We start from the raw sequence: 55,930 nt of genomic DNA, 5'->3' as shown, positions 1-55,930 counted from the left end.
CCGACGACCCCCACCTCGCCGTCCGCGGCATCGACGGCGCCGCCCAGCCGCTGCGCGTCGCCCTCGACCCCCGTGCCACCGTCCCCGCCGGTGCCCGGATCCTCGACGGCGCCGCACCCACCCTCCTGGTCGTCGCCGACGACGCCGACACCCGGCACCTGCCCGCCCGCGCCGACGTCCTCCGGCTCACCCCGAAGGACGGCCGGATCCCCGTCGCCGACCTCCTCGGCGCGCTGTACGACCGCGGCATCCGCTCCCTCCTCCTCGAAGGCGGCCCCACCCTCGCCGGAGCCTTCCTCGAAGCCGGAGCCGTCGACCGCGTCATCGGCTACATCGCCCCCGCCCTCCTGGGCGCCGGACCCGCCGCCCTCGCCGGCGCCGGCATCACGAACATCGCCGAGACGGTCCGCCTCGACATCACCGAGGCCGTCCGCACCGGCACCGACCTGCGCATCACCGCCGTCCCCACCGCCCCCAAGGAGCACTGAGTGTTCACCGGAATCGTCGAAGAACTGGGCGAGGTCACCGCCGTCGAGCAGCTCGCCGAGGCCTCCCGCTTCCGCCTGCGCGGCCCCCTCGTCACCGACGGCGCCAAGCACGGCGACTCCATCGCCGTCAACGGGGTCTGCCTCACCGTCGTGGAGACCGCCGACGGCGAGTTCACCGCCGACGTCATGCAGGAGACCCTCAAGCGCTCCAGCCTCGGCGCCCTGCGCCCCGGATCCCGCGTCAACCTCGAACGCCCCATGGCGCTCGGCGGACGCCTCGGCGGCCACCTCGTCCAGGGCCACGTCGACGGCACCGGCGAGATCCTCTCCCGCACCCCCTCCGAGCACTGGGAGCTCGTCAAGGTCTCCCTCCCGGGCAACCTCGCCCGGTACGTCGTCGAGAAGGGCTCCATCACCGTCGACGGCGTCAGCCTCACCGTCGTCGAGGCCGCCGCCGACCACTTCACCATCAGCCTCATCCCCACCACGCTCGCGCTGACCACGCTCGGCACCAAGCAGCCCGGCGACCCGGTCAACCTTGAGGTCGACGTCCTCGCCAAGTACGTCGAGCGCCTCCTCGCCGCCGGCGTCGACCCCCTCGCGGCGACCGCCGCCGCGGCCGAGGAGGGCACCCCGTGACCACGCTGAGCTGGCTCAACGCGGAAGCCTTCACCGTCTTCGGGCAGAAGGTCATCTGGTCCGACATGGCCGGCAACCTGCTGGGCCTGGCCGCCCTCGCCCTCGGCTGGCGCCGCTCCATCTGGACCTGGCCCGCCCAGCTCCTCTCCGGCCTCGTCCTCATCGCCGCCTACGCCTCCGCCCACCTCGCCGGCGGCGTCGGCAAGCAGCTCCTCGTCATCGGCGTGGCCGCCTGGGGCTGGCGCGCCTGGCACCTCGGCCGGCGCCACGCCCAGGACGGCTCCATCGCCGTCCGCACCGCCACCTGGCCCGAGCGCGGCCTGCTGCTGGCCGGCGCCGTCCTCGGCACCCTCGCCGTCGGCGGCCTGTTCACCCTCTACCCGAACCTGTCGTGGAGCCCCTGGGCCGACGCCTACATCTTCGTCGGTACCGTCGTCGCGATGGCCGCGCAGGCCCGCGGCCTCGTCGAGTTCTGGTTCGCCTGGCTCCTCGTCGACCTCGTCGGCGTCCCCCTCGCCTTCACGGGCGGGCTGGCCTTCTCCGGCCTCGTCTACGTCGTCTACTTCGCGCTCGTCCTCTGGGGCGCGCACGACTGGTACCGGCGCTCCCGCGCCACCACCGCCCCGGACCTGGAAGGAGCAACGGCATGACCGCCCTCAAGCCCGTTCCCGACTACGACTCCCTCCTCGACGAGCCCTTCCGGCTCGACCCCGTCGAGCAGGCCGTCCGCGACATCGCCGCCGGCCGTCCCGTCGTCGTCGTCGACGACGAGGACCGCGAGAACGAGGGCGACCTCGTCGTCGCCGCGGAGAAGATCACCCCCGAGATCGTCGCGTTCATGATGAGCGAGTGCCGCGGGCTGATCTGCGCCCCCATGGAAGCCGTCGAGCTGGAGCGGCTCGAACTGCCCCAGATGGTCCAGCACAACACCGAGTCGATGAAGACCGCCTTCACCGTCTCCGTCGACGCGAGCGCCGCCCACGGCGTCACCACCGGCATCTCCGCCGCCGACCGCGCCACCACCCTGCGCATGCTGGCCGACGGCGTCTCCGAGCCCGCCGACTTCGTGCGCCCCGGCCACATCTTCCCGCTGCGCGCCAAGCCCGGCGGCGTCCTCGTCCGCAACGGCCACACCGAGGCCGCCGTCGACCTCGCCCGCCTCGCGGGCCTGCGCCCCGTCGGCGCCATCGTGGAGATCGCGGGCGAGGACGGCGTCATGCTGCGCCTGCCCGAGCTCATCCCCTTCGCCCGCAAGCACGGCCTGACGATCATCTCCATCGAGGACCTGATCGCCTACCGCCGCTCCGCCGAGCCGACCGTCCGCCGCGAGGCCGAGGTCAACCTGCCCACCGCCTTCGGCGACTTCACCGCCTACGGCTACCGCTCCACCGTCGACGGCGTCGAACACGTCGCCCTCGTCCACGGCGAGGTCGGCGACGGCAGCGACGTCCTGGTCCGCGTCCACTCCGAGTGCCTCACCGGCGACATCTTCCACTCCCTGCGCTGCGACTGCGGCCCCCAGCTGCACGCCTCCATGGCCCGCATCAAGGAGGAGGGCCGCGGCGTCGTCGTCTACCTCCGCGGCCACGAGGGACGCGGCATCGGACTGCTGTCCAAGCTGCGCGCGTACGAACTCCAGGAGCGCGGCCGCGACACCCTCGACGCCAACCTGGAGCTCGGCCTCCCCGCCGACGCCCGCGACTACGCCGCCGGCGCGCAGATGCTCGCCGACCTCGGCGTCCGCAGCGTCCGCCTGCTCACCAACAACCCCGACAAGACCGCGGCCCTCGTCCGGCACGGCATCGCCGTCACCGACCGCGAGCCGATGCCCGTCGAGGCCGGCGAGCACAACCTGCGGTACCTGCGCACCAAGCGGGACCGCATGGGCCACGACCTGCCCTGGCTCGGCGAGACCGTACCCACCGCCTGCGGCAACCAGTAGCCCCCACGGCGGCACCCCGGGATTCCCGGAGCCGCCCGCACCACCGGCGACACACGAACAGCGAACCACGGACAACAACGAACCACCGAGGAGTACAGCAGTGAGCGGCAAGGGCGCACCCGAACTCAGCGTGAGGAACTGCGGCGACCTGAGGGTCGCGGTCATCGCGGCGCAGTGGCACGAGAAGGTCATGGACGGCCTCGTCGACGGCGCCCTGCGCGCCCTCCACGAACTCGGCATCGACGAGCCCACCCTGCTCCGGGTCCCCGGCAGCTTCGAGCTCCCGGTCGTGGCGAAGGTACTCGCCGGCCGCGGCTACGATGCCGTCGTCGCCCTCGGAGTGGTCATCCGCGGCGGCACCCCGCACTTCGACTACGTGTGCCAGGGCGTCACCCAGGGCCTGGTGCAGGTGTCGATCGACACCGGAGTCCCCGTCGGCTTCGGCGTCCTGACCTGCGACAACGAGGAGCAGGCGCTGGACCGCGCCGGCCTTGAGGGATCGAACGAGGACAAGGGGCACGAAGCGGTCATCGCCGCCGTCTCCACCGCGGCCACCCTGCGGTCCGTCAGCGAACCCTGGCGCTGAGTGGCGGCGGAGGACCCCCTATCCTGAGGACCATCATGGCGAACAAAACCTTCGAAGAGCTCTTCACCGAGCTCCAGGCCAAGGCCGCTGACGGCGACCCCGGCACCTCCCGCACCGCCGAACTGGTCGCCAAGGGCGTCCACGCCATCGGCAAGAAGGTCGTCGAGGAGGCCGCCGAGGTCTGGATGGCCGCCGAGTACGAGGGCAGCGAAGCCGCCGCCGAGGAGATCTCCCAGCTGCTCTACCACGTCCAGGTGATGATGGTCGCGCGCGGGATCTCCCTCGACGACGTATACAAGCACCTCTAGAGCCGCAGCGGCCCCCGGGGGTCCTCCGCCCCCGCCACCCACCCACCCGAACACCCCGCATCCCGCAGAGAAGGAAGCTCCCATGCTGCGCATCGCCGTCCCCAACAAGGGCTCACTCTCCGGAGCGGCGTCGGCGATGCTCCATGAGGCCGGCTACCGCCAGCGCAAGGAGTCCAAGGAACTCGTCGTCGTCGACGCCGACAACGAGGTGGAGTTCTTCTACCTCCGCCCCAAGGACATCGCGATCTACGTCGCCTCCGGCCGCCTCGACATCGGCATCACCGGCCGCGACCTGCTCCTCGACTCCGGCGCCAACGCCGAGGAGATCCTGCCGCTCGGGTTCGGCCGGTCCACCTTCCGCTACGCCACCCGCCCCGGCACCGCCAAGGGCCCCGAGGACTTCCACGGGATGACGATCGCCACCTCCTACGAGGGCATCGTCGCCAAGCACCTCGCCGAGCAGGGCATCGACGCCTCCGTCGTGCACCTCGACGGCGCCGTCGAGACCGCGATCCAGCTCGGCGTCGCCGAGGTCATCGCGGACGTCGTCGAGACCGGCACCAGCCTGCGCAACGCCGGCCTGGAAGTGATCGGCGAGCCGATCATGACCTCCGAGGCCGTCGTCATCCGCCGCAGCGGCGGCGAGACCGACCACCCGCAGGCCCAGCAGTTCCTGCGGCGCCTCCAGGGCGTCCTGGTCGCCCGCAGCTACGTGATGATGGACTACGACTGCCGCGCCGAGCACCTGGAGCGGGCCGTCGCCCTCACCCCCGGCCTGGAGTCCCCCACGGTCTCCCCACTGCACAACGAGGGCTGGGTCGCCGTCCGCGCCATGGTCCCCGCCAAGGAAGCCCAGCGGATCATGGACGACCTGTACGAACTCGGCGCCCGCGCGATCCTCACCACCTCGATCCACGCCTGCCGCCTCTGACCCCTCCGCGTACGCCGTCGCCCGACCCGCACGCCCCCTGAAGAAGGCACCTCCCGCACCATGGCCGAGTCCGCCGCCCAGCCCGACCTCCCCGCCCTGCCGGTCACGTTCCGGCCGACCCGCACCCGGGTCGTCCTGCTGAGCGTCGGGCTCGCCATGTTCGCGACGATCACCGCGATCGCACTGCTGCTGGAGAACCTCAGCACGGGCGAGCGAATCAGCTTCGTCTTCACCGCGGCGCTCATGAGCTCCGTCCTCGTCCTGCTCAGCCGGCCCAAGGTCGTCGCCGACGAGGCCGGGGTCACCGTCGTCAACCTCACCACCAAGCGCCGCCTGGAATGGGCCGAGATCCTCCGGGTCAACCTGCGCCCCGGCGACGCGTGGGTCTTCCTCGACCTGAGCGACGGCACCAGCCTGCCCGCCCTCGGCATCCAGCCCGGCATCGCCAAGCAGCAGGCGATCGCCGACGCCCGCACCCTGCGCGCCCTCGCCGAGACCCGCGGCACCGGCGACCACCACCACTGACCCGGACCGGCGCCGCGCACACTCCGGCCGTTGCGTCCCATTGCGGCGGCGATCCCAATGACTACCCTGGTGCCGGGCACAGCCCTGCGCCCTCCCACCGGCCCCGGGACCCCCGGGGCCCGCGGGCACCTGCGACCAGAGGAGTGACTCCCTCCAGCAATGGACGGATCGTCCTGTAGTACCCGCGCCGCCCTTCCCCCGGAGGCGGCGGCATGACCATCCCGCTCATCCTGCTCCTGGCGGCCTTCGCCCTGATCCTCGCCAACGGCTTCTTCGTGGCCGCCGAATTCGGCCTCGTCACCGTCGAACGCCCCGAGGCCGAGAGGGCCGCGGCCGAAGGCGACCGCCGTGCCCGCACGGTGGTCCGCGCCCTGCGGGAGCTGTCGTTCCAGCTCTCCGGCACCCAGCTCGGCATCACGATCACCTCGCTGGTGGTCGGCATGCTCGCCGAACCGGCCCTCGCCGCCCTGCTGGCGGGGCCGCTGACCGCCACCGGCCTGCCCGCCGGGGCCGTCTCCGGTGTGGCCGTCTTCATCGGCATGCTGCTCGCCTCCGCCGTCCAGATGGTCGTCGGCGAGCTCGTCCCGAAGAACTGGGCGGTCTCCCGGCCGCTCCAGGTGGCCCGCTTCGTCGCCGGCCCGCAGACCCTCTTCTCCGCCGCGTTCCGCCCCGTCATCGCCGGGCTGAACGCCGTCGCCAACCGCCTCGTACGGGCCTTCGGCGTCGAGCCGGCCGAGGAGATCGCCTCCGCGCGCACCCCGGGCGAGCTGGTCTCCCTCGTCCGCCATTCGGCGCAGGCCGGCGCCCTCGAACAGGACACCGCCGACCTCTTCGTACGGACCCTGTCCCTGGGCGAGCTCACCGCACAGCACGTCATGACGCCCCGGGTCAAGGTCAGCGCCCTCCAGTACACGGCGACGGCCGCGGACGTCCTCAACCTGACCCGCGCCACCGGCCTGTCCCGCTTCCCCGTCTACCGCGAGCGGATCGACGAGGTCACGGGCGTCGTCCACCTCAAGGACGCCCTCGCCGTGCCCGAAGCCGAGCGCGCACGCACCGCCGTCGGCCGGATCTGCGTCGCCCCGCTGCTCGTACCCGGGTCCCTGCCGGTGCAGCCGCTGCTCGAGTGGCTGCGCAGCGAGCAGCCCATGGCCGTCGTCGTCGACGAGTACGGCGGCACCGCCGGAGTCGTCACCCTGGAGGACATCGTGGAGGAACTCGTGGGCGAGGTCCGCGACGAGCACGACCTCGCCGAGGACGAGACCCCCGAACTGGCCGCGCTGCCCGCCGAGGACGGCCGGCCGGCCTGGGAGGCCGACGGCAGCTGCCGTGTGCAGACCCTGCGCCGCATAGGCCTCGACGTGCCCGACGGCCCGTACGAGACCGTCGCCGGCCTCGTCGCCGACCTCCTCGGCCGCATCCCCGCCCCCGGCGACCACGCCGAACTGCCCGGCTGGAAGCTGTCCGTCCGGCAGGTGGACCGCTACCGGGCCGAACGCGTCCGCCTGGTGCGGACCGCTCCCGGACCGGCGGGCGGCGACGCCGCGGCAACCCCCGGCATTCCGGCCGCCTCGGCTGCCCCGGCCGCCCAGGTGGTCCCGGCTGCATCACCGGTCTCAGCCGTCTCTGGTGCCTCGGGCGCCTCGGGCGCCGAGCTGGAGGCGGCGGGCCGGTGAACGTCCTCCAACTCCTCTTCGCGCTGCTCCTGGTCTTGGCCAACGGGTTCTTCGTCGGCGCCGAGTTCGCGCTCGTCTCCGTCCGCCGCAGCCAGGTCGAACCGCTTGCCGCGGAATCCAAACGGGCCCGCCAGGTCCTCCACGGCCTGGAGAACCTGCCCCGCATGATGGCCGCCGCCCAGTTCGGCATCACCCTCTGCTCGCTCACCCTCGGAGCGGTCGCCGAGCCGACCGTCGCCCGGCTCCTGGAACCCGTCTTCCACGCCGCCCGCGTCCCGCAGGGCCTCGTGCATCCCCTCGGGTACGCCGTCGCCCTCGCCGCCGTGGTCTTCCTGCACCTCGTCATCGGCGAGATGGTCCCGAAGAACCTCGCCATGGCCGCCCCGGAGAAGACGGCCCTGTGGTTCAGCCCCGGCCTGGTCGCCTTTGCCCGCCTGTGCGGGCCGATCACGACCGCGCTCGGGGCCTGCGCCGCCGTCCTGCTCCGCCTGTTCAAGGTGGAGCCGAAGGACGAGGTCGAGGCCGTCTACACCAGTGCCCAGCTCGGCCGCCTCGTCCAGGACTCCCGGCAGGCCGGGCTCCTGGAGCCGCGGGAGCAGGAGCGCCTGGAGGACGCCCTCGAACTGGGCAGCCGCCCGGTGACCGACGTCCTGCTCGCCCGCGAACGGCTCGTCACGGTCGGGCCCGGCGTCACGCCCCGGCAGATCGAACACCTCACCGTGCGCACCGGGTACTCCCGGTTCCCCGTCCGCTCCGAGGCCGGCGCCTTCATGGGCTACGTCCACGTGAAGGACGTCCTCGACCTGGAGGACCGGGAGCGGGCGGTGCCGCAGCGGGTCTGGCGCAGGATGCCGACCCTGTCCTCGACGCTCCCGCTGGACGACGCGCTCAGCGTCATGCGGCGCGACGCCACCCACCTGGCGCAGGTCGCCGACCCCGCGGGGCGGGTTGTGGGGTTGGTCGCCCTGGAGGACGTCCTGGAGATGCTGGTCGGCGAGGTCCGCGACCCCGCCCACCGCATCCCCTCCCGCCGCCGGGCCCCGTCGGCGGCACTCACGCCCTGACGCAATCCGCCCCGGGACCCGCGCGGTCCCCGGGGCGGGCGGTCAGAGGGGCGGGGGGTCCTGGTGCGGGCCGCGGCCCGAGAGGACCTCCCCGTACGCCTGCATCAGGTCCGGCAGCCGCAGTGTCGCCAGGTCCTCCCGCGACGGCTCCCCGGCGAACCCGGCCAGCCGCAGGTCCCGGTACGCGCAGCTCTTCTCGTACAGGGTGCGCAGGAACCGACCGTTCCCGAGCTCGTCGATCCAGCCCTGCTCCACGACGTGCCCGCTGATGCTGCGCAGCTCCTCCAGCGCCTCGGCGTCCCAGCAGTCGCCGTTCGCCTCCGCGAGGACCCCGCCGATCGCCGTCAGCTCGGCGGGCCGGTAGCTCGGGAAGTCCACCCGCGTCGTGAACCGCGACGACAGCCCCGGGTTCGCGGACAGCAGCCGGTCCATCCCGGCGGGGTAGCCGGCGAGGATCACCACGAGGTGGTCCCGGTTGTCCTCCGCCCGCTTCAGCAGCACCTGGAGGGCCTCGTCGCCGTACGCGTCGCCCTTGCTGTAGCCGGAGTTGGAGAGGCTGTACGCCTCGTCGACGAAGAGCACCCCGCCGATCGCGGAATCGATCAGCTCGTTCGCCTTGACCGCGGTCTGCCCGAGGAACTCGCCGACGAGATCGGCCCGTTGGGCCTCGACGAGGTGGTCTCCGCCGAGCAGGCCCAGCGCGTAGAAGACCCGGCCGAGGATCCGGGCCACGGTCGTCTTGCCCGTCCCGGACGGCCCGGAGAAGACGAAGTGCCGTTTCGGGGGCTGGACGGGAAGCCCCTGGCCGGCCCGCAGCCGGGCCATGTGCAGCTGCGCCGACAGCGCCTTGACCTGACGTTTCACCGGCTCCAGGCCGACCATGCGCTCCAGCTCGGCAAGGGCCTGCGCGAGCAGCTCAGGATCGGCCGGCCCGGCCGGCGGGCTGCCCGCGGGCCCCTGCGCGGGCACGACGGACTTGCGCCGTGCGCCCGGCGACCGCCCCGGCCCGGGGCCCCCGTACCGCGGTTCGGGCGGGTCCGCCGCCAGCGGGTCCAGGGGCTCGGCCGGGCCGTCGGCGACGAGGCCGACATCCTGGGCGGGCCCGCCGCCGAGGACGACCGCCGCGTAGTCGCCGCCGCCCGGGGCGGCCCCGAGCCCGCCGTACGCCTCGCAGCCCGCGCCGGCGTATCCGGCGTAGCCGTCGTAGTCCTCGCTGTCCTCGATCGCCGTCAGCCGCGCCGCGGTGTCCATGAACGCCGGGTCGACGCGGTGCACCGCCCGGTACAGCGGCAGGGCCGCCGCGCTGCGGCCGGTCCCCTCGTGGGCGCGCGCCAGCCAGTACCGCAGCTCCTTGCGCTGCGGCTGCTCGCTGCGGCAGCGCATCAGCGCCGCGGCCAGCATCGGCTCGGCCTGCCCGTACATCTCCAGCCGGACCCGGGCCATGCCGCCGAAGAGGCCCGCCTCGATCCCGAGGAGCGGGTCGTCGACGAGCGGCTCGGTGTGCCGGACGAGCTGCTCCCAGTCCTTGACCAGGTACGCGCGGCAGGCGTGCAGGAACCGCACCTGCGGGTCTGCGTCCACGGGCGGGAGGTCGGCCAGCGCCTGGTCGAGCTCCGGCACGTGCCGGCCGTCCAGCCAGTGCGAGGCGTGGGCGAGGAGCAGGTCCCGGCGGCTCTCCAGCACGGGCTGCACCCACCAGCCCAGCCAGTACCAGGAGTTGAGGGTCCGCCGGTGCCGGGCCCGCTGCTCGCCGAAGCGCTCGCGGTGGGTGTACATGCGCAATAACGCGTTCGTGGTGTCCACGCGCAGCGCGTGGAGTCCCAGCCAGGCGTCGGCCATCGCGGGGTCGAGCCGGACGGCCGTGCGGAACTCCTCCTCGGCCTGCGGATAGGCGCCCATGGTGCAGGCGTCGACCCCGCGCAGCCAGGCGAGTTCGGCCGGGGCGTGCGCGCTGCCCGGCATGCCGAAATCCATCACATCCCCCAGAAGCCTGCCCCCGTGGTGCCCAGCAACCCCCGTGCTGCATATGCCGGTTGTCCGCTGCGCCGATGAATCAGGGCTGCATCGTACCTGCGGTGACGCACCTTCCGTAGGGTGCCGCGGCGAAGGCCCGCCCGGGGGCGCACACCGGGTGGGGTGACTCAGGGTGAGGTACTCGCGGTCGTGCGCGGGCCGCGGCGGGGGCCGGAGGGGGGGGGCGCGGGGCAGAACGAAGCCCCCGATCACGGGGGAACAATCGGGGGCTTCGCGTCCGCTGCGGCCTGGAAAGACCGCGCATTGAGAACGTAAGGCCGCTGCGGGGGCCGGGTCAAGCGGGTCGGGGGAGGGCCGCGCAAGCGGATGTCGCGGGGCGCTCAGGCCTGGGGGAATCCGTCACCTTCGGTGACGGAACCCGTCCCTCCAGCGGTCGCTCCCGTCCCGGAAGACCACTCGTATCCCGTACCGCTCTGGCGTACCAGGGTGTCCGCGAAGGGGCGCGAAGGGTCATCCGAGAAGTGCGCGAGCTCCGCGCGCTCCCACCCGTCCCAGAAGTCGGAGAGCCCCCTCCCGTCCCGCGCCCGTCCGCGCCCCCAGGACTCGGCGCGCGGGGTCTCCATCCACAGCAGCCGCGCCAGGTACGGCCGCAGGGCGCGCCGGCCCGCGCCCACGCCCTCCACCACCAGCACCGGAGCCGGCTCCAGCACCCGTGCCGGGCCGAACCGGCGCTCCACCCAGTCGTACGGGGTCCAGCGGGCGGGCCGGCCGGCGGCCAGCGGCTCCAGCACCTGGGCGCGCAGCCGGTCGGGCCAGCCGAAGGGCTCCCGGTGCGTGGCGACGTCGTCCAGGTGGAACACCGGCGCGCCGCCCAGGGCCTCGGCCAGCCGTCCGGCGAAGGTGCTCTTGCCGGAGCCGGCGTGCCCGTCGACGCCGACCAGGCGGACCGGTCCGACGGAGGGGGGCAGCGCCCGGATCTCCCGGGCGAGCGGTGCGAGGGGCTGGTGCGACTCCACCCGGCCAGCCTACGGCCGGGCCCGGCGGCCGGGTCTTCCTCCCCGACACGGCTTCCGGCATCGACGTCCGGCAGCAGGGAACTGCAAGGGTGGAGGACCTTTTCCGCCGTACCGAACCCAGGGGGAGTCCGCGATGACCGCACCCACACCACGCAGGGCCCTGCTGGCCGTCGCCCTCGCGGCGGCCGCCGCGGCGACCGTGCCCGTCGGCAGGGCCCAGGCCGCGGCCGCGCAGCCGGCCGGCCCCGCGGGCCCGGCCGGAGCGGACGCCTCCGGCGCCGGTGCCGCCGCCTCGGGCGGCGCCCCCGCCGCCGCGGCCGCTCCCGCCGGCCGGAGGGTGGACAACCGGTTCTGGTTCTCCCGCGGCCACTGGCGCGCCGGCACCCACCGGGGCACCACCGCCCTGACCGGCACCCACGCGGGCCTCGGCTTCGAGGTCCCGGCCGGCCGCACCGACCACACCGACCCGCACACCGGGCGCCAGAGCTCCTGGGACCACGCCGTCTGGACCTCGCCCGTCCACCGCACCGCCGTCCCGGCGACCGAGGTCGTCGCCTCCTGGAACGCCGACACCCCGGCGGGCACCTGGATCCGGATCGAGCTGCGCGCCACGTACGGGGACGGCGGCACCAGCCCCTGGTACGTGATGGGCCGCTGGGCCTCCGGCGACGCGGACATCCGCCGCACCTCCGTCGACGGGCAGACCGACGGCCGGTCCACGGTGTGGACGGACACCCTCGCCGTCGACGCGCCGGCGCGCGCCGAAGGCCTGCGCATCACGGCCTGGCAGCTGCGCCTGACCCTGTACCGCGAGCCCGGCTCGGGGCGCGGCCCGACCGTCACGCTGGCCGGGGCGATGGCCTCCGACGTACCGGACCGCTTCACCGTCCCGGCGTCCGCCCCGTCGGGGAAGGCGGTGGAGCTGGCCGTCCCGCGCTACTCGCAGGAGGTCCACATCGGCCGCTACCCCGAGTACGACAACGGCGGCGAGGCGTGGTGCAGCCCGACCTCCTCCCAGATGGTCGTGGAGTTCTGGGGCAGGCGGCCCGCCCCCGCGGACCTCGCCTGGGTCGACCCCTCGTACAGCGACCCGCAGGTCTGCCACGCGGCCCGCTCCACGTACGACCACGCCTACAAGGGCTGCGGGAACTGGCCCTTCAACGCCGCGTACGCCGCCTCCTACGGCGGGATCGCGGCGGTGGTCACCCGCCTCTCCTCCCTCGCCGACCTGGAGACGCTCCTCCGCGCGGGCATCCCCGTGATCACCTCGCAGTCCTTCCGCGCGGACGAACTGACCGGCGCGGGCTACGGGACGGCCGGCCACCTGATGACGATCGTCGGCCTGACGGCGTCCGGCGACGTCGTCGCCAACGACCCGCACTCCCCGGACAACCCCTCGGTCCGCAGGGTGTACCGCCGCCGCGAATGGGAGAACGCCTGGCTGCGGACGCAGCGGTACGACGCGACCGGCAAGGCCGTCTCCGCACCTGGAGGCGTCTGCTACCTGTACGCGCCGACCCGCCCGACCCCGGCGCAGGCCACGGCCCTGCGCGCGGTCGGGGTGCTGTGACCGGGTTGTGACCACGGGTGGGAAAGCGGCCGTTGACCTGGAGAAAGGACAAGCGCACCATAAGGTAATAAAGGGCGCATAAGTCTTCACAGGAGGCGGCCCACCATGACCACCCACAGCATCGAACACCACCCCGACCTCGCCGAGATGCGCTCCCGGTTCGAGCGGGTCACCAGCACCCCGGCCGCCCAGGCCGTCGAGGCGCTGGCCCTCATCACCGGCCTCTACCTGGCGGCATCGCCGTGGATAGCCGGATTCAGCGTGCTCACCGCCCTGACGGTGAACAACCTGATCGCCGGCCTGGCGTACTGCCTGTGTATGAGCGGACTCGGCTCCGCCTACGAGCGCACCCATGCCATGGCGTGGACGGCGGTCGCGATCGGCGCCTGGACGATCGTGGCCCCGTGGGTCATCGCCGGCGAGAACGACACCACCCGCAGCGTGGTCAGCAACGTCATCACCGGCTGCGTCGCCCTGCTCCTCGCCCTCGCCATGAGCGCCATGGCGGGCCGCGAACGCACACCGCGCGCCCGGGGGCGCTGACCCCCACCTCCCGGCCCGCCCCCGCCGCCGGCCCCGGCAGGCCGGCGGGGGCGGGCCCCGCACCCGGGCCCCGACCGCCAGCCGGTCGGGGCCCGCGGCGTGATACGCGCCACCCCGGCCGCTCCTCCCTACCGCGAAAGCCGCAAACGCTGGCACATTGGACGGCATGACCGCACACAGCGCCGCCCCCCACGCCCCCGCCCGGAACCTCGCCCGCACCGGCGGTCCCAAGGACGACTCCTCCTGGCTGGAGCACGTCGCCGGCTGGACCCTCGTGGTGGTCGTCGCCATGTTCGTCACCCAGATCGGCCTCATCTGAGACGCCCGGCCCGCCCGCCGCTCCGCCCCCCGCGAGGGGTTCGTCCCGGAGTGTCCGCAGGTGCCGCTCCCCTCGGGCAGCCGTTCGGAAATCGTGATGATCTTGCCCCGGTGACGGGACGCCCCCGATCGGGCATACTCACACCGCCGCAGCCGCTGAGCTGCCCATACCGTGATCCGGAGGGCACCATCGGCTGTGAGAGCACCGATACCCGGCGGCGCGTCCCACACCTCACGCGTCGCCGCCGTGCCCGACGAGGGAGGAGAGCGCCGCCATGAACGACCGCGCCCCGCAGCCGGTGGACCGACAGCTGCCCACCGAGGAGTCCCGGGACCTCCTCGCGCTCGTACGAGAGATCGCCCAGCGGGAGATCCGCCCGCACGCCGCCGAGCAGGAGGACGCCGGGCACTTCCCGCGAGACGTCTTCACCCTGCTCTCCGAGTCCGGCCTGCTGGGCCTGCCCTACGACGGCGAGTTCGGCGGCGGCGACCAGCCCTACGAGGTCTACCTCCAGGTCCTGGAGGAGCTGGCCGCGGCCCGCCTGACCGTCGGCCTCGGCGTCAGCGTCCACTCCCTCGCCTGCCACGGCCTCGCCGGCTACGGAACCAAGGAGCAGCGGGCCGCGCACCTGCCCGCGATGCTAGGCGGCGGCCTGCTCGGCGCGTACTGCCTCTCCGAGCCCTCCTCCGGCTCGGACGCCGCCTCCCTGGGCACCAAGGCCGTCCGCGACGGCGACGACTGGGTCCTCACCGGCACCAAGGCGTGGATCACCCACGGCGGCATCGCCGACTTCTACACCGTCCTCGCCCGCACGGGCGGAGAGGGCCCCAAGGGCATCACCGCCTTCCTCGTCCCCGGCGACGCGGAAGGCCTCTCGGCGGCCGCCCCCGAGAAGAAGATGGGCATGAAGGGCTCGCCCACCGCCCAGCTCCACTTCGACGGCGTCCGCGTCCCCGACGCCCGCCGCATCGGCGAGGAGGGCCAGGGCTTCACCATCGCCCTCGCCGCCCTCGACGCCGGCCGCCTCGGCATCGCCGCCTGCGCCATAGGCGTCGCCCAGGCCGCCCTCGACGAGTCCCTCGCGTACGCGCTCGGCCGCAAGCAGTTCAACCGCCCCATCGCCGACTTCCAGGGGCTCCGCTTCATGCTCGCCGACATGGCGACCAAGATCGAGGCGGGCCGCTCCCTGTACCTGGCCGCGGCGCGGCTGCGCGACGCGGGCAAGCCGTTCTCCCGGCAGGCCGCCATGGCCAAGCTGTTCTGCACCGACGCCGCCATGGCCGTCACCACCGACGCCGTGCAGATCCTCGGCGGCTACGGCTACACCGCCGACTTCCCGGCGGAGCGCCTGATGCGCGAGGCGAAGGTCCTCCAGATCGTCGAGGGCACCAACCAGATCCAGCGCGTGGTCATCGCCCGCCACCTGGCCGGCCCCGAGTCCCGCTGACCCGCCCGCCCCCTGCCGCGACCCCGCCCGCGGCAGGGGCGGCGCCGCCGGCATGGAGGCGTCACGGCTCGAAGAGGGGACCCGTCGGCCAGACCGGGGAGGCTGCCACGCGGGACCACTCCGGGTCGGGGCGGCCCGGGAGGGTGCGGCCGTCCGCCGTCCAGTGGTCCACCAGCGCCCGGTAGATCGGCGGGTCCGGCGGCGGCTGCTGCTGCCGCTGCTGCTGGCGAACCGATTCTTCGAAGCGGTGGAGGACCGCGTGCCGCCGCCGGCCCGTTCTCGGCGCGGAGGTGTCGAGTGCGCTCATACGCAGACCAACGCGCCGCCCATGCGCGGGTAACCGCGCGGGGCGCCCGGGGATCCGTTCGAGACGTCCCCGGCCCTCGGCAGCAGGGGCAACGGCGTTTGCCGCAAGAGTTCCTGGCGGGCCGTCACCCCGGTACGACCGTCGGCCCGGGCGCCCAAGCGGCCCGGGCCGGCCGGTTCAGGCAGCCTGCACGTGCCCGCTGCGCTGCGGCAGCACCGGCGCCGCCGGGCGCACCGGACGCGACCCGGGGCCGCCCACGTGCGAGAACGGCTGCGTACGCCAGTCCAGGCCCTGAGGCAGGGCCAGCATGACGACTCCGAGTTCCGGGGACTCCTGCGCCCCCGCGCCCGCCGCCGGCAGCGCCTCGCCGACCGGGCGGCCCGTGCCCGCGCAGACGGTGAGCCCGAACGGGTTCCACGGCGTCAGGCACAGGGCGTGCTCCGGCAGGTGCTCCTCGTCCGCGACGAGGGCGATCGACTGGCCGCAGTCGGGGCAGACCGCGTGGCGGACCTCGAAGCCCTCGGCGTCGTCGAACCCCCCGGCGTCGTCGGCGAAACCGGGACCGCCGGGATCGAGGGGCTCCGGCTCGGTGCGGCCGGCGCGCTTGGTGTTCTGCATGGATGTACTCCCCCTTGGGTGGGCCGGGCGGGCGATGTTCTTCGGCCTCGGCCACACGGAGCACTTCCCGCCGTGCGGCACGAGTAACCACGACAACCCGCCGCAGCAGGGCATACCCTTGTGGCTTTGGTCACATGCCCGCCGCAGGTGCCACTTGTGGGCCGAACAGCACTGGGCCCGGCACCCCCTCGGGCCGTAGGTTGACGGCTATGAGCGCAATGGAGGAGCTGGACCGCCAGATCGTGGATCTGCTGGTGCGGGACGGTCGGATGAGCTACACGGACCTGGGCAAGGCCACCGGCCTGTCCACGTCCGCGGTCCACCAGCGGGTACGCCGCCTGGAGCAGCGCGGGGTCATCCGCGGTTACGCGGCGGTCGTCGACCCCGAGGCCGTCGGGCTGCCCCTCACGGCCTTCATCTCGGTGAAGCCGTTCGACCCGAGCGCCCCCGACGACATCGCCGAGCGCCTCGCCGGCGTACCGGAGATCGAGGCCTGCCACAGCGTGGCCGGCGACGAGAACTACATCCTCAAGGTCCGGGTCGCCACCCCCCTCGAACTCGAGGACCTCCTCGGCCGCCTCCGGGCCCTCGCCCACGTCTCGACCCGCACCACCGTCGTCCTCTCCACCCCCTACGAAGCCCGCCCGCCCCGCATCTGAGCTCCCGCGCCGCCGCACCGGCGCGGACGGACCCCCGCCGGGCCGGGGGCGGGGTCGAGCCGCCGGTGCGCGGCGGCGAGACTTGTCCCCATGACTGACCGCACCGCCCACTCCGCCGACGCTGCCGGAGCACCCGCCCAGCCGGCCCCCGACCGGACCGTCCTCCTCCGCGGCGGCGAGGTCCACAGCCCCGCCGACCCGTTCGCCACCGCGATGGTCGTCGAACGGGGCCACGTGGCCTGGGTCGGATCCGAAGGCGCCGCCGACGCCTTCGCCCAGGGCGTCGACGAGGTCGTCGACCTCGAAGGGGCGCTCGTCACGCCCGCCTTCACCGACGCCCACGTCCACACCACCTCCGCCGGCCTCGCCCTCACCGGCCTGGACCTGACCGGCGCCGCCTCCCTGGAGGAGGCCCTGCGCCTGGTCCGCGAGCACGCCCGGCGCCGCCCCGACGACCGCGTCCTCCTCGGCCACGGCTGGGACGCCGCCCGCTGGCCGGAGCGCCGCGCGCCGCGCCGGGAAGAGCTCGACGAGGCCGCCGGCGGCCGCCCGCTCTACCTCAGCCGCGTCGACGTCCACTCCGCCGTGGCCAGCACCGCCCTGCTCGGCCTGGTGCCCGCCGTCACCGCCCGCGGCGACGAGCCGCTGACCCGCGACGACCACCACGCCGTCCGCCGGGCCGCCCTTGCCGCCGTCACCCCCTCCCAGCGGGCCGACGCCCAGCGCGCCGCCCTCGACCACGCCGCCTCCCTCGGCATCGGCTCCGTCCACGAGTGCGGCGGCCCCGACATCTCCTCCGCCGAGGACTTCACCGGCCTGCTCGGCCTCGCCCGCGAGCGGCCCGGCCCGCGCGTCTTCGGCTACTGGGCCGACCGCGACCTGGAGCAGGCCAAGGCCCTCGGTGCGGTCGGCGCCGCCGGCGACCTCTTCGCGGACGGCGCCCTCGGCTCCCACACCGCCTGCCTGCACAGCCCGTACGCCGACGCCGGCCACACCGGCACCGGCTACCTGGACGCCGCCGAGATCGCCGAGCACGTCGCCGCCTGCACCGAGGCAGGCCTCCAGGCCGGCTTCCACGCCATCGGCGACGCCGCGCTCACCGCCGTCGTCGACGGATTCCGCGCCGCCGCCGACCGGATCGGCCTCGCCCGCGTCCGCGCAGCCCGGCACCGCGTCGAGCACGCCGAGATGATGACGCCGGCCACCATCGCGGCCTTCGCCGACCTCGGCCTCACCGCGTCCGTCCAGCCCGCCTTCGACGCGGCCTGGGGCGGCGAGGACGGCATGTACGCCGAGCGGCTCGGCGCCGAGCGCGCCCGCACCCTGAACCCGTTCGCCGCCCTGCTCAAGGCCGGCGTGCCGCTCGCCTTCGGCTCCGACGCCCCCGTCACTCCCTTCGACCCGTGGGGGACGGTCCGCGCCGCCGCCTTCCACCGCACCCCCGAGCACCGCATCTCCGTCCGCGCCGCGTTCACGGCGCACACGCGGGGCGGCTGGCGGGCCCTCGGCCGCGACGGAGCCGGCACCCTGGTGCCCGGCGCGCCGGCGGACTACGCGGTGTGGCGCACCGGAGAGCTCGTCGTGCAGGCCCCGGACGACCGGGTCGCCCGCTGGTCCACCGACCCCCGCTCCGGCACGCCCGGCCTGCCCGACCTGACGCCCGGCCGCGAGCTGCCCGTCTGCCTGGCCACCGTCGTCGGCGGCCGGGAGGTCTTCGTACGGCCACAGGGGTGATCCCGCGGGCAGCGGCTCGGCCCGGCGGGCCCGTCCCGGACAGGTTCGGCCGGGCCCACCGCCGGACGGCCGCACCGTGCTGATCCGCCCTGCCCGGCGCGCCGGCGCCTCGGGGCGGCGGAAGGTTCCGCCGGGCGGCGGTGGCCCGGCGGGGCCCCGCGGCCCGGTGGACAGCGGTCACGCGAGACCCGCAGCGGCGGGTACGGGACCGGCCCGAAGGACCGCGGGGCCCGGCCACTGTTCTAAAGTCGTCCTCTGTGACAGGACGTACAAGCACACGAAGGCGGACCCAGTGAGCGGCGACGGCGGACAGCGGGCCCACGGGCCGCTCGGCACGGCCTTGGTGATCATCCCGACCTTCAACGAGGCGGAGAACATCGGGCCGATCGTCGCCCGTGTGCGCGCCGCCGTGCCCGAGGCGCACATCCTGGTCGCCGACGACAACAGCCCCGACGGCACCGGCAAGCTGGCCGACGAGCTCGCGATCGGCGACGACCACGTGCACGTCCTGCACCGCAAGGGCAAGGAAGGGCTCGGCGCCGCCTACCTGGCGGGCTTCGCCTGGGGTCTGGAGCGCGGCTTCGGCGTCCTCGTGGAGATGGACGCGGACGGCTCCCACCAGCCCGAGGAGCTGCCCCGGCTGCTGACCGCGCTGGCCGGCGCCGACCTCGTGCTGGGCTCCCGCTGGGTGCCGGGCGGCCGGGTGGTCAACTGGCCGAAGAGCCGGGAGTTCCTCTCGCGCGGCGGTTCGACGTACTCGCGGCTGATGCTGGACGTCCCGATCCGGGACGTGACCGGCGGCTACCGGGCCTTCCGGCGGGAGACGCTGGAGGGGCTGGGGCTGAAGGAGGTCGCCTCCGCGGGCTACTGCTTCCAGGTGGACCTGGCCCGGCGGGCCGTGCGGGCCGGGTTCCGGGTCGTGGAGGTGCCCATCACGTTCGTCGAGCGCGAGTTCGGCGACAGCAAGATGAGCCGGGACATCGTGGTGGAGGCCCTGTGGCGGGTCACCCAGTGGGGGCTGCAGTCCCACGCGGCCAAGCTGGTCGGCCTCGACAAGGGCCGTCACAAGGAGCACGGCGGGGGCCGTGACACCACACGGGACAAGGGCGAGGGCCGCGCAGAGGGCCGCGGCGAAGGGCCGGACGGCTCCTGACCGGCCCGGCCCGGCCCGGGCCCTTAGGGGATGCCTGCGACCTGCGGTTGAGGCCGCACTTACGCCGGTCCGGGCACACTGGATGCCATGATGACCGGCTCTTCCCCCGCTCCTCCGGCCGCCGCCCGGCGGCGCAAGCCCGCCCGTACGTTCCTGCCCCTCGCCGTCGCCGCCTGGCTGGTCCTGGAGATCTGGCTGCTGGGCCTCGTCGCGGACGCCGCGGGAGGCCTGGCGGTCGCGGCGCTCGTCGCGGGCGGGATGGTGCTGGGCGCCGTGGTGGTCAAGCGGGCCGGGCGCCGGGCCTTCCGGAACCTGGCCGACACCTTCCAGCAGGCGCAGGCCTCCCCGGAAGCGCAGGCGGCCCAGCCGTCCACGGGCCGCCGGCCCGGCTCGGGCAACGCCCTGACGATGCTGGCCGGCCTGCTCTTCATGCTGCCCGGCCTGGTCTCCGACGCGGCGGCGCTGCTGTTGCTGCTGCCGCCCGTCCGCGCCTGGATCGGCCGGCGGACCGCGCGCTCGCTGGAGCGCCGGATGAACGCGGCGCAGGCCGGCACCTTCGCCGACGCCTTCCAGCAGGCCCGCATCCGCCATCCCGGCGGCAAGGTCGTCCCCGGCGAGGTGATCCGCGAGGACGGGCCGCGGGAGCCCGGCCCCGGCCACCGGCCGCCGCTGACGCCCTGACCGGGTGCGCAGCAGGCAAAACGGCAGGACGGAAAGACCGAGGGGCCCCCGCCGCGCGATGCGGCGGGGGCCCCTCGGCTCGTACGTACTGCGTGTCCGGCCGTCAGGCGGACTTGCGGCTGTCGCGCGGGTGCACGGCGATGTTCATGGCGCCGGAACGCAGGACCGCCAGCCTCTCGGCCAGCACCTCCTCCAGTTCCTCGCGGGTGCGCCGCTCCATGAGCATGTCCCAGTGCGTTCGCGCGGGCTTGCCCTTCTTCTCCTCGGGCCCGTCCCCGTCCACGAGGAGTGCCATGGCGCCGCACGCCTTGCACTCCCACTCCGGCGGAATCTCTGCCTCAACCGAGAACGGCATCTCGAATCGATGTCCGTTCTGGCATGCGTACTCCACCGCCTGGCGCGGGGCCAGATCGATGCCGCGGTCCGTCTCGTAGCTGGTAACCACGAGCCGCGTACCGCGGAGAGCTCGCTCACTCATGAATCGTGCCTCCCGGGCTTGTCGCCCACAGGACAGGTGTCGCTGTCGTCGTCATCCGGTCAACGTCCGGTCGGCGGTATAGATTCCCGCTCCGGGTGATGCGTCGCCCGTCGTGCCGCCCCTTGTTGTACCCACCAATGCCCGTTTTGTCACATCTGGCAGCAGATGTCACCCAACGTCTTCACTTCTGCGGCACGCAGTAACGGTCCGCCTGGCAGGCCAAAGGCGTACACTACCGGCCCCGTGCCGCCACGTCGAAATCCGTTCGGAATTCGCATGCGCATCCGGCCTCCCGCCGCCCCGCGGCCCACCGCGGACGTGTCCCGATCGGTTTCAGATCCGGTCGGGGACAGGATTGCCCGCCGCCTCCACCGCGCGCCGCACCGGCACCCGCGCGAGCAGCACGAAACCCAGTGCGAAGAACGCCACCAGCGAGATGATCGCGTCCCGGTAGCTGCCCGTGAACTGGTACGTGAGCCCGAAGACCAGCGGTCCGATCCAGCTGAGGCCCCGGTCGCTCATCTCGTAGGCCGAAAAATACTCGGCCTCCTTGCCCGCCGGGACCAGTTGCGAGAACAGGGAGCGCGACAGCGCCTGGCTGCCGCCCAGCACCAGCCCGATCATCGCCGCCAGCGCGAAGAACCAGCCCGGTGTCCCCGCCGGCAGGAAGTAGCCGGCGAACAGAGTCAGCGCCCACGCCGCCAGCGACCCCAGGATCGTCCGCTTCGCGCCGAACCGCCCTGCCAGCCGGCCCATCCCCAGCGCCCCCGCCACGGCCAGCACCTGCACCAGCAGCACCGCCCCGATCAGCGTGGACTGCTCCAGCCCCAGCTCCTCGGCGCCGTACACGGACGCCTGCGAGATCACCGTCTGCACGCCGTCGTTGTAGACCAGGTACGCCAGCAGGAACGACAGCGTCAGCGGGTAGCGCCGCATGTCCTTGAACGTCGCCACCAGCTGCTTCCAGCCGCTGACCGCCGGCCCGGCGCCCGGCTCCCGCACCACCGCCCGGTCCCGCAGCCGGCGCAGCGGCACCAGCGCGAACGCCCCCCACCACAGGCCGGCCGACGCCAGGCAGATCCGTATCGCCATGCCCTCCGACAGCCCGAAGGAGTCGTGCCCCAGGTACAGGCCCAGGTTCGCCACCAGCATCAGCGAACCCGCGGTGTAGCCGAACGCCCAGCCCCGCGAGGAGACCGCGTCGCGCTCGTCCGGCGTGGAGATCTGCGGCAGGTAGGCGTTGTACACCACCATCGACACCGACAGCGCGGCGTTCGCCACGACCAGCAGCAGCCCGCCCAGCAGGTACCGCTCGCCTCCGAGGAAGAACATCCCCGTCGTCGCCACCGCACCGGTGTACGCCGCCGCCGCGAGCAGCGGCTTCTTCCGGCCCGTCCGGTCCGCCACGGCACCCACCAGCGGCATCACCAGCACCGCCAGCACCACCGAGGCGGCCACCGAGTACGCGAAGAACGAACCGGCCCGCACCGGAATGCCGAGCGGGTGCACGAACCCCTCCGCGTCGGCGGCAGCCTTCGCCACCGACGTCAGGTACGGCCCGAGGAACAGGGTCAGCACGCTCGCCGAGTACACGGACACCGCGAAGTCGTAGAAGTACCAGCCCTGCTGCTCCCGCTTGCGCCCGGCGGCCTCCTTCGCCTCCGCCGCCGCTCTGCCGCCCTCGGCGGCGGAGTCCGCCCCGTCTGCCGTCTGCGCGCTCATGGGCGCCCCCTCGCTGGTCCCCGTCACCGCACGGCCGCCGGAACGCGGGGGCGGCGGCCCTCAGGCCCAGGCCCCGCGCCGGTCCAGCACCGTGCGCAAGATGTCGATCCGGTCGGTCATGATGCCATCGACTCCCAGGTCGAGGAGAGCCTCCATGCGTTCCGGTTCGTTCACGGTCCACACATGCACCTGGAGGCCCCGCGCGTGCGCCGTCCGCACGAACCGCCGGTCCACGACGCGGAAGCCGCCCTGCGTCTCCGGCACCTGCGCCGCCACCGCGCCCGCGCGCAGCGCCGCGGGGATCGCCAGCGAGCGCAGCCGCAGCCCCACCACGCCGCGCACCCCGTACGACGTCGCCAGCCGCGGCCCGGCCATCCGCTGCGCCCGGGCCACCCGGCCCTCCGAGAACGAGCCCACGCACACCCGGTCCCAGACCCGCGCCCGGGCGATCAGGTTCAGCAGCGGGTGCAGGGCCGACTCCGCCTTCACGTCGACGTTCCAGCGGGCCTCGGGGAACTCCTCCAGCAGCTCCTCGAACAGCACCAGCGGCTCGCTGCCGCCCACCCGCACCGCCCGCAGGTCCTTCCAGTACCGCTCGGCGATGCGGCCCCGTCCGTCGGTGACCCGGTCCAGCGTCGTGTCGTGGAAGGCGACGAGCTTCCCGTCCGCCGTGGCGTGCACGTCCGTCTCGAAGTACCGGTAGCCGGCGTCTGCGGCCCGGCGGAACGCCGCGGCCGTGTTCTCCAGTCCGCCGGCCGCGCCACCGCGGTGGGCGAACGGGATCGGGCCCCGGTGGTCCAGGTACGGGTGGCGAAGGGGTGCGTCTGTCACCGCCGCAGTATGCCCCCTCCGCCGCCCGGCCCGCCGCCCTCCGCAGCCCGGCCTGCGCCTCCCGCCCGCCCCGGCCCTGGCCCGGCCGGGTCCCGCATGGCAGGCTGGACTCCGAGACCGATCCAATCTCCGGCCGCCCCCGCGCCGGGAGTGGCCAATCCGACGAAAGTGGACCGACGACATGGCGGAGTGGACTTCGGCGGTGGGCGCCTCCCAGCTCGCCCGGCTCATCACCTCTCAGCAGCAGCGGCCCGGCATCCCCGGGGCGCGCAAGCCCCCGGCGTACCGCTCCCTGGCCGACGGCATCCGCCTCCTCGTCCTCGAAGGACGCGTCCCCGTCGCCGCCCGCCTCCCCGCCGAACGCGAACTGGCCGCCGCGCTGTCGCTCTCCCGCACCACCGTCGCCGCCGCCTACGAGGCCCTGCGCGGCGAGGGATTCCTCGAATCCCGCCGCGGAGCCGGCAGCTGGACCTCCGTCCCCGCCGGCAACCCGCTGCCGGCCCGCGGACTGGAACCCCTCCCGCCGGAATCCCTCGGCTCCATGATCGACCTCGGCTGCGCGGCGCTCCCCGCCCCCGAGCCCTGGCTGACCAAGGCCGTCCAGGGCGCCCTGGAGGAACTCCCGCCGTACGCCCACACCCACGGCGACTACCCCGCCGGGCTCCCCGCGCTGCGCCGCATGCTCGCCGACCGCTACACCGACCGCGGCATCCCCACCATGCCCGAGCAGATCATGGTCACCACCGGCGCGATGGGCGCCATGGACGCCATCTGCAGCCTCTTCGCCGGCCGCGGCGAGCGCATCGCCGTCGAATCCCCCTCCTACGCCAACATCCTCCAGCTCATGCGCGCCGCCGGACTCCGCCTCGTCCCCGTCGCCATGGCCGACGGCCTCACCGGCTGGGACCTGGCCGTCTGGCGGCAGGTGCTGCGCGACGCCGCCCCCCGCCTCGCGTACGTCGTCGCCGACTTCCACAACCCGACCGGCGCCCTCGCCTCCGCCGAGCAGCGCCGCGCCATGGTCGAGGCGGCCCGCTCCGCCGGCACCGTCCTCGTCGTCGACGAGACCATGGCCGAGCTCCGCCTCGACCCCGCCCTGGACATGCCCCGACCCGTCTGCTCGCACGACCCGGCCGGCTCCACCGTCATCACCGTCGGCTCCGCCAGCAAGGCCTTCTGGGCCGGCATGCGCATCGGCTGGGTCCGCGCCGCCCCCGACGTCATCCGCAGCCTCGTCGCCGCGCGCGCGTACGCCGACCTCGGCACCCCGGTCCTAGAACAGCTCGCCGTGAACTGGCTCATGCGGACCGGCGGCTGGGAGGAGGCCGTCGCGCTCCGCCGCGACCAGGCCCGCGACAACCGCGACGCCCTCGTAACCGCCGTCCGCCGGGAACTGCCCGACTGGGAGTTCGAGGTGCCGCAGGGCGGCCTCACCCTGTGGGCCCGCGCCGGGGGACTCTCCGGCTCCCGCCTCGCCGAGGTGGGGGAGCGGGTCGGCGTACGCGTCCCCTCAGGGCCCCGGTTCGGCGTCGACGGCGCCTTCGAGGGGTACGTACGCCTGCCGTTCACCGTCGGCGGGCCCGTCGCCGAGGAAGCCGCCGTCCGCCTCGCGGCCGCCGCCCGGCTGGTCGGCACCGGCGCCGGCGGCAGCGGGGCCGAACCGCCCCGCACCTTCGTGGCATGACCACCGGGCGGGCTACGGGGCCTCCGCCGCCTCCGGCACCGGCTCCGCACCGACCGCCCCGCCCTGCGCCCGCACCTGCCCCGGCCCGCCCGGACCCGACCGCCCAGGCAGCAGCTCCAGCACCGCCTGCCGGTGCGCCGGGTTCGCCGCCTCGTCGTACGGGTCCGGGGTGGCCGGCACCTGGAGCCGGTGCACCGGACCCGACCCCAGCCGGACGTACCCCCGCCCCGGCGGGACGTGCGCCGTCGGCGTCGTGTGCGGCGGCAGCCCCAGCACGTCCGCCACCTGCTGCACCGACACCGCGCCCAGCACCACCCGCGCCCGCGTGTGCTGCCACACCGTGTCGTCCAGCAGCTCCAGGTGGTCGAAGTGCTCCGCCACCACCACCGTCACGTGCGCGGCCCGCCCGTGCCGCAGCGGCACCTGCAACCGCGCCAGCGGGTCCGGCGCCCCCTCGGCCGCCGCCAGGTGCGCCAGCACCGTCGGCCGGTCCATCAGGATCCACAGCGGCCGCCGCACGTCCTCGGACACCGTGCCGCCCGACTCCCGCGCCCGGTGCGCGGCGATCAGCCGCCGCTCCGTCTCGTGCGCCGCCCACTCCAGGGTCGCCAGAGCCCCGGCTGGCCCGCCCTCCACCGCGATCACGCCGGCGCGCCCCGACAGGCACGCGTACTCCCCGGTCCCGCCGCCCTCCACGACGAGCACGTCACCGCCGTGCCGCAGCGCCTGCAGCGCGATCGACCGCAGCAGCGTCGACGCGCCGCTGCCCGGGTGCCCCACCGCCAGCAGGTGCGGCTCCGTGGAGCGCGGCCCCGTCCGCCACAGCACCGGCGGCGCGTCGCGCTGCTCGCCGTCCTCCGTGACGGGCAGGGTGCGCCGCACTCCGTCGGCGTCCGTGAAGCCGAGGACGGTCTCCCCGGGCGAGGTGACGAACGGCTGCGCCGCGATGCCCGTCGGCAGCGCCGGCAGCACCCGCAGGTCCAGCCGGTTGCCCTCCTCGTCCCAGTCGAACAGGTACTCGCGGCCGCGCCCCGACTTCGCGTGCAGCAGCGTCTCGATGCGGGCCCGGGACGCGGCCTCGCCGTCGGTGAAGTACGCCGGGTAGCGGATCCGGAGCCGGGTGAGGCGCCCCGACTCGTCGAACGCGTGGTCGCCGAAGGCCCGCTCCCAGCTCGCACCGTGCGCGAAGAGCGGGTCGGGATCGTCGGGGACGGAGAAGTACGGGACGAGCGCCTCGTACAGGGAGCCGAGCCGCTCCGCCTCGGCGGGGGCGGGCCCCGTCTGCACGGGGGCCCGCTCGCGCCCCCGCCAGGCCGCCGCCGCCATCAGCGCGGCGAGGGCCAGGGCGGGCCCGTACGGGGCGACCGCGACCACCAGGACGCACGCCGCGCCCAGGAACAGCGCGGGACCGCGCTTGTCCTTCGGGGTCGCGGCCCACCTGGCCCGCCCGGCCCCCGCCAGGACCCGCAGCCCGCGCCCGATGACCAGGAGCGGATGGAGGACGTCCGTGGCGCCGTCGGCGGCCTTGCGGACGAGGTCGCGCCCCCGGGCCGCCGACAGCTTGCCGCCGGAGGGGATGCGGGGGAGGGGGAGCCGGGCCACGGGCGTCTCCTGTGGTTCGGGTGCGGCGGTCGGGCGGGCGGCTAGAGCTTGATCCCGCCGAGCAGGCTCGCGAGGCTCGCCGTGCTCGCCGTGATGCTCGGCGCGATGGCGGACCCGGCGAGGAAGAAGCCGAACAGCGCGCAGACGAAGGCGTGCGACAGCTTCATCCCGTCCTTCTTGAAGAAGAGGAACGCGATGATGCCGAGCAGGACCACGCCCGAGATGGAGAGGATCATGTGAGTTCTCCTGGTGAGTGGGGGACAGTCACCATCAGTTGTCCCTACCTCACAGGAAGTATCAATGCGATAAAAGGTGCATACGGGTGAACTCCCCGCTCTTTCACTTGACCGGACCACCCCGCTGGCGGAGACCCGCAATCGGGGCTGCGCCCGACGGCCCGCCCCGCACCGCCCGAACCCCGCCCGTACCCCCGTCCGTGCAGGTCGGGCGCTACTCTGGCGCTCACCCGTACGGGCGCGCACCCACCGCGCCGCCCCGCGGGCCACGACCGGCACCCGCACCCCGAGCGAAAGGCGGCAACCGACCGATGAGCGAGCACCAGCCCACCGACGGCGGCTCCCAGGGCGGCCCCGACGAGGACGTCATCGAGCTGGCCACCAAGGTCTTCGACCTCGCCCGCCAGGGCGAGACCGACACGCTCGCCGCCTACCTCGACGCGGGCGTCCCCGCCAACCTCACCAACGACCGCGGCGACACCCTCGTCATGCTCGCCGCCTACCACGGACACGCCGACACCGTCACCGCCCTCCTGCAGCGCGGCGCCGAGGCCGACCGCGCCAACGACCGCGGCCAGACCCCCCTCGCCGGCGCCGTCTTCAAGGGCGAGGAGGCCGTCATCCGCGCCCTCCTCGCCGGCGGAGCCGACCCCCGCGCCGGCACCCCGTCCGCCGTGGACACCGCCCGCATGTTCGCCAAGGCCGACCTGCTCGAACTCTTCGGAGCCGAGTAATCCGTTTTCGGCCGTGACCTGGAACGGCGTGACCGGCCGCCCACCTCACGGGTTGGTCACGGCGGCCGTAAATGTGGTCGCGGCACACAAACCGGCTGGGTCATCATGGCGTCGGATTCGATTCGTGAACTCGGCAGACGGGCAGGAGGGGCAGGACACGAAGCGTGTCCGACCCCCGACCCTGCGGAACCGGCCGCCCGGCCGCGAAGCACCGACGAGAGTGAGAAGGCAATGGTCTACATCGAGCGGAACAAGACGGCGAACGTCCTCACATGCTGTTACGCGGCCCTGTGAACCCCGATTCCCGGTTGCGTCCCCAGCTTGATGTGAGGCCATTCCCATGTTCGAACCAGTCATAGCGCCAAGCGGCACCCTGCTCGGCCTCCTCCAGCGGGGCCGCGGCGACGGCACCCTGCACGCCCTCGCGGCCCCCCGGCCCGAAGCCCTCCAGGCGCTCAACCAGTGCGTGCTCCGTGACCCGCGCCAGGACTGGCAGGTCGAGAACCGCTCCCTCTACTACGCCCGCCTGTACCTCGACCTCGACGGACCCCTCGGCGAGATCGAAAACCACCTCTTCAGCGCCGACGACCTCGTCGACGACTCCGAGCAGCGCACCGGCCTCGCCCTGTCCGTCCTCGGCCACCTCGCCTCCTACGGCCGCGACGACGCCCTCATGCTGCTGCGCCGCTACGCCGCCTCCGGAGCCAACTGGGCCTGGGCCCTCGACGAACTCGCCCTGCGCGACGACGACGAGGGGCTGCTCTCCCTCGCCGCGCCCGTCCTCGCCCGCTTCCCCCACACCCCCGAGGGTGAGGCGCGGCTGGCCGCCGCCGTCCGCGACGCCTACGAGCCCCGCCCCTGGTGCCTGTGGGAGGAGACCGCCGAGCACGGCGCCCGCCTGGCCGCGGCACGCCGCCAGGGCTCCTTCGACCGCTGGCAGCGCCAACTCACCCCCAACGGCCCGCGCCCCGGCTGGGGCGTCCTCGCCGTCTTCGACTGGGCCGCCGAGGGGCTGCGCCGCGGCACCCCGCTGCACGTCCCCGCCGCGCGCTGCCTCGCCGCCGTCGCCTCCCCCGAGGACCGCGCCACCATCCTGGCCGCCGCCGCCGGAACCCTCGGCGACGCCGCCCGCGCCACCGCCCTGCACCACCTGGTCGTCGCCGAACCGGAGAACCCGGCCGTCCTCGACCTCATCGCAGCCGCCGCCGACGAGCCCGCCGTCGCCGCCTACGAGCGCATGTGCGGACCCGCCGCCCTCGAACGCGCCCGCGGCTGGGTCCACCGCCCCGACACCCTCGGCGAAGCCGCCGCCGCGCTCCTCGCCGCCCACGGCGGCCCCGACGACGCCCCCCTCGTCCTCGGCGCCCTGCGCGACACCGTCCGCGGCTCCGGCCCCGACTCCCGCCGCCTCTACACCCTCGTCGACGGAGCGGGCCGGCTCTCCATCGGCTGCGCGGCCCCGGTGCTGCGCCACATCTACCGCGAGACGGCCTCCTCCCACCTCCGCGGCCGCGCGGCCCGCGCCCTGGCGGGCACGGACCCCTCCTTCGCGGCGGGCTTCGCCGTCGAATGCCTGTGGGACTGCGAGGAGACCACCCGCGAGGTGGCCGCCCACCACGCCGAAACCGCGGACGCCCGCGTAGCCCCCCGCCTCCGCCGCCTGGCGTCGGACCCGGCGGAGGAAGAGGACGTCCAGTCGGCAGTCCGCAGCCGCATCACCCCGGAATCGGCGGTGTAGCCGGCCCGACGGCTCAGGAAGACACCGGAACGGCGCCCCCTCGGGGAGGGGGCGCCGTTCTCGTTATCGGGGTTGGCGGTAGCCGATGGGTCGGGGGTCGGACGGCGGCGGCGGGGGTGGGGGTGGCCGGCAGCCGATCGGTCGGCTACCGCCAACCCCGCCCCGCCGTCGCCTTGCGCCCCCGCAGGCCCCACCGCGCCCCTACCATCCCGCCGCCGCGAACCGCACCGGAGTGCCCGGTCGGGACTGGGCCGCCGCGTTCAAAGCCCGGCCCGGGGGGACCACCCCCACCACCGGGTAGCCGCCCGTCACCGGGTGGTCGGCCAGGAAGACCACCGGCAGGCCGTCCGGGGGGACCTGGACCGCGCCCAGGACCATGCCTTCGCTCGGGAGTTCGCCGCCGCGGGTGCGGGTCAGCCTGGGGCCCGCCTCCGTGCGGAGGCCGATGCGGTTCGACTCCGGGGACACCCGGTACGGCGAACGCCACAGCGCGGCCAGCGAAGCCCCGGTGAACCAGTCGGCCCGCGGGCCCGGCCTGAGGGGCAGCACCAGTTCGGCCGGGGCCGCCGGGACCCGCAGCGTGTCGGCGCCGCGTACCGGATCCGGACCGGCGGGCCCCACCGGCAGGAGCGTGCCCGTCTCGGGGAGCGGGGGGCCCAGCCCGGACAGGACATCGGTTGAGCGACTGCCGAGGACCGGCTGGACGGCGAAGCCTCCCCGCACCGCCACGTAGCTGCGCACCCCCGACACCGCCCGGCCGACGTCCAGCTCCGCCCCTGCCGGGATGCGGACCGGCTCCCCCCAGGCCACCGGCCGGCCGGACACCCGTACAGGACACGGCGCACCCGTGACCGCCGCGACGATCCCCGACCCCGGCGGGCCGCATGCCCGCAGGGCGACGCCGTCCAGCGTCGTCTCCAGCGCCGCGGCGTCCGGCCGGTTGCCCAGCAGCCGGTTGGCCAGCGCGTACGCATCCGCGTCCAGGGCGCCCGAGCGCGGCACGCCCAGGTGGGCGTGGCCGGGCCGGCCCCGGTCCTGGAGGGTGGTCAGCGCGCCCGGGCGCAGCACCTCCAGCCAGAGCCCCCCGTCCGTCCCGCTCATGCGTCCGCCTCCTCGAACCGCACCCGCGTCCCGGGTGCGAACAGTGCCGCCGGTTCGCGCCGCGGGTCCCACAGCACGGCGTCGGTGGTGCCGATGAGCTGCCAGCCGCCGGGGGAGGAGCGCGGGTACACCCCCGCGTACTCGCCGGCCAGCGCGAGGGAGCCGGCCGGGACGGCGGTGCGCGGTGTGGCCCTCCGGGGCAGGTGGAAGCGTGCCGGGAGCCCCGTCAGGTAGCCGAAGCCGGGCGCGAACCCGCAGAACGCCACCCGGAAGACGACGGCCCCGACGACCTCGGCGACCTCCCGCTCCGCGACCCGCCACAGCCGGGCCACGTCGCCCAGGTCGGGCCCGTCGTAGCGGACGGGGACGGTGACCAGCGGGCCCTCCTCCTGCGTCAGCGGCGGCACCCGCCAGCGGGCGATCCGCGCGGCGAGCGCGCCCGGATCCCGTACCCCGTCCAGGAGGACGGTGCGCGCCGCGGGCACGACGTCGCGTACGGGGCCCAGTTCGCCGGCGGCACGCCGGCGCAGCACCTCCGCGTGGAGGGCGGCCGCCTCGGCGGCGGTGCCGACCTCAACCAGCACCGCCTCGACGCCGACGACGAGGGCCCTCACGGCGCGCCCCCGCCCGGTCCGCCCCCGCCCGGTCCGCCGCGGTGTGCGGCGGCGCGGGTCATGCGAAGGCCTCGACGCGGATCCCGGCGGCGGTGAGCGCCTCCCGTACGCGCCGGGCGAGTCCGGCCGCGCCCGGGGTGTCGCCGTGCACGCACAGGGAGCGCGCGGCGATACCGACGCGGGTGCCGTCGGCGGCGGGGACGGCACCCTCCGCGGCCATGGCGACGGCGCGGGCGACGACGGTGTCGGGGTCGTGGAGGACGGCGCCGGGCTCGCCGCGCGGGACCAGCGTCCCGGCCGGGGTGTACGCGCGGTCGGCGAACGCCTCCGGTACGGGCGTCAGGCCGGCGTCCGCGGCGGCGGCGAGGAGCAGCGAGCCGGGCAGCCCGAGCACCGGCAGGTCCGCGTCCGGTCCGGCGGCGGTGCGGATCCCGGCGACGACGGCGGCGGCCTGGGCGGCGTCGTGGACGGTGCGGTTGTACAGCGCGCCGTGCGGTTTGACATACGAGACGCGGGAGCCGGCCGCCCGTGCGAAGACCTCCAGCGCCCCGATCTGGTAGGCGGTCTCGTCGGCGAGTTCGCCGGGCGGCACGTCCATCGACCTGCGCCCGAACCCGGCGAGGTCCCGGTAGGAGACCTGCGCCCCGATCCGCACGCCGTGCGCGGCGGCCATTTCGCAGACCCGCCTCATGATCGACGGGTCCCCTGCGTGGAACCCGCACGCCACGTTGGCGCTGGTGACGACGGAGAGCAGTGCCTCGTCGTCGGTGAGCGTCCAGCGTCCGAAGCCCTCGCCGAGGTCGGCGTTGAGGTCGACCGCACGTGTGATCATGGATGCCATGGCGTGAGCCTAGAACAACACCCGCCCGGCAGGCGGGGGACCGATCATGCCGAACCATGCCGTTTGGGATGTTGTCCGTCCGAGCGCCTAGTCTTTGCCCGTGACTCTCCCCGCCCCGGCGAAGACCCTTCCGTCCCCGGCGCCGGGCCCGGCCGCCGACGAGGGCCTGGCCCGGCGGCTGCGCGCGCTCGCCTGCACCGCCCCGCTGCACGACCTCGACGTCCGCAAGGCGAACCTCGCCGGCGAGTACGGCACGTACGCGATGGCAGAGGTCGCGCTCGCCGCGATCGACCTGGTCACGCTGCACATGGACTTCGACACCGGTGCCGACCACGAGCAGATAGTGGCCAGGCTGCTGCCGCGCGTCGCGGCCCAGGCCCCCGAGCGGCCCGCAGCGGAGCACGAGCGGGTGGCGCGCTGGGTGCTGGAGAACCTGATCAACGTCGGGAGTGTCGACCGCGGCTTCCGTGCGATCTACGGCACGTTCGGCCCGGACGGGGCGTACGTGCGGCGCGACTACGACTTCAAGCTGATCGAGGAGGTCCCCGGCTACGGGGGCGGGGTCTACCTGCGCACGACGGACGAGGCCGTCAACGTCCTGGTGGGCGCCCTCGACACCGACGTCACCAGCGCCCAGATCGCGGCCGAGGTGAAGCTGGAGGTCCTCGTCAGCCGCGGCCGGCTCGCTGACGCCCAGCTCGCCGCCGAGCAGGCCCGCTACCGCACCGTGCAGTACGCGGAGACGCTGCGCCGCACCCTGGAGGCGACGCGGCGCAACGTGCGGGCGGTGGACTGGCTGCGGTCCGTGCCCGACATGATCGAGGAGGCCCTCGACCACGTCGCGGACCGCTACCGGCACGAGAACGCGATCCTGACGAACATCCGCAAGGCCCGCGACGAGGCCGAGGAGCCGGAGAACAAGCGGCGGGCCGCCGAACTCGTCGACATCGTCAAGGACTGCATCCGCCGCCACACACAGCTCCAGTCCAGGCTCCTGGACGCCGGCCCGCTGTTCCGGGCCGAGCAGGACCGGCAGGCGTTCGCGGCGCCCGCGCCGCGCTCCGGCATCGACCTGTACGGGCAGCTGGTGGCGCCGGTGCTGCCGCTGCCCGTCGCGGACGCGAGGCGCGTCACCGACGCGTTCTTCGCGGCGGGCACGGGCCTGCGCACGCCGGTGTCCGTGCGCGTCGCGGACCTGGTGGAGCTGCTGCTGACGCCGCCCGTGGAGCGGGAGCACCTGGGTGCCGAGATGCCCGAGCCCGACCTGATCGCCACCCCCGACGACAGCCGCTTCAGCGAGGAGCAGCTCGCCGCCGCCAAGGAACTCCTCGACCTGCCGCACGACGCGCCGCGGCGCCTGTCGGGCCTGCTCGCGGAGGCCCGGCGCAGCGACCCGGACCTGCCCTACCTGGTGGCGCTGCTCGCCGTCCACGCGGCGAGCCCGGCCGTCGGCACCGCGTACCGGCAGGGCGAGGAGCGGCTGCTGTTCGCGGTGGACGACGGCACGGACCTGGACGACCCGGAGTTCGGCGGCGCCGACCTGATCGTCGGCACGGCACTGCTGGACGCGGCCGCGATGACCGCCGACCGGACGGAGGCGCAGTGACGCCCCCTGCAGCCGCCGCAGCCGGCCGGGGCGCACCCGCCGCACCCGCCGCGCCCGCCCGGGGCGGCCGGGTCCCGACGTACGCCGCCGCACCGGCGGCACCGCGCTCCCGCGCGACCACCGCACACCAGGAGAGGCAGTACCCGTGAGCGACCACCACGCCGAGCACCCCGCGTGGAGCGAGGCCGAGGCGCCGGCGGCGCCGGCCCCCGCGGCCGGCTCGCACGTCACCCCCGCCGACGCCGCCGACGCGGCGCGCCTCGTCGCGTTCGGCCTGCAGCCCAAGCTGCTGCCCGCCCGCGACGCCGAGTATGCCGAGCTGCTGCGCCGCTACCGCGAGGACCCGGCCTTCGGCCGCCTCGCCGACGCCGTCGCCGCCGGGCTCGGCCTGGTCGTCCTGGAGGTGTCCCCGCGCGCCGGCATGGCCGTCACCGCCGGCGAGGACTCGGTCTTCGCCGTCCGCATGGGCGACTACGCCCGCCGCACGGCCGCCGACTCCGGCGACCGGTTCCTGCACGGCCTGGCCCACCTGGCGATCGCCGCGCTCGCCTTCCCCCGGCCCGAGGACCTCGCCGACGACGGCTACGTCGGCCGGGTCACCGTCAACGGCGTCGAGGCGTTCGTCCGCCAGGCCTGCCGCCGCCTGGAGGAGCGCGCCGAGGAACTCGGCGAGAACACCGACCCGGCCTCCGACGCACCCGGCCTGGAGGCCGCCTGGCGCGTCTACGCCCGCCGCAGCTCCACCGGCGCCACCAAGGACGCCCGCCGCCTCGCCGGGTCCACCACCGGCATCGTCGGCAAGGCCGCCGCCTTCCTCACCGACTCCGGGTTCCTCCAGCGCACCGGCGACGACTCCGGCGGCACCTACCGCACCACCCCCCGCTACCAGCTCCAGGTCCGCGACATGGCGGGCACCGCGGCCATGGCCGAACTCCTGGAGCTGGGCGTGGTCCCCGTCAGCGACGGCACCGCGAGCCTCCTGCCGCCGCCCGAGGGCGACGACCTGGAGCTCGCGCCCGACGCCGGACTGCCCTTCCACGCCTGAGCCCCGGCCCGGAACCGGCCCGCAGACCCGCGCCCGCCCCGGGCGCACGGCCCGCCCCGCCCCCGCCGACCCCCGTCCTCCCGTACCGCCACCCACGAGACACCACGAGAGCCCGCCGCCATGTACGAGCTGTCCCGGATCCGCCTCTACTCCATCGGGCCCGCCGGCGCACGCTACGCCGACACCGTGCTCGACCTGCGCGGAGTGGGCGAGCCGGTGCCCCACCCGGCGCCCGCCCAGGCGGAGTTCTTCGCGGACGAGCCCACCGGCCCGCCGCGCCGCCCCGCTCCCGCCGGCGTGCTGTTCCTCGAGAACGGCGGCGGCAAGTCCGTCCTGCTCAAGCTGATCTTCTCGGTGATGCTGCCCGGCCACCGCAACACCCTCGGCGGCGCCAGCTCCGGCGTGCTGCGCAAGTTCCTGCTCGCCGACGACTGCGGCCACGTCGCCCTGGAGTGGCAGCACACCCAGACCGGCGAGTGCGTCGTCGTCGGCAAGGTCAGCGAATGGCGCGGCCGCCAGGTCTCCAACGACCCCCGCAAGTTCGCCGAGGCCTGGTACTCCTTCCGCCCCGGCCCCGGCCTGAGCCTGGACAACCTGCCGGTCGCCGAGTCCACCGCCGTACGCCCGCCCGCCGAAGGGGCCTCCGGCGCGCAGGGCCGCCGCCGCACCATGAAGGGCTTCCGCGACGCCCTGACCGAGGCCGGCAAGGCCTACCCGCACCTCGAGGTGTACTTCGAGGAGATCCACGACCGCTGGAACGAGCACCTGACCGAGCTCGGCCTCGACCCGGAGCTCTTCCGCTACCAGCGCGAGATGAACGCCGACGAGGGCGAGGCAGCCGGCCTGTTCGCGGTGAAGAAGGACTCCGACTTCACCGACCTGCTGCTGCGCGCCGTCACCGACACCCGCGACACCGACGGCCTCGCCGACCTCGTCCACGGCTTCGGCAACAAGCTCGGCCGGCGCGCCGAGCTGATGGCCGAACGGGACTTCACCGCGGGCTCCGCCGACCTCCTCGGGAAGATCGTCGAAGCTGCCGAGACCCGCTCGCGGCTCCGCGACGTCCACGCCGGCGCCGAGCGCCGCACCCGCACCCTCGCCCGCCGGCTCTCCGCGCGCGCCGCCGAGGAACGGGCCCGCGCCGCCGACCTCGCCCAGCGGGTCACCGACGCCGCCCACGCCGTCACCGCCGCCGAGAGCGCCCGCGACCGCAGCGCCGCCGTCTCCGCCGAACTCGCCTACCGGCACGCCTCGCTGGCCCTCGCCGTCGCCGAGAAGGGCGCCACCGCCCAGCGCCGCGAACTGCTGGAGGCCCGCACCCTGCACGCCGCCTGGCAGGCCGCCGAGATCGTGCTGCGCCACCGCGCCGCGGCCGACCGCTCCGCGCGCGTCGCCGCCGCCATCCTGGAGGCCGAACGGGACGCCGCCCCGGCCCTCGCCGCCCGCGCCTCCGCGGCCGCCGACCTGGTACGCGCCCTGCACACCGCCGCCGAGGACGGCGAACGCGTCGCCAACGAGGAGGAGGAGCGCTCTGCCGCGCTCCAGGCCGCCGGCGAAGCAGCCCACCGCGACGCCACCGCCGCCGCCACCGCCGCCCAGCGGGCCCGCAGCGAGGCCGAGCACCTGCGGGCCCGCCTCGACGAGGTCCGGCAGGAGACCGCCGAAGCCGTCCGCGCCGGCTGGCTCGACGACACCGCCCCCGACGCCGACCCGGCCCGCGCCGCCCTGGCCGCCAGCGACGCCGAAGCCGCCGCCGTGGCCGCCTGGGACACCGCCCGCGAAGCCGCCCGCGCCGCCGCCGACACCGCCCGCGAGGCCGCCGCCGCGGAATCCCGCGCGGAACTCACCGCCGCCCGCGCCGCGGACGCCGCCGACGCCGCCGAGGCCGCACACCGCGCCGAGCGGCTCGCCGCGGCCTCCCTGGCCGCCGCGCCCCGCCTGGCCGCCCTCCTCGGCCTGCCGTCCGCCCCCGAACGGGCCCCTGTTCCCGGCCCCCGCTCCGGCGGCGACACCCCCGCCGCGGGAGCCGTCCCCGCCGACGCCCCGGCGGGCGGGCTGACCGCGGAGGACCTCGACCGCACCGCCGACGAGCTGCACACCCTCCTCACCGACGCGGTCTCCTCCGCCGAGCGCCAGCTGTTCGACCTGCGCACCGCCGCCGCCGACGACGCCCGCATCCTCGGCGCCCTCGGCGACGGCGGTCTGCTGCCGCCCGGCCCCGACGTCCTCGCCACCGTCGAGTACCTCGGCGAACACGGCATCCCCGCCCTCCCCGGCTGGCGCTACCTCGCCCAGTCCGTCGACCCCGCCGACCACGCCGCGGTCCTCGCCGCCCGCCCCGAACTCGTCGACGGCGTCGTCATCACCGACCCCGACACCCACGCCCGCGCCCGCGAGGTCCTCGCCGGTGCCGCCCTGCTGCCCCGCTCCACCGTCGCCGTCGGGACCGCCGCCGCCCTCCTCGCCCCCGTACCCCCGGCCGGTGACGACGCCGCCGTGTTCCTCGTACCGCCGAACCCGGCCATGCACGACGAGCACGCCGCCGACGAGGAGCGCCGCGCGCTCCGCGACCGCGCCACCGCCCGCGACACCGAGATCCGCGAGCTGGCCGCCCGCCTCGCCGGGGACCGGGAGCTGGCCGCCCGCCTCGCCTCCTGGCGCACCGGATGCCCGCCCGGCCGGCTCGCCGAGCTCGCCGAACACGCCGCAGCCGCGCGCTCCTTCGCGCAGGAGGCCGACGCCGAGCTGGCCGAGGCCCGCACCGCCCGCGCCGAGGCCGACGAGGCCGCCGCCGACGCCGCCCGCGTCCGCGACGAACGCCAGGAAGCCGCCCAGCGCGCCCGCCGCGCCGCCGACATCCTCGCCGGCCTCGCCTCCCGGCTGCGCGAACGCGCCGCCTGGCAGGTCCGCGTCCGCGAACTCGCCGACGACGCCGTCGAGGCCGAGGCCCGCGCCGAGATGTGCCTGGAGCGGGCCCGCGCCGCCGACGAGGACCGGCGCGCCGCCCAGCGCGCCGCCGACGACGCCCGGCGCACCGCCCGCGCCCTGCGCGCCGAGCGCGCCGAGATCGCCGGCGCCCCGGAGGCCCTGCCCGAGGACGCCGCCGACCATGCCGCCCCCCAGCGCCCGCTGCCCGACCTCCGCGAGGCCTACCGGGCCGCCTCCCGGCTCTACGAGAAGGTCGGCGTCGGCGCCGACCTGCGGGCCGAGCAGGCCCGCGCCGAGTCCGACGAGAGCGCCGCCCTCGCCGAACTCGACCGGCTCACCAACAAGGTCCGCACCCGCGCAGCCCAGCTCCTCGAAGGCACCGACGGCGCCGACGGCCCCTCCCGGCAGGCGGCCGCCGCCCGCGCCGAATCCCTCGTCCAGATGCTGGAGGCCCGCGCCTCCGCCGCCAGCGAGCAGCTCGGCCGACTCCGCGGCGAGGCCGAGAGGCACGCCCCGGCCGACGGCGAGGCGCACACCGACCTCCCCGAGGAGATGGTCCCCGAGGACGTCGAGCAGGCGCAGGCCATGCTGCGCAACGCGACCGCGCAGCTCGCCGCGCACGCCGCGGCGGTGGAGAGCGCCCGCGCCGCCCACGCCGACCTGCTGCGCGCCCACCGCACCGCCGAGGACGGCGCCGGAGGCTTCGACGAGACCGCGGCGATGCTGCGCGACCTGCTGCGCGACCACGCCGCGCACGACGACGAGCAGGAGCCGGCGCCCCACCCGGGGACCCTGGAGGAGGCCCGGCAGTCCGCCGCCGAGGCCCGCCGCTCGCTGCGCGGCTGCGCCGCGGACCTCTCGGCCGCCGAGACCGCCGTCCGAGAGGCGAGCGACGTCCTGGTCCGGCACGCCAACGCCACCCGCTACGAGCAGGTGCGCACCCCCGCCCGCCAGCAGATCCGCGAACTGCCCGCCTCCGCCCTGCCCGAGCACGCGGCGGCCTGGGCGGCGGCCTTCGCCCCCCGCCTGCGCGTCCTCACCGACGAGCTCGCCCAGCTGGAGCGCAACCGGGACAGCATCGTCGACCGGCTCCGCGGACTGGTCGAGTCCGCCCTGGCTACGCTGCGCTCCGCCCAGCGGCTCTCCCGGCTGCCCGAGGGCCTCGGCGAATGGTCGGGCCAGGAGTTCCTGCGGATCCGCTTCGAGGAGCCCGACCAGGCCGTGCTCACCGAGCGGCTCGGCGAGGTCATCGACGACGCCACCCGCTCCGCGGTCAGGAAGAACGCCGCCTTCGGCGAGGGCCGCCGCGACGGCATGTCCCTGCTCCTGCGCGGCGTCCAGGCGGCCCTGGAGCCCAAGGGCGTCTCCGTGGAGATCCTCAAGCCGGACGCGGTGCTGCGCGCCGAGCGGGTCCCCGTCGGCCAGATGGGCGACGTCTTCTCCGGCGGGCAGCTGCTGACCGCGGCGATCGCGCTCTACTGCACGATGGCGGCGCTCCGCAGCAACGACCGCGGCCGCGACAAGCACCGGCACGCCGGCACCCTGTTCCTCGACAACCCCATCGGGCGCGCCAACGCCACGTACCTGCTGGAGCTCCAGCGGGCCGTCTCGGACGCCCTCGGCGTCCAGCTCCTGTACACCACGGGCCTGTTCGACACCACGGCCCTGGCCGAGTTCCCGCTGGTCATCCGGCTCCGCAACGACGCCGACCTGCGGGCGGGGCTGAAATACATCAGCGTCGAGGAGCACCTGCGCCCGGGCCTCCCGCAGCAGTCCGCGGAGGGCGAGGCCATCCACGGCGAGATCACCGCGACCCGCATGTTCCGCCGCTCGACCGCCGGCAACTGACCCGGCGCCCCGGCCGGCCGCCGCACCCGCCGCCGGACGGCGGGCAGAGCATGCCCCTACCCGGCTCCGCCGCGCGCGGATATGTGCTCAGCCCAGCCGGCCGGCCCGCCGGCCGCGGCCTGCCGGCTCCCTCCGGCCCGGCCGCGGCGGGCGGCGGCGCGCTCCTCGCGGCGGGCCCGGCGCCTCTCGCGCCTCAGGCTCCGCGCGGTGCTGCTCGGCTCCGACACCACCCCGTACCGCTGGTTCCAGATCTGCCGCGTGATCAGCACGTCCAGCACGCCCCACGTGGCCACCACGGTCCCGGCTATCGCGGCCAGCACCATCGGCAGGGCCAGCCACGACCCCGTGACCGTCAGGAAGAAGGCGATCGTCGCCGCGGTCAGCGTCACCGCCACGATCAGCACCGCCCGCACCGCGGACTCCCGCACCGGGTCCGGCATCCGGCGCCGCCGGGCCGGCTCCTCCTGCCACAGCCCGCGCCGCGGCCCGCCGGCCGCCCCGGCGCCCGCACCCGCACCCGCCCCGCCGGGCACCGACGCTCCCGCGCCCGCGTCCTCGTACGTCCCCATGGCGCGCTCCCTCCCCTCGAACTGCCGGTGATGTCTACCCTGCCCGCGCAGAGCCGGACGACGCACCCGGCGAAAACCCCTCGAACAGGTAGACGTGCACCGGCCCCGGGAGATTCCCGGATCGCGGACATTCACCCGCACCGCCGAGCACGCCGGAACGAATACTTCCAGCCATCCGTGCCGCTCGGAGGACCGACCCCCCACCGAGTGGCATCTGCCGCATATCGGAACGCAGTTGCCAGGAGGTAACGGACAACTCGTGATCTCCGCCCGGGCGGCAGGCCGAAAACGTCCGGACACGCCTTCGAAGCCGTCGCGCAGCAGTAGTAGGCTCACGCCGTTTGAGTGACGGAACACCAATCCCCGCAAAGGGGGTTGAGCTGGGGAGGCTGGGGAGGCCATGCGCTTTCGCGGGAAGTCCATCCGCCGGAAGATCGTGGCGCTGCTGCTCGTGCCGCTCGTCTCCCTCACCGCCCTGTGGGGCTTCGCCACCGTCGTCACCGGCCGCCAGGCCGTCCAACTCCTCGACGTCGCCTACGTCATCGACAAGGTCGGCTATCCCATCGAGGACGTCGTCCGCGTCCTGCAGAAGGAGCGCCGCCAGACCCTCGTCGTCATCGGCGACCCCCGCGCCTCCGCCGCCACCGCCGAACTCGCCAAGCGCCGCGCCGCCACCGACGAACTCGTCGACCGCATCGGCAGGAACGCCCGCGACCCCGAGGTCGTCGAGGAGCTCACACCGGCCGCCAACCAGCGCCTGACCTCCATCCTCGACGCCTTGAACGGCATCGGCACGCTGCGCCGCTCCGTCGACCAGAACACCCTGGACCCCAACCAGGCCCTGGAGATGTACAGCCGGCTCGTCGACCCCTGCTACGACTTCCTGATGAACCTCCACGCCCTGGAGAACGTGGAGATGGACAAGCAGGGCCGCGCCCTCGTGGGCATCACCCGCGCCCGCGAGACCCTCTCCCGCGAGGACGCCGTCATCGCCTCCGCCCTCGCCGCCCGCAACGCCAGCCCCGCCGACCTGCGCCAGGTCTCCGACCTCGCCGCCAACCGGCGCCTGCTGTACTCCTTCAACCTCGCGATCCTGCCCCCCGCCGAGCGGGACGTCTTCGAGACGTACTGGAACGGGCCCGACACCAAGCCCCTGCGCGACGCGGAGGAACGCTTCCTCTCAGGCGGCCCCGGCAAGAACCCCCGCAGCATCACCGCCGCCCAGTGGGACGATGCCGCCGGCAAGGTCCTCGACGACCTCGCCACCATGGGCACCGCCGCCGGCGACCGCTACCAGGAGCGCGTCGAGCCCGTCGCCGTCACCGTCCTCGTCCAGGCCGCCGTCGCCGGCATCCTCGGCTTCTTCGCACTGCTCGTCTCCCTCTTCATGTCCGTCCGCATCGGCCGCGACCTGGTCCGCGACCTGTCCCGGCTGCGCAAGGAGGCCCACGAGGTCTCCGGCGTCCGCCTCCCCGCCGTCATGCGGCGCCTCGCCGCCGGCGAACACGTCGACATCGAGACCGAGGCCCCCCGCCTGGAGTACGAGAAGGACGAGGTCGGCCAGGTCGGCCAGGCCCTCAACACCCTCCAGCGCGCCGCCGTCGAGGCCGCCGTCAAGCAGGCCGAACTCCGCAAGGGCGTATCCGAGGTCTTCGTCAACCTCGCCCGCCGCAACCAGGTCCTGCTGCACCGCCAGCTCACCCTGCTCGACACCATGGAGCGGCGCACCGAGGACGCCGAGGAACTCGCCGACCTCTTCCGCCTCGACCACATGACCACCCGCATGCGCCGCCACGCCGAAGGCCTTGTGATCCTCTCCGGCGCGGCCCCCTCCCGGCAGTGGCGGCGGCCCGTGCAGCTGATGGACGTCGTCCGCGCCGCCGTCGCCGAGGTCGAGGACTACGAGCGCATCGAGGTGCGCCGCCTGCCCCGCCTCGGCATCGCCGGCCCCGCCGTCGCCGACGTCACCCACCTCGTCGCCGAACTGCTGGAGAACGCCACCGTCTTCTCACCGCCGCACACCGCCGTCCAGGTCCACGGCGAACGCGTCGCCAACGGCTTCACCCTGGAGATCCACGACCGCGGCCTCGGCATGAACCCCGAAGCGCTCCTCGACGCCAACCTTCGCCTCGCCGAGACCCCCGAGTTCGAGCTCTCCGACACCGACCGCCTCGGCCTGTTCGTCGTCAGCCGCCTCGCCCGCCGCCACGACGTCAAGGTCGTCCTCCAGCCCAGCCCCTACGGCGGCACCACCGCCGTCGTGTTCCTCCCCGCCGCGCTGCTCACGGAGGCCCCCGACACCCCCGGCGGCGGACTGCGCTCCGGCAGCGGCAGGCACGACCGCCACGGCCGCCCCGCCGGCGCCGGCAAGCGGCCCGCCCACACCGCGCCGGCCGTGCAGCACCAAGCGGGCGGCCGGCCGCTGCCCGCCGCCGACCGGCGCCGCCCCGTCGAACTCGAAGCCCCCCTCGGCGTGCTCGGCCTCGACGGCGCCGACGACACCGCCGCCCTCGACGAGGCCGCCGCGGGCATCGCCGGCCTCACCGGCGTCGGCGGCCGCCCCGCCATGGCAACCCTCGACGACGAGACGCCCCCGCACGGCACCCCGCGCAGCGCCCTGCTCGGCCTGCGCCCTGCCGACCGGCAGCACCCCGAGCGCAGGACGGCCCGCGACCGCGAGCCGCTCGCCCCGACCGGCCCCGTGCGGCTGGAAGGCCACCGCACCGAGCCGGTCCGCGGCCCCCGCCCCGACGCCGCCCGCTCCGCGGGCCCGGTGCCGCTGCCGCGCCGCCGCCCCACACCGACGCTGGTCGCCGACCACGGCCGCCGGGTGGAGCCCCGCCCGGTCACCCCGGTCACCCCGGTCCCGCTGCCGCCGGACCTGCAGGAGCCGGAGCCGCCCGCACCGCAGCCCGAGCAGGCCGCCCCCGCCCCGGCCACGGGCCCCGGCGGGCTGCCCCGGCGGGTCCGGCAGGCGAACCTCGCGCCGCAGCTGAAGTCCGCCCCCGCGCCCGCCGCCGCCCGGCCCGCGCCGGACGGGGGCGCGGCGGCCGAGCGCGACGCCGAAGACGTACGCACCCGTATGTCCGCCCTCCAGCGAGGCTGGACGGCGGGCCGCAACAAGCACGCACAGCAGTCCGAGACCGGGGCCGGCACCCGCGCCGGCCGCGGTCCCGCGAACGAGAACGAGGGGGACGGTCGATGACCGCACCGCAGACCGGCAACGACATCCGCAGCCGCGGTTCCGGCCAGCTCAACTGGCTGCTCGACGAGCTCGTCGACCGGGTCGGCAGCATCCGCAAGGCGGTCGTCCTCTCCGGCGACGGCCTGCCCACCGGCAGCTCCAAGGACCTGACCCGCGAGGACAGCGAGCACCTGGCCGCCGTCGCCTCCGGCTTCCACAGCCTCGCCAAGGGCGTCGGCCGGCACTTCGACTCCGGCGGCGTCCGCCAGACCGTCGTCGAGCTCGACGAGGCGTTCCTCTTCGTGATGGCCGCGGGCGACGGCAGCTGCCTGGCCGTGCTCTCGGACGCCGACTCGGACGTCGGGCAGGTCGCCTACGAGATGACCCTCATGGTCAAGCGCGTCGGCGACCACCTGGCGACCGCCCCGCGCTCCGGACTGCCAGCCGGAGGGTGAGTCGAGGCCGCATGAGCGATCCAGGCGCAGAGCACCAGGAGCACGCTGCCGGCGCGGACACCGCCCGGGCCCCCGGCCCCGACGAGCCGCACTGGTTCGACGACGAGGCGGGGCCGGTCGTCCGCCCGTACGCGATGACCCGCGGCAGGACCAGCCACACGGGCCAACACCGGCTCGACCTGATCGCGCTGGTCGTCGCCGAGCCGGCGGCGGACGACCCGGTGTGGGAGCTGACGCTGTCCCCGGAACACGCCCACATCCTCGGCCTCTGCCGGGAGCGCCCCCAGTCGGTCGCCGAGATCGCGGCCGAACTCGACCTGGCGGTCGGGGTGGTGCGCGTCCTCATCGGGGACCTGGCCGAGGACGAACTGGTCCACGTGACCCGGCCGGTGCCGCCGGCCGAACTGCCCGACGAATCCATTCTGCGTGAGGTGATCAATGGCCTTCGGGCGCTCTAACCGCGGGGCGATGCACGCCGTCTCCCCGGTCGAGCCGCTGACCCTGAAGATCCTCGTCGCGGGCGGCTTCGGTGCCGGCAAGACCACCCTGGTCGGCGCGGTGAGCGAGATCAGGCCGCTGCGCACCGAGGAGTCGCTCTCGGAGCCGGGCGCGGGCATCGACGACACCGGGGGAGTGGAGGGCAAGAGCACCACCACCGTCGCCATGGACTTCGGGCGGATCACCCTGCGCGAGGACCTGGTGCTGTACCTGTTCGGCACCCCGGGCCAGGACCGCTTCTGGTTCCTGTGGGACGAGCTGGCACAGGGCGCCCTGGGCGCCGTGGTCCTCGCCGACACCCGCCGGCTCGCCGACTGCTTCGCCGCGGTCGACTACTTCGAGCGGCGCGGGATCCCCTTCACCGTCGCGGTCAACTGCTTCGACGGGGCGGAGCGCCACCCGGTGGTCCACGTCCGGGAGGCGCTGGACCTCGACGCGGGCGTGCCCGTGCTGCTGTGCGACGCCCGCGACCGGGAGTCCGTCAAGGACGTGCTGGTCGGGGTCGTCGAGCACGCGATGTCCACGGCCCGGGCCCGCCGCCGGAGCCTGACCGCCGGGACCTGAGGGCGCCGGAGCGGCCCGCACCCCCGCCGACTGGGGTACGGGCCGCGGCCTTCACGGGGGGCAGGGGGACGGTTTCGGGACCGTGGAGCGAGTGTGAACCCGCTCCGCGGCACCGTCAAGCGTCCGCGCACACCTGCCGTCAGCGCACGGCCACGACCGCCGACCCGTGCCCGAAGAGCCCCTGGTTCGCGGCGATCCCGACCCGCGCTCCCGGCACCTGGCGGGCGCCCGCCACCCCGCGCAGCTGCCACGTCAGCTCGCACACCTGGGCGATGGCCTGCGCCGGGACGGCCTCTCCGAAGGAGGCCAGCCCGCCGCTCGCGTTGACCGGCACCCGCCCGCCGAGCGCGGTGGCGCCCTTCCCGAGGAGCGCCGCCCCCTCGCCCGGGCCGCAGAGGCCGATGTCCTCGTACCACTCCAGTTCCAGCGCGGTGGACAGGTCGTACACCTCGGCCAGGGAGAGGTCCTCCGGCCCGATCCCGGCTTCCTCGTACGCGGCCCGCGCGATCGACGCCCGGAACGGCCCGGCGGCGCTCGCGGAGCCGGCCCCGGCGCCGACCCCGCAGGCCGAGTCGGTCGCGATGTCCGGCAGGTCGAGGACGGTCCGCGGATACCGCGGCGTCACCGTCGACACCGCCCTGATCCGCACCGGGTCGGCCACGCCCCGCGCCCGCGCGAACTCCATGCTGCCCAGCACCAGGGCGGCGCCCCCGTCCGAGGTGGCGCAGACGTCGAGCAGCCGCAGCGGGTCGGCGACCACGGGGGAGGCGGCCACCTCCTCGGCCGTGACCGCCCTGCGGTAGCGGGCCAGCGGGTTCAGCGCCCCGGCCGCCGCGTTCTTCACCTTCACCCGGGCGAAGTCCTCGGCCGTGTCCCCGTACACGGCCATCCGCCGGCGCGCGTACAGCCCGAAGTACGCCGGGTTCGTCGCGCCCAGCAGCCGGAACCGCAGCCAGTCCGGGTCGTCGGGCCGCTCCCCGCCCGCCGGGGCGAAGAACCCCTTGGGGGCGGCGTCCGCGCCGACGACCAGCACCGCGTCGGCCTGCCCGGCGAGGATCTGCGCCCGCGCCGCCGCGACGGCCTGCGCCCCGGACGCGCACGCCGCGTACACGCTGGCCACGCGTGCCCCCTGCCACCCGAGGGCGCGGGCGAACGTCGCGCCCGCCACGTGCCCGGGGTAGCCGCCGCGCACGGTGCAGGCGCCGACGACGGACTGCACGCCGCTCCACTCCACCCCGGCGTCGGCGAGCGCGGCCCGCGCCGCGACCCGCCCGTACTCGACGAAACTCCGGCCCCACTTGCCCCACGGGTGCATTCCCGCCCCGAGCACCGCCACGTCCTTCATGCCGGGCCCCCCACCGGCCGGAAGCGCCAAGTGGTCCACACGGTGTCCGCGTCCCCGGCCAGCACCCCGCCCACCACCTCGACCTCCATGCCCACCTCCAGATCGGCCGGGCCCACCCCGGGCACGGCCTGCCCCAGCACGACCATCCCCTCCGCCTCCAGCTCCACGGCGAGGAGCGTGTACGGCTCCCAGGGCTCCTCCGGATCGGAGGGGTAGGGGGCGGGCGGGCGGTACCGCCCGTCGGTGTAGGACCACACCCGGCCGCGCCGCGACAGCGGCACCTCCTCCATGGCGCCGCCCCCCGCGCAGTGCGGATTGCGGCAGTACGCGTCCTCCCGCGGGAAGAACACCGCCGCGCAGGCCGGGCACCGCGTCCCGAGCAGCCGGAAGCCGCCCTCCTCGGTGAACCACCCCGCCACGGCGGGTTTCCGGATCCGCTCCACAGCCCCTCCTTCTGACGGCTCGTCAGAAGTGTGGGTTCATCCGCGTACGGCGCGCAAGGCGACGGGGAAGTCGAACCCCTCCCGGAACGCCTCGGGCCGGTGCGTGAAGTGCCACCACTCCTCGGGCAGGTTCATGAACCCCTCCGCCTCCAGCACCCGCCGCAGCAGCCGCCGGTTCTCCCGCGCGTCACCGCCGATCCGCGGATCGTCCGTGTGGGACAGCGGACCGAACCAGTCGAACGGCGTACCCATGTCCACCGGCCGCCGCCCGGGAAGCCGCACCAGCGTCACGTCCACCGTGCTCCCGCGGCTGTGCCCCGACCGCTCCGCGATGTAACCGAGCGCGACGAGCTGCGACTTGTCCACCTCCGGGTAGAACTCGCCCTTCGTCACCTGGTCCCCCGCGTCCCGCGCCCACCGCACGAACCGGTCCACCGCCCGCTGCGGCCGGTAGCAGTCGTACACCAGCAGCGAGAACCCCTGCGGCCGCAGCGCCCGCTGCGCCCGCCGCAGCGCCTCGGCCGCCGGCTTCGCCAGCAGGCACACCGGCTCCTCGTACCCCTCCACCACCCGCCCCGTGAAGTTGCGGACGGTCGCGTAGCGCATGTCCTGCCCGATGCCCGGATCGACGTCCGACAGCGCCGTGAACCCGCTCGGCGACGAACCCGCCAGCACCGCCAGACACCCCGCAACCACCGCCATCCGCATGCCCCTTGACTTACCATCGCCGCATGCCGGCACACCTGAGGGACTCGCACTGCTCCACCTGCGGAACACCGTTCGACACCGCGGGCTGGCCCCGCACCTGCACCGCCTGCGGCGCCGTCACCTACCGCAACCCCCTCCCCGTGGCCGTTGCGCTGCTCCCCGCCGAGGACGAGGCGGGCACCGGCCTCGTCGTGATCACCCGCACCATCGAGCCCGCCCTCGGCGGCACCGCCCTCCCCGGCGGCTTCGTGGACTTCGGCGAGGACTGGCGCGAAGCGGTCGTCCGCGAACTGCGCGAGGAGACCGGCATCCACGCCCCCGCCGCCGACGTCGCCCTCGCCGACGCCATGAGCTCCCCGGGGGGCCACCTGCTCCTCTTCGGCCTCCTCCCGCCCCGCCCCCTGGCCACCCTCCCCCCGCCGACCCCGACGGACGAGACCACCGGCTGGCACCTCCTGCGCACCCCCGCGGAACTGGCCTTCCCCCTGCACACCCGGGCCGCCGCGGCCTGGTTCGCCGGCCGCTACGCCTGACCGGGCCGCACAGCAGCCGGACGCACCGCGTCCACCCCCCGCACCACCGCACCCTCCACCCGGGCGCCCGCCGCGTCCTCGACGACGACCTCACCGCCCGCCCACCGCACCGCGTACCGCTCCACCACCCCCGGCTCGAACCCCGGCCCCGGATCCCGGATCACGACCCCGCCCCCGACCCGCCCCGGCGCCGGCGCCCACACCTCAGGCACCACCCCGCCCGCCTCCGCCGCCCGGACCGCCAGCACGGCACCCGCCCGCGCCAGCACCGGCACCCGCCCCGCCGGCGCGTCCAGCACCACCCGCCCGGGCCCCTCGTACGCGGCCCCGGTCGCGGTGTCGTACCAGCGGCCCCGCGGCAGCCGGACCGCCCGCCGCTCCACCCCCGGCTCCAGGACCGGCGCGACCAGCAGCCCGTCCCCCAGCAGGAACGCGTCCTCGCAGTCCCGCAGCGCCCGGTCGCCCGGATCCCCCCACCACAGCGGCCGCACATACGGGGCCCCGGTCCGCCGGGCCAGGTGCGCCAGCGTCACGAAGTACGGCCGCAGCCGCTCCCGCTCCGCCAGCACCGCGGCCGCGTGCCGCTCAACCTCCGGCCCGAACTCCCACGGCTCCCGGCGGCCCGCCCACAGCGCCGAGTGCGTCCGGAACAGCGGCAGGTACGCGCCCAGCTGCAGCCACCGAAGGTACAGCTCGGGCGACGGCGAGCCCCCGAACCCGCCCACGTCCGGCCCCGAGTACGGGACGCCGCACAGCCCCAGCCCCAGCACCAGCGACAGCGAGGCCCGCAGCCCCTCCCAGCCGGTCACGACGTCCCCCGACCACGTGCCCCCGTACCGCTGCATGCCCGCCCACCCCGACCGCGAGAACAGGAACGGCCGCTCGCCCGGCCGCAACCGCACCAGGCCCTCCCAGCCGGCCCGGGCCATGCCGAGGGCGTACACGTTGTGCGCGGCCCGGTGGTCGCCGCCCTCCCCGTCCAGGGAGTGCCGCGCCGACCGCGGCAGGGTGGTCTCCCCGAACGGCGCGAACGACACCGGCTCGTTCATGTCGTGCCACACCCCCGAGAAGCCCTGCGCGAGCCGCTCCGCGTACAGCCCGCCCCACCACGCGCGCACCTCCGGATCGGTGAAGTCCGGATAGGCGCACTCACCCGGCCACACCTCGCCCCGCACCTCCCGCCTCGCCGCGTCCCGTACGAACGCCCCGTGCGCGCCGACCGCCCGCCCCGACGCGTGCAGCGCGCAGCCGGCCTTCACCGCGGGGTCGACGATCGACACGAGCCGCACCCCGGCGCCGTCCAGCTCCCGGGCGAGCCCGGGAAGGTCGGGGAACCGCTCCCGGTCCACGGTGAACACCCGGTGCCCGTCGTAGTGGTCGATGTCCAGGTGGACCGCCGACAGCGGCAGCCCGCGCGCCCGGTACCCGGCCACCACGCGCCGCACCTCCTCCGCGCTCCCGAACCCCCACCGGGCGTGCTGGTACCCCAGCGCCCACGCGGGCGGCACCGCGGGGGCGCCGGTCAGCGCGGCCCAGCCGCGCAGCACCCGCGCCGGGGTGCCCGCCAGCACCCAGCAGCGCAGCGGGCCGCCGTCCATGCGCAGCTCGCAGCTGCCGGGGCGGTCGGGGCCCGACCCGTAGCCCTCCTCGCCCTCGCGCAGCACCACCCGCCCGTCCCACGTGTTGTCGTGGAACACCAGGTGCGTCCCCGCGTCCGCGACGACCAGCTGCACGGGCATCGTGATGTACAGCGGGTCGTCGCCCGGACCGAACGCGCCGCCCGGGTCGGTGTTCCACAGCCGGTACGCACCGTCCCGCAGCCGCGGCCCGCCGGCCCGCCCGCCAAGCCCGAAGAACCGCGCGTCGGCGCCCACCTCCGCCCGCACCAGCCACCGCCCGCCGGCCGCGGACCCCGCCCGCGGCCCGCCCGGGTCCGGCTCCCACCAGCGCGGCGGCAGCTCCCGCCGCAGCACCGCCCCACCCGGAGTGCGCACCTCCACGGCCCCGTAACGCGACACCCCGACGATCACCCGCTGCGACACCACCCGCCAGCCACCCCCGGTGTCCGGCTCCAGCGCCGCCCGGGGGTCCGGCTCCGGCCCGCCGCCCGGAACGGCGTACGAAGGCGCCGCCGACGCCCCGTCCCAACCCCAGAACACCGCCCCGCCCGCCGTCACCCGCACCAGCAGCTCGGACCGGGCGAACCGGAGCACCCCGCCGCCCGGCGCCGGCTCCGTCCCCGCCAGCAGCCCCGGAACGCGGGCCCGCTCCGGCCCGCGCCGCGGCAGGCCCGCCGCGTCCGCCCGCCGGTTCCGCAGCGCGGACCGCCACGCCCGCCTCCCGCCCTCCGTGCCGAACCCCTTCAGCGCACGCACCAGATCGCGACCGTCCATGCCGCCCACCCTGCCAGCGGGAGCCGCCCGCACGGGGGACGTTCAGACACCGTTCACCTGCCGCTACCCGCGCACACGCCCAGGGCACCCCTGGTGCGGACGTGGATCACATGGCATCGTCCCTGTGTGCCACCGCGAGCCCACCCCGCCCGCGGCCGCACGGAACGACCAGCACCGATCCACCCACCCACGCACCTGCACGCCGACACCACGGCACACCGTGCACACCACGCGCGGGCCGCACTGACCGGGAGCCGACCCATGACCTCGTCCACCCAGCCGGAACCCCTCTGGACCCCGGGGCCCGACCGGATCGCCGCGGCCCGCATCACCGCCTTCCAGGCGTGGGCGGCCGAGCGGCACGGAGCTCCCGCGGACGGCGGCTACCCGGCACTCCACCGCTGGTCCGTCGAGGAGCTCGACACCTTCTGGCGGGCCGTCGCCGAATGGTTCGACGTCCGCTTCACCGCCCCCGCCGAGCAGGTCCTCGCCGACCGCTCGATGCCCGGCGCCCGCTGGTTCCCCGGCGCCACCCTCAACTACGCCGAGCACGCCCTCCGCGCCGGCGAGGACCCCGCCCGCGCCGGCGACGCCGCGCTCCTCCACGTCGACGAGACCCACGAGCCCGCCCCCGTCACCTGGTCCGAGCTCCGCGGCCGCGTCGGCGCACTCGCCGCCGAGCTGCGCGCCCTCGGCGTACGCCCCGGCGACCGCGTCAGCGGCTACCTGCCCAACATCCCGGAAGCCGTCGTGGCCCTCCTCGCGACCGCCGCCGTCGGCGGCGTCTGGACCTCCTGCGCCCCCGACTTCGGCGCCCGCAGCGTCCTCGACCGCTTCCAGCAGGTCGAGCCGGTCGTCCTGTTCACCGTCGACGGCTACCGCTACGGCGGCAAGCAGCACGACCGCCGCGACACCGTGGCCGAACTCCGCGCGGAGCTGCCCTCGCTGCGCGCCGTCGTCCACATCCCACTGCTCGGAACGCCCGCCCCCGAGGGCACCCTCGCCTGGGCGGACCTTGTGTCCACCCCGGCCGAGCCGGTGTTCGAGCAGGTCCCCTTCGACCACCCGCTGTGGGTCCTCTACTCCTCCGGCACGACGGGCCTCCCCAAGGCGATCGTGCAGTCGCAGGGCGGCATCCTCCTGGAGCACCTCAAGCAGCTCGGCCTCCACTGCGACCTCGGCCCCGAGGACCGCTTCTTCTGGTACACCTCCACCGGCTGGATGATGTGGAACTTCCTCGTCTCCGGCCTCCTCACCGGCACGACCGTCGTCCTGTACGACGGCAGCCCCGGGTACCCCGACACCGGCGCCCAGTGGCGGATCGCCGAGCGCACCCGGGCCACCCTGTACGGCACCTCCGCCGCGTACGTGATGGCCTGCCGCAAGGCCGAGGTCCACCCGTCCCGCGACTTCGACCTCTCCGCCGTCAAGTGCGTCGCGACGACCGGCTCCCCCCTCCCGCCCGACGGCTTCCGCTGGCTCCACGACGAGGTCGCCGAGGACCTGTGGATCGCCTCCGTCAGCGGCGGCACGGACGTGTGCAGCTGCTTCGCCGGCGCCGTCCCCACCCTCCCCGTCCACATCGGCGAGCTCCAGGCCGCCTGCCTCGGCACGGACCTGCAGTCATGGGACCCCTCGGGCAAGCCGCTCACCGGCGAGGTCGGGGAGCTGGTCGTCACCAACCCCATGCCGTCGATGCCCGTCCGTTTCTGGAACGACCCGGACGGCAGCCGCTACCGCGACAGCTACTTCGAGACGTACCCGGGCGTGTGGCGCCACGGCGACTGGATCACGATCACCGACCACGGCTCCGTCGTGATCCACGGCCGCTCCGACTCCACCCTCAACCGGCAGGGAGTCCGCATGGGCTCCGCGGACATCTACGAGGCCGTCGAACGCCTGCCGGAGATCAAGGAGTCGCTCGTCATCGGCCTGGAGGAGCCGGACGGCGGCTACTGGATGCCGCTGTTCGTCCACCTCGCCCCCGGCGCCGCCCTGGACGAGGACCTGAAGGGCCGCATCAAGGCCACCATCCGCGAGGAGCTCTCCCCGCGACACGTGCCCGACGAGATCATCGAGGTACCGGGGATCCCCCACACCCTCACCGGCAAGCGCATCGAGGTCCCCGTCAAGCGCCTTCTCCAGGGCACGCCCCTGGAGAAGGCCGTCAACCCCGGGTCGGTGGACGACCTCGGCCTGCTCCGCTTCTACCAGGAACTGGCACAGGCACGCGCCGGCTCCTGAAGCGCCGCCCGGAAGGCGTTGTCAGTGGCTCTGATTACTCTGAGTGAGCATTCGTTCGCACGCCAGGGGGAGCCATGCCAGACACACGGAAGACGACAACGCTGCGCCGCGAGGTACCCGGCACGATCGGCCTGCTGGCCGACCCCCGGGACTTCGCGGCCATGCGCCGCTACCGCAGCTTCACCTTCGACGACCACCACGAGTACCTGCGGCACGTCGACGACCTGCTGAAATCCCTGGCCGACCAGGGCATCCACACCACGGTCGCCCTCTTCGACCCGGAGCAGTACGCCGCCTTCTGCACCGAACAGGGCCTCGACCCCGACTCGGCCGCCTCCCGCACCCGCTTCACGGCCGAGCTCGCCGGCACCGGCCCGGGGCTCCCGTACACCGGACTGCCCGTCGCGGACATGGTGCCGCTCCTGGTGGACGAGGCCGCCCGCCAGGCCACCTGGGAGTACGCGGCCGCGGTCCTCGCCCGCGCCGGAACCTGCGCCGACTGCGGCCAGGACATCGGCCGGTCCGCGTTCGAGAGGGCCGCCACGGCGGTCACCCGCCTCGTTGCCGGGGCCGGGACCGGCCACCACCACGCCGTGTGCTCCATCCCCACCGGGGACCGGCAGCTCGTCGCCGTGCTGCACGCCCGTACGGCAGGCCCACCGGGCCCGCCCGGCCTGCCGGGCTTCGACCCGGACGGGCGGGAGGCCCTCGACTTCGTCACCGTCCTGGCCGCCGGCATGGCCCTGGGCGGAGCCGGAGGCCTCGTCCTGCGCACCACCGCCGACGGGGGAGGCGACCGGGTCCACGGCTGGCGCCTGGACGGAGGAGGCCTCGTCCCCCTCTCGGCGGCGGCCGTGTTCAACGCCTACTGCACCGACCCCGACACCGGCGAACCCGTCGCCCCCGAGCACGGTGTCGACTACCGGCCCGGATTCGAGGTGGACGACCCGCCCCCGCACCACTGAGCCGGCCCGGGGCCCGTACAAGCCGAGGGGCCCCGCCACGACTGGCGGGGCCCCTCGGCCGACCAAGCACTGAATCCGTGCGACGCCTACTCGCCGGACAGCACCGCCTGCGCGGCCATCCGCGCCTCCTCGGCACTGTCCGCGGCACGCGCCGCCGCCGCGGCACGCTCGCACTGGGCGAGCGTGTACTTGGCGAGCGTCGCCCGCACGTAGGGGATCGACGCCGCACCCATCGACAGGGAGGTCACGCCCAGACCCGTCAGCACACAGGCCAGCAGCGGATCCGACGCCGCCTCGCCGCACACGCCGCAGCTCTTGCCCTCGGCCCGTGCCGCGTCCGCCGACAGCGCGACCAGGTCGAGCAGCGCCGGCTGCCACGGGTCCTGCAGCCGGGACACCGCACCCACCTGCCGGTCCGCGGCGAAGGTGTACTGGGCCAGGTCGTTCGTGCCCAGCGACAGGAACTCGACCTCCTGGAGGATCGAGCGCGCCCGCAGGGCCGCGGAGGGGATCTCCACCATCGCCCCGAACTTCGCCTGGAGCCCGGCGGCGCGGCAGGCGTCCGCGAACGCCTTCGCGTCGGCCCGGTCGGCGACCATCGGAGCCATGACCTCCAGGTGCACCGGCAGGCCCTCGGCCGCCTTCGCCAGCGCGGTCAGCTGGGTCCGCAGCACCTCCGGGTGGTCCAGCAGGGTGCGCAGCCCGCGCACGCCCAGCGCCGGGTTCGGCTCGTCGGACGGCGTCAGGAAGTCCAGCGGCTTGTCCGCGCCCGCGTCCAGCACGCGCACCACGACCCGGCCCTCGGGGAACGCCTCCAGGACCTTGCGGTAGGAGTCGACCTGCTTCTCCTCCGACGGCGCCTTCTTGCTGTCGTCGAGGAAGAGGAACTCGGTGCGGAACAGGCCGACGCCCTCGGCCCCGGCCTCCACCGCGGCCGGCACGTCCGCCGGGCCCCCGACGTTGGCCAGCAGCGGCACCCTGTGCCCGTCGGACGTGGCCCCCGGACCGGACGACGCGGCCAGCGCGGCCTTCCGCTCGGCGGCCGCGGCCTCCAGCTCGGCCTTCTTCCCACTGCTCGGATCGACGAACACCTCGCCGGTCGAGCCGTCCACCGCGATGACGGTGCCCTCGGCGATCTCGCCGGCACCCGGCAGCGCGACCACGGCCGGCACGCCGAGCGCCCGCGCGAGAATCGCGCTGTGGCTGGTCGGCCCGCCCTCCTCGGTGACGAAGCCGAGTACCAGCGCCGGGTCGAGCAGCGCCGTGTCCGCAGGAGCCAGGTCCCGCGCGATCAGCACATACGGCTCGTCGCTGTCCGGCACACCCGGCATCGGCACACCGAGCAGCCGCGCCACGATCCTGTTGCGGACGTCGTCCAGGTCCGCCACGCGCCCGGCCATGTACTCGCCGGCCCCGGCGAGCAGGTCCCGGTACGCGGCGAACGCGTCGTACACACCGCGCTCCGCGGTGCTGCCGACGGCGATCCGCCGGTCGACGTCCGCCATCAGCTCAGGGTCTTCAGCGATCATCGCCTGGGCTTCCAGCACGTGCTGGGCCTCGCCCCCGGCCAGCTGCCCCCGCGCGACCAGGTCGGCCGCGACCGCACTGACGGCCTGGCGGGCGCGCCCCTGTTCGCGCTCCGCCTCGTCTGCCGTGATCTGCCGGGCCGGCGGCTCCAGAACCGCCGTGCCCATGTGCCGCACTTCGCCGATGGCCACACCGTGGCTCACGCCGACGCCTCGCAGCGTTGTCTCCATTTCACCCGTCTCCGATCGAGCGACGGTCCCGGCCGCCGCGGTGGATGTCCGACTCGCCCGTGCTGCCGGGCGGACGTGTCCCTGCCGGCCGCTCAGTTCCAGTTGAAGAGCGTGCTTCCGGCCTGGACGTCGCCGATCTCGGCGACGTCGAGGAGGGACTCCGCGGAGGCCTCCAGCGCCACGACGGGGCAGATCGGCGACTTGCCGGCCGCCTCGACGGCCGCCGGGTTCCAGCGGATGACGGCCTGGCCGCGGCTCACGGTGTCGCCCTTGCCGACGAGCAGCTCGAAGCCCTCGCCGTTGAGCTGGACGGTGTCGATCCCGAGGTGAGTGAGAACGCCGTGCCCCTCGCTGTCGACGACGACGTACGCGTGCGGGTGCAGGGAGACGACCACACCGTCGACGGGGGACACCGCCTCGGACGCCTCACGCACGGGGTCGATGGCGGTGCCCGGTCCCACCATCGCGCCGGAGAACACCGGATCGGGCACTGCCGCGAGTCCGATGGCGCGCCCGGCAAGTGGGGACGTGACGGTGGTCATGGGGGCCTCCCAGGGGGTGGGGCTTCGTCGCCACGCCGTCACTGACTGTCCTCGACGGCGCACGTTCTGAAGGGTATGTCATGAGATGTCCCGGTTCGCGCGAATCGAACCTCCTGTCGGAGGCCGCGAGCGCTTCCGCCGACACCGTAGTGGACTAGACCATACGCCTGATTCGATTTGCCTGTGAACCACGGGAGCGCTACTGTCGTGACTCCCGCCACGACGGCCCCCGTGAATCCCCACGGACAGCCGGTGGACGGGAGCCAACCACCTCAGACGCTGATCTACATCTCAGCTCTCTCCTGCACGCCGCAAGGCGGAACGGCCGAGTTGCAGAGAACGAGAAAAGCCCTGATATGGTCGGACCCGCCGGAAAGGGAAAGCGCGAAAGCGAATACCCCGGAAAGCGGAGCGCGAAGACTCTGATAGAGTCGGAAACGCAAGAATGAAGAACGAAAGCCCGGAGGAAAGCCCCAGTAAGTGTTACTGCGGGTGAGTACGAAGGAAGCGTCCGTTCCTTGAGAACTCAACAGCGTGCCAAA

The 55,930-nt window shown here is 75.0% G+C and carries 50 protein-coding genes (1 of these 50 cut by a window edge); 31 read left to right on the top strand and 19 right to left on the bottom strand.

Annotation, left to right across the window (positions count from 1 at the left end; all coding sequences use genetic code 11):
• The 10 genes from ribD to ACZ462_RS12370 form a co-directional block, all read left to right on the top strand.
• A protein-coding gene (ribD, locus tag ACZ462_RS12415; protein WP_467803941.1) for a bifunctional diaminohydroxyphosphoribosylaminopyrimidine deaminase/5-amino-6-(5-phosphoribosylamino)uracil reductase RibD crosses the window boundary here: on the top strand, nucleotides 1–488 show its 3' portion. 577 nt of this gene lie to the left of the window's left edge; only the last 488 of its 1,065 coding nucleotides appear in the window; its start codon lies off the left edge, out of view; its stop codon occupies nucleotides 486–488.
• The gene (locus tag ACZ462_RS12410) at nucleotides 489–1,127 is read left to right on the top strand and encodes a riboflavin synthase (protein WP_467803875.1); all 639 of its coding nucleotides are present in this window, start codon (nucleotides 489–491) and stop codon (nucleotides 1,125–1,127) included.
• Nucleotides 1,124–1,777: a nicotinamide mononucleotide transporter family protein gene (locus ACZ462_RS12405; RefSeq protein ID WP_467803876.1), complete on the top strand. Its 654-nt coding sequence runs from the start codon at nucleotides 1,124–1,126 to the stop codon at nucleotides 1,775–1,777. The genes ACZ462_RS12410 and ACZ462_RS12405 overlap by 4 nt, the downstream gene beginning before the upstream one ends.
• Entirely contained in the window at nucleotides 1,774–3,069 is a 1,296-nt protein-coding gene (locus ACZ462_RS12400) for a bifunctional 3,4-dihydroxy-2-butanone-4-phosphate synthase/GTP cyclohydrolase II (RefSeq protein WP_467803877.1), read from the top strand. Before ACZ462_RS12405 ends, ACZ462_RS12400 begins: the two co-directional genes overlap by 4 nt.
• A gap of 100 nt (nucleotides 3,070–3,169) precedes the next feature.
• Nucleotides 3,170–3,655 carry a 6,7-dimethyl-8-ribityllumazine synthase gene (gene ribH / locus ACZ462_RS12395; protein WP_114056708.1) on the top strand — a complete coding sequence of 162 codons (486 nt, stop codon included), beginning with the start codon at nucleotides 3,170–3,172 and terminating at the stop codon, nucleotides 3,653–3,655.
• 35 nt (nucleotides 3,656–3,690) lie between these two features.
• Complete coding sequence (locus tag ACZ462_RS12390; protein WP_467803878.1) at nucleotides 3,691–3,963, top strand: phosphoribosyl-ATP diphosphatase; 273 nt, start codon at nucleotides 3,691–3,693, stop codon at nucleotides 3,961–3,963.
• A gap of 82 nt (nucleotides 3,964–4,045) precedes the next feature.
• A complete protein-coding gene (gene hisG / locus ACZ462_RS12385) occupies nucleotides 4,046–4,894 on the top strand; it encodes an ATP phosphoribosyltransferase (protein WP_467803880.1) in 849 nt (282 codons plus the stop codon).
• A gap of 60 nt (nucleotides 4,895–4,954) precedes the next feature.
• Nucleotides 4,955–5,419, top strand: a complete 465-nt coding sequence (locus ACZ462_RS12380) for a PH domain-containing protein (protein WP_467803881.1) — start codon at nucleotides 4,955–4,957, stop codon at nucleotides 5,417–5,419.
• Nucleotides 5,420–5,631: 212 nt separating this feature from the next.
• A complete protein-coding gene (locus ACZ462_RS12375) occupies nucleotides 5,632–7,095 on the top strand; it encodes a hemolysin family protein (RefSeq protein ID WP_467803883.1) in 1,464 nt (487 codons plus the stop codon).
• Nucleotides 7,092–8,159: a hemolysin family protein gene (locus ACZ462_RS12370; RefSeq protein WP_467803884.1), complete on the top strand. Its 1,068-nt coding sequence runs from the start codon at nucleotides 7,092–7,094 to the stop codon at nucleotides 8,157–8,159. The genes ACZ462_RS12375 and ACZ462_RS12370 overlap by 4 nt, the downstream gene beginning before the upstream one ends.
• A gap of 42 nt (nucleotides 8,160–8,201) precedes the next feature.
• On the opposite strand, the gene ACZ462_RS12365 is transcribed toward ACZ462_RS12370, so the two are convergent.
• Together ACZ462_RS12365 and ACZ462_RS12360 are read right to left on the bottom strand one after the other, a co-directional pair.
• Nucleotides 8,202–10,133, bottom strand: coding sequence for an AAA family ATPase (locus ACZ462_RS12365; protein ID WP_467803885.1), 1,932 nt, complete (start codon nucleotides 10,131–10,133; stop codon nucleotides 8,202–8,204).
• Nucleotides 10,134–10,513: 380 nt separating this feature from the next.
• Nucleotides 10,514–11,149, bottom strand: coding sequence for a uridine kinase family protein (locus ACZ462_RS12360; protein ID WP_467803886.1), 636 nt, complete (start codon nucleotides 11,147–11,149; stop codon nucleotides 10,514–10,516).
• 133 nt (nucleotides 11,150–11,282) lie between these two features.
• Here ACZ462_RS12360 and ACZ462_RS12355 point away from each other — a divergent pair, with 133 nt between their 5' ends.
• The 4 genes from ACZ462_RS12355 (at nucleotide 11,283) to ACZ462_RS12340 (ending at nucleotide 15,028) form a co-directional block, all read left to right on the top strand.
• On the top strand, nucleotides 11,283–12,719 hold the full coding sequence (locus ACZ462_RS12355; protein WP_467803887.1) for a peptidase C39 family protein: 1,437 nt from the start codon (nucleotides 11,283–11,285) through the stop codon (nucleotides 12,717–12,719).
• A gap of 105 nt (nucleotides 12,720–12,824) precedes the next feature.
• Nucleotides 12,825–13,262 (top strand): SPW repeat protein, encoded by a 438-nt coding sequence (locus ACZ462_RS12350; protein WP_467803889.1) that lies wholly within the window; start codon nucleotides 12,825–12,827, stop codon nucleotides 13,260–13,262.
• 166 nt (nucleotides 13,263–13,428) lie between these two features.
• On the top strand, nucleotides 13,429–13,581 hold the full coding sequence (locus ACZ462_RS12345) for an SCO1431 family membrane protein (RefSeq protein WP_467803890.1): 153 nt from the start codon (nucleotides 13,429–13,431) through the stop codon (nucleotides 13,579–13,581).
• A 274-nt stretch (nucleotides 13,582–13,855) separates the two neighbouring features.
• Nucleotides 13,856–15,028, top strand: a complete 1,173-nt coding sequence (locus ACZ462_RS12340; protein ID WP_467803892.1) for an acyl-CoA dehydrogenase family protein — start codon at nucleotides 13,856–13,858, stop codon at nucleotides 15,026–15,028.
• A gap of 61 nt (nucleotides 15,029–15,089) precedes the next feature.
• Here the strand turns inward: ACZ462_RS12340 and ACZ462_RS12335 are convergent, their stop codons facing one another.
• Both ACZ462_RS12335 and ACZ462_RS12330 read right to left on the bottom strand, forming a co-directional pair.
• Entirely contained in the window at nucleotides 15,090–15,335 is a 246-nt protein-coding gene (locus ACZ462_RS12335) for a hypothetical protein (protein ID WP_467803893.1), read from the bottom strand.
• Between the two features lie 177 nt (nucleotides 15,336–15,512).
• Nucleotides 15,513–15,953, bottom strand: coding sequence for a hypothetical protein (locus ACZ462_RS12330; RefSeq protein WP_467803895.1), 441 nt, complete (start codon nucleotides 15,951–15,953; stop codon nucleotides 15,513–15,515).
• A 218-nt stretch (nucleotides 15,954–16,171) separates the two neighbouring features.
• Here ACZ462_RS12330 and ACZ462_RS12325 point away from each other — a divergent pair, with 218 nt between their 5' ends.
• The 4 genes from ACZ462_RS12325 (at nucleotide 16,172) to fxsA (ending at nucleotide 20,180) form a co-directional block, all read left to right on the top strand.
• Nucleotides 16,172–16,612: an Lrp/AsnC family transcriptional regulator gene (locus ACZ462_RS12325; RefSeq protein ID WP_162793337.1), complete on the top strand. Its 441-nt coding sequence runs from the start codon at nucleotides 16,172–16,174 to the stop codon at nucleotides 16,610–16,612.
• A gap of 90 nt (nucleotides 16,613–16,702) precedes the next feature.
• Nucleotides 16,703–18,346, top strand: a complete 1,644-nt coding sequence (locus tag ACZ462_RS12320; protein ID WP_467803896.1) for an amidohydrolase — start codon at nucleotides 16,703–16,705, stop codon at nucleotides 18,344–18,346.
• A gap of 292 nt (nucleotides 18,347–18,638) precedes the next feature.
• Nucleotides 18,639–19,499, top strand: coding sequence for a polyprenol monophosphomannose synthase (locus tag ACZ462_RS12315; RefSeq protein WP_467803898.1), 861 nt, complete (start codon nucleotides 18,639–18,641; stop codon nucleotides 19,497–19,499).
• 87 nt (nucleotides 19,500–19,586) lie between these two features.
• Complete coding sequence (gene fxsA / locus ACZ462_RS12310) at nucleotides 19,587–20,180, top strand: FxsA family membrane protein (protein WP_467803900.1); 594 nt, start codon at nucleotides 19,587–19,589, stop codon at nucleotides 20,178–20,180.
• Between the two features lie 103 nt (nucleotides 20,181–20,283).
• On the opposite strand, the gene ACZ462_RS12305 is transcribed toward fxsA, so the two are convergent.
• The 3 genes from ACZ462_RS12305 to ACZ462_RS12295 all read right to left on the bottom strand — a co-directional run bounded on the left by ACZ462_RS12305 (nucleotide 20,284) and on the right by ACZ462_RS12295 (nucleotide 23,211).
• Nucleotides 20,284–20,658 (bottom strand): RNA polymerase-binding protein RbpA, encoded by a 375-nt coding sequence (locus ACZ462_RS12305; protein ID WP_007262928.1) that lies wholly within the window; start codon nucleotides 20,656–20,658, stop codon nucleotides 20,284–20,286.
• A gap of 333 nt (nucleotides 20,659–20,991) precedes the next feature.
• Complete coding sequence (locus ACZ462_RS12300) at nucleotides 20,992–22,380, bottom strand: MFS transporter (protein ID WP_467803901.1); 1,389 nt, start codon at nucleotides 22,378–22,380, stop codon at nucleotides 20,992–20,994.
• Between the two features lie 60 nt (nucleotides 22,381–22,440).
• On the bottom strand, nucleotides 22,441–23,211 hold the full coding sequence (locus ACZ462_RS12295) for a glycerophosphodiester phosphodiesterase family protein (protein WP_467803902.1): 771 nt from the start codon (nucleotides 23,209–23,211) through the stop codon (nucleotides 22,441–22,443).
• 181 nt (nucleotides 23,212–23,392) lie between these two features.
• Here ACZ462_RS12295 and ACZ462_RS12290 point away from each other — a divergent pair, with 181 nt between their 5' ends.
• Nucleotides 23,393–24,895, top strand: coding sequence for an SCO1417 family PLP biosynthesis transcription factor (locus ACZ462_RS12290; RefSeq protein WP_467803903.1), 1,503 nt, complete (start codon nucleotides 23,393–23,395; stop codon nucleotides 24,893–24,895).
• 12 nt (nucleotides 24,896–24,907) lie between these two features.
• On the opposite strand, the gene ACZ462_RS12285 is transcribed toward ACZ462_RS12290, so the two are convergent.
• Together ACZ462_RS12285 and ACZ462_RS12280 are read right to left on the bottom strand one after the other, a co-directional pair.
• Nucleotides 24,908–26,497 (bottom strand): hypothetical protein, encoded by a 1,590-nt coding sequence (locus ACZ462_RS12285; protein WP_467803905.1) that lies wholly within the window; start codon nucleotides 26,495–26,497, stop codon nucleotides 24,908–24,910.
• A gap of 41 nt (nucleotides 26,498–26,538) precedes the next feature.
• Entirely contained in the window at nucleotides 26,539–26,733 is a 195-nt protein-coding gene (locus ACZ462_RS12280) for a hypothetical protein (RefSeq protein ID WP_030162614.1), read from the bottom strand.
• A gap of 311 nt (nucleotides 26,734–27,044) precedes the next feature.
• On the opposite strand from ACZ462_RS12280, the gene ACZ462_RS12275 reads away from it, so the two are divergent.
• Both ACZ462_RS12275 and ACZ462_RS12270 read left to right on the top strand, forming a co-directional pair.
• Nucleotides 27,045–27,467: an ankyrin repeat domain-containing protein gene (locus ACZ462_RS12275; RefSeq protein ID WP_467803907.1), complete on the top strand. Its 423-nt coding sequence runs from the start codon at nucleotides 27,045–27,047 to the stop codon at nucleotides 27,465–27,467.
• 340 nt (nucleotides 27,468–27,807) lie between these two features.
• The gene (locus ACZ462_RS12270; RefSeq protein ID WP_467803908.1) at nucleotides 27,808–29,205 is read left to right on the top strand and encodes a HEAT repeat domain-containing protein; all 1,398 of its coding nucleotides are present in this window, start codon (nucleotides 27,808–27,810) and stop codon (nucleotides 29,203–29,205) included.
• 201 nt (nucleotides 29,206–29,406) lie between these two features.
• Here the strand turns inward: ACZ462_RS12270 and ACZ462_RS12265 are convergent, their stop codons facing one another.
• The 3 genes from ACZ462_RS12265 to ACZ462_RS12255 are packed head-to-tail and all read right to left on the bottom strand — an operon-like array spanning nucleotide 29,407 to nucleotide 31,761.
• A complete protein-coding gene (locus ACZ462_RS12265) occupies nucleotides 29,407–30,306 on the bottom strand; it encodes a 5-oxoprolinase subunit C family protein (protein ID WP_467803910.1) in 900 nt (299 codons plus the stop codon).
• A complete protein-coding gene (locus ACZ462_RS12260) occupies nucleotides 30,303–30,920 on the bottom strand; it encodes a 5-oxoprolinase subunit B family protein (protein ID WP_467803911.1) in 618 nt (205 codons plus the stop codon). The genes ACZ462_RS12265 and ACZ462_RS12260 overlap by 4 nt, the downstream gene beginning before the upstream one ends.
• 58 nt (nucleotides 30,921–30,978) lie before the next feature.
• Nucleotides 30,979–31,761, bottom strand: coding sequence for a LamB/YcsF family protein (locus ACZ462_RS12255; protein ID WP_467803912.1), 783 nt, complete (start codon nucleotides 31,759–31,761; stop codon nucleotides 30,979–30,981).
• A 100-nt stretch (nucleotides 31,762–31,861) separates the two neighbouring features.
• Here ACZ462_RS12255 and ACZ462_RS12250 point away from each other — a divergent pair, with 100 nt between their 5' ends.
• The 3 genes from ACZ462_RS12250 to ACZ462_RS12240 all read left to right on the top strand — a co-directional run bounded on the left by ACZ462_RS12250 (nucleotide 31,862) and on the right by ACZ462_RS12240 (nucleotide 39,188).
• Nucleotides 31,862–33,367 carry a hypothetical protein gene (locus ACZ462_RS12250; RefSeq protein ID WP_467803913.1) on the top strand — a complete coding sequence of 502 codons (1,506 nt, stop codon included), beginning with the start codon at nucleotides 31,862–31,864 and terminating at the stop codon, nucleotides 33,365–33,367.
• A gap of 145 nt (nucleotides 33,368–33,512) precedes the next feature.
• Nucleotides 33,513–34,412 carry a hypothetical protein gene (locus ACZ462_RS12245; protein ID WP_467803914.1) on the top strand — a complete coding sequence of 300 codons (900 nt, stop codon included), beginning with the start codon at nucleotides 33,513–33,515 and terminating at the stop codon, nucleotides 34,410–34,412.
• Between the two features lie 120 nt (nucleotides 34,413–34,532).
• Nucleotides 34,533–39,188, top strand: a complete 4,656-nt coding sequence (locus ACZ462_RS12240) for a hypothetical protein (RefSeq protein WP_467803915.1) — start codon at nucleotides 34,533–34,535, stop codon at nucleotides 39,186–39,188.
• 56 nt (nucleotides 39,189–39,244) lie between these two features.
• Here the strand turns inward: ACZ462_RS12240 and ACZ462_RS12235 are convergent, their stop codons facing one another.
• Complete coding sequence (locus tag ACZ462_RS12235; protein WP_467803916.1) at nucleotides 39,245–39,757, bottom strand: hypothetical protein; 513 nt, start codon at nucleotides 39,755–39,757, stop codon at nucleotides 39,245–39,247.
• Between the two features lie 400 nt (nucleotides 39,758–40,157).
• On the opposite strand from ACZ462_RS12235, the gene ACZ462_RS12230 reads away from it, so the two are divergent.
• Genes ACZ462_RS12230 through ACZ462_RS12215 form a run of 4 tightly spaced genes read left to right on the top strand, consistent with a single transcriptional unit; the run spans nucleotide 40,158 to nucleotide 44,458 of the window.
• Nucleotides 40,158–42,962, top strand: a complete 2,805-nt coding sequence (locus tag ACZ462_RS12230; protein WP_467803917.1) for a sensor histidine kinase — start codon at nucleotides 40,158–40,160, stop codon at nucleotides 42,960–42,962.
• A complete protein-coding gene (locus ACZ462_RS12225) occupies nucleotides 42,959–43,396 on the top strand; it encodes a roadblock/LC7 domain-containing protein (protein WP_114056680.1) in 438 nt (145 codons plus the stop codon). Before ACZ462_RS12230 ends, ACZ462_RS12225 begins: the two co-directional genes overlap by 4 nt.
• Nucleotides 43,397–43,407: 11 nt before the next feature.
• Complete coding sequence (locus ACZ462_RS12220) at nucleotides 43,408–43,854, top strand: DUF742 domain-containing protein (RefSeq protein WP_467803919.1); 447 nt, start codon at nucleotides 43,408–43,410, stop codon at nucleotides 43,852–43,854.
• Complete coding sequence (locus ACZ462_RS12215) at nucleotides 43,835–44,458, top strand: GTP-binding protein (protein ID WP_467803921.1); 624 nt, start codon at nucleotides 43,835–43,837, stop codon at nucleotides 44,456–44,458. The genes ACZ462_RS12220 and ACZ462_RS12215 overlap by 20 nt, the downstream gene beginning before the upstream one ends.
• Before the next feature lie 139 nt (nucleotides 44,459–44,597).
• On the opposite strand, the gene ACZ462_RS12210 is transcribed toward ACZ462_RS12215, so the two are convergent.
• The 3 genes from ACZ462_RS12210 to ACZ462_RS12200 are packed head-to-tail and all read right to left on the bottom strand — an operon-like array spanning nucleotide 44,598 to nucleotide 46,948.
• Nucleotides 44,598–45,803 carry a lipid-transfer protein gene (locus ACZ462_RS12210; RefSeq protein ID WP_467994519.1) on the bottom strand — a complete coding sequence of 402 codons (1,206 nt, stop codon included), beginning with the start codon at nucleotides 45,801–45,803 and terminating at the stop codon, nucleotides 44,598–44,600.
• A complete protein-coding gene (locus tag ACZ462_RS12205) occupies nucleotides 45,800–46,246 on the bottom strand; it encodes a Zn-ribbon domain-containing OB-fold protein (RefSeq protein WP_467803923.1) in 447 nt (148 codons plus the stop codon). The genes ACZ462_RS12210 and ACZ462_RS12205 overlap by 4 nt, the downstream gene beginning before the upstream one ends.
• Nucleotides 46,247–46,282: 36 nt before the next feature.
• Nucleotides 46,283–46,948 (bottom strand): M15 family metallopeptidase, encoded by a 666-nt coding sequence (locus ACZ462_RS12200; RefSeq protein ID WP_467803925.1) that lies wholly within the window; start codon nucleotides 46,946–46,948, stop codon nucleotides 46,283–46,285.
• Between the two features lie 29 nt (nucleotides 46,949–46,977).
• On the opposite strand from ACZ462_RS12200, the gene ACZ462_RS12195 reads away from it, so the two are divergent.
• The gene (locus ACZ462_RS12195; protein ID WP_467803927.1) at nucleotides 46,978–47,487 is read left to right on the top strand and encodes an NUDIX domain-containing protein; all 510 of its coding nucleotides are present in this window, start codon (nucleotides 46,978–46,980) and stop codon (nucleotides 47,485–47,487) included.
• On the opposite strand, the gene ACZ462_RS12190 is transcribed toward ACZ462_RS12195, so the two are convergent.
• On the bottom strand, nucleotides 47,478–49,880 hold the full coding sequence (locus ACZ462_RS12190; protein ID WP_467803928.1) for a glycoside hydrolase family 31 protein: 2,403 nt from the start codon (nucleotides 49,878–49,880) through the stop codon (nucleotides 47,478–47,480). The two genes, ACZ462_RS12195 and ACZ462_RS12190, sit on opposite strands and share 10 nt — an antisense overlap.
• 261 nt (nucleotides 49,881–50,141) lie before the next feature.
• Between ACZ462_RS12190 and ACZ462_RS12185 the strand changes: the two genes are divergently transcribed.
• Together ACZ462_RS12185 and ACZ462_RS12180 are read left to right on the top strand one after the other, a co-directional pair.
• Complete coding sequence (locus tag ACZ462_RS12185) at nucleotides 50,142–52,124, top strand: acetoacetate--CoA ligase (protein WP_467803929.1); 1,983 nt, start codon at nucleotides 50,142–50,144, stop codon at nucleotides 52,122–52,124.
• A gap of 74 nt (nucleotides 52,125–52,198) precedes the next feature.
• Complete coding sequence (locus tag ACZ462_RS12180; RefSeq protein ID WP_467803930.1) at nucleotides 52,199–53,089, top strand: hypothetical protein; 891 nt, start codon at nucleotides 52,199–52,201, stop codon at nucleotides 53,087–53,089.
• An 86-nt stretch (nucleotides 53,090–53,175) separates the two neighbouring features.
• On the opposite strand, the gene ptsP is transcribed toward ACZ462_RS12180, so the two are convergent.
• Entirely contained in the window at nucleotides 53,176–54,846 is a 1,671-nt protein-coding gene (ptsP, locus tag ACZ462_RS12175) for a phosphoenolpyruvate--protein phosphotransferase (protein WP_467803931.1), read from the bottom strand.
• A gap of 92 nt (nucleotides 54,847–54,938) precedes the next feature.
• Nucleotides 54,939–55,388, bottom strand: coding sequence for a PTS sugar transporter subunit IIA (locus ACZ462_RS12170; RefSeq protein ID WP_467803932.1), 450 nt, complete (start codon nucleotides 55,386–55,388; stop codon nucleotides 54,939–54,941).
• Nucleotides 55,389–55,930 lie beyond the last annotated feature (542 nt).

Source organism: Streptomyces sp. NPDC031121, from assembly GCF_055570615.1.
The sequence above is the reverse complement of the archived record's forward strand: the minus strand, read 5'-3'. Positions and strand labels throughout refer to the sequence as shown.

What these genes read in the sequence shown, in the direction of transcription:
- ACZ462_RS12400 (WP_467803877.1), top strand. Translation starts at nt 1,774, where the DNA reads ATGACCGCCCTCAAGCCCGTTCCCGACTACGACTCCCTCCTCGACGAG.
- ACZ462_RS12390 (WP_467803878.1), top strand. Translation starts at nt 3,691, where the DNA reads ATGGCGAACAAAACCTTCGAAGAGCTCTTCACCGAGCTCCAGGCCAAG.
- hisG (WP_467803880.1), top strand. Translation starts at nt 4,046, where the DNA reads ATGCTGCGCATCGCCGTCCCCAACAAGGGCTCACTCTCCGGAGCGGCG.
- ACZ462_RS12380 (WP_467803881.1), top strand. Translation starts at nt 4,955, where the DNA reads ATGGCCGAGTCCGCCGCCCAGCCCGACCTCCCCGCCCTGCCGGTCACG.
- ACZ462_RS12375 (WP_467803883.1), top strand. Translation starts at nt 5,632, where the DNA reads ATGACCATCCCGCTCATCCTGCTCCTGGCGGCCTTCGCCCTGATCCTC.
- ACZ462_RS12365 (WP_467803885.1), bottom strand. Translation starts at nt 10,133, where the DNA reads ATGGATTTCGGCATGCCGGGCAGCGCGCACGCCCCGGCCGAACTCGCC.
- ACZ462_RS12355 (WP_467803887.1), top strand. Translation starts at nt 11,283, where the DNA reads ATGACCGCACCCACACCACGCAGGGCCCTGCTGGCCGTCGCCCTCGCG.
- ACZ462_RS12350 (WP_467803889.1), top strand. Translation starts at nt 12,825, where the DNA reads ATGACCACCCACAGCATCGAACACCACCCCGACCTCGCCGAGATGCGC.
- ACZ462_RS12345 (WP_467803890.1), top strand. Translation starts at nt 13,429, where the DNA reads ATGACCGCACACAGCGCCGCCCCCCACGCCCCCGCCCGGAACCTCGCC.
- ACZ462_RS12340 (WP_467803892.1), top strand. Translation starts at nt 13,856, where the DNA reads ATGAACGACCGCGCCCCGCAGCCGGTGGACCGACAGCTGCCCACCGAG.
- ACZ462_RS12335 (WP_467803893.1), bottom strand. Translation starts at nt 15,335, where the DNA reads ATGAGCGCACTCGACACCTCCGCGCCGAGAACGGGCCGGCGGCGGCAC.
- ACZ462_RS12330 (WP_467803895.1), bottom strand. Translation starts at nt 15,953, where the DNA reads ATGCAGAACACCAAGCGCGCCGGCCGCACCGAGCCGGAGCCCCTCGAT.
- ACZ462_RS12325 (WP_162793337.1), top strand. Translation starts at nt 16,172, where the DNA reads ATGGAGGAGCTGGACCGCCAGATCGTGGATCTGCTGGTGCGGGACGGT.
- ACZ462_RS12320 (WP_467803896.1), top strand. Translation starts at nt 16,703, where the DNA reads ATGACTGACCGCACCGCCCACTCCGCCGACGCTGCCGGAGCACCCGCC.
- fxsA (WP_467803900.1), top strand. Translation starts at nt 19,587, where the DNA reads ATGATGACCGGCTCTTCCCCCGCTCCTCCGGCCGCCGCCCGGCGGCGC.
- ACZ462_RS12305 (WP_007262928.1), bottom strand. Translation starts at nt 20,658, where the DNA reads ATGAGTGAGCGAGCTCTCCGCGGTACGCGGCTCGTGGTTACCAGCTAC.
- ACZ462_RS12300 (WP_467803901.1), bottom strand. Translation starts at nt 22,380, where the DNA reads ATGAGCGCGCAGACGGCAGACGGGGCGGACTCCGCCGCCGAGGGCGGC.
- ACZ462_RS12290 (WP_467803903.1), top strand. Translation starts at nt 23,393, where the DNA reads ATGGCGGAGTGGACTTCGGCGGTGGGCGCCTCCCAGCTCGCCCGGCTC.
- ACZ462_RS12280 (WP_030162614.1), bottom strand. Translation starts at nt 26,733, where the DNA reads ATGATCCTCTCCATCTCGGGCGTGGTCCTGCTCGGCATCATCGCGTTC.
- ACZ462_RS12275 (WP_467803907.1), top strand. Translation starts at nt 27,045, where the DNA reads ATGAGCGAGCACCAGCCCACCGACGGCGGCTCCCAGGGCGGCCCCGAC.
- ACZ462_RS12270 (WP_467803908.1), top strand. Translation starts at nt 27,808, where the DNA reads ATGTTCGAACCAGTCATAGCGCCAAGCGGCACCCTGCTCGGCCTCCTC.
- ACZ462_RS12265 (WP_467803910.1), bottom strand. Translation starts at nt 30,306, where the DNA reads ATGAGCGGGACGGACGGGGGGCTCTGGCTGGAGGTGCTGCGCCCGGGC.
- ACZ462_RS12255 (WP_467803912.1), bottom strand. Translation starts at nt 31,761, where the DNA reads ATGGCATCCATGATCACACGTGCGGTCGACCTCAACGCCGACCTCGGC.
- ACZ462_RS12240 (WP_467803915.1), top strand. Translation starts at nt 34,533, where the DNA reads ATGTACGAGCTGTCCCGGATCCGCCTCTACTCCATCGGGCCCGCCGGC.
- ACZ462_RS12235 (WP_467803916.1), bottom strand. Translation starts at nt 39,757, where the DNA reads ATGGGGACGTACGAGGACGCGGGCGCGGGAGCGTCGGTGCCCGGCGGG.
- ACZ462_RS12230 (WP_467803917.1), top strand. Translation starts at nt 40,158, where the DNA reads ATGCGCTTTCGCGGGAAGTCCATCCGCCGGAAGATCGTGGCGCTGCTG.
- ACZ462_RS12225 (WP_114056680.1), top strand. Translation starts at nt 42,959, where the DNA reads ATGACCGCACCGCAGACCGGCAACGACATCCGCAGCCGCGGTTCCGGC.
- ACZ462_RS12220 (WP_467803919.1), top strand. Translation starts at nt 43,408, where the DNA reads ATGAGCGATCCAGGCGCAGAGCACCAGGAGCACGCTGCCGGCGCGGAC.
- ACZ462_RS12215 (WP_467803921.1), top strand. Translation starts at nt 43,835, where the DNA reads ATGGCCTTCGGGCGCTCTAACCGCGGGGCGATGCACGCCGTCTCCCCG.
- ACZ462_RS12210 (WP_467994519.1), bottom strand. Translation starts at nt 45,803, where the DNA reads ATGAAGGACGTGGCGGTGCTCGGGGCGGGAATGCACCCGTGGGGCAAG.
- ACZ462_RS12200 (WP_467803925.1), bottom strand. Translation starts at nt 46,948, where the DNA reads ATGGCGGTGGTTGCGGGGTGTCTGGCGGTGCTGGCGGGTTCGTCGCCG.
- ACZ462_RS12195 (WP_467803927.1), top strand. Translation starts at nt 46,978, where the DNA reads ATGCCGGCACACCTGAGGGACTCGCACTGCTCCACCTGCGGAACACCG.
- ACZ462_RS12190 (WP_467803928.1), bottom strand. Translation starts at nt 49,880, where the DNA reads ATGGACGGTCGCGATCTGGTGCGTGCGCTGAAGGGGTTCGGCACGGAG.
- ACZ462_RS12185 (WP_467803929.1), top strand. Translation starts at nt 50,142, where the DNA reads ATGACCTCGTCCACCCAGCCGGAACCCCTCTGGACCCCGGGGCCCGAC.
- ACZ462_RS12180 (WP_467803930.1), top strand. Translation starts at nt 52,199, where the DNA reads ATGCCAGACACACGGAAGACGACAACGCTGCGCCGCGAGGTACCCGGC.
- ptsP (WP_467803931.1), bottom strand. Translation starts at nt 54,846, where the DNA reads ATGGAGACAACGCTGCGAGGCGTCGGCGTGAGCCACGGTGTGGCCATC.
- ACZ462_RS12170 (WP_467803932.1), bottom strand. Translation starts at nt 55,388, where the DNA reads ATGACCACCGTCACGTCCCCACTTGCCGGGCGCGCCATCGGACTCGCG.